Below are 57671 nucleotides of genomic sequence, written 5' to 3' on the forward strand. Positions count from 1 at the left end.
ACTCTATAGGGTACATTTTACTTCCATGTTGAAGGTGCTGCCCCTTTTTTTACATGCTTTCTAATGCCCGACGTACCGGGCGTACAGAGAGCGTGCAATGGTAACGTCATCAGTTCCTTGTACGAGCACGCGTCCATCTTGGAAAAAAACGAGAGTGTAATCATCCGTGCGAAAACGGAGCAAGAAGCGATTGTGTTCGATCCCCCCCAAAGGCGCATATCGCTTGGCGAGCAGGGTCAGATCGACAGACACAGGGTAGCTTGGGCGGATCTGCACGGTGTCGCGACCGCAGAGTGTAGCAAACTCTTCCGTTGTATCCTTCAACGTTAATGATTCAAACTCTTTTTTGACGCAGGCAGGGCATTCTGGATTTTGCCCTGAGGAAATAGGGAGCTGGTCATGGTCATTTTGCCAAATATCGAATTGCTCCAGATGTGGGTTGAGATGCTCCAGATCCCCAATTAAAAGCTTCATTGCCTCTGTCGCCTGATAAGAAGCGATGATGGAGACGAGGGGACCGAGTACGCCGACCGTGTCGCAGGTTTCCCCCCTTCCTGCCGGTGCATGGGGGAACAGACAGCGAAAACATGGAGTGATGCCCGGGCGAATGACTGCAAACATGCCGCGAGAGCTTACAGCACCTCCATACACCCACGGCTTTCCATATTTGATCGCGACATCGTTGATCAGGTAGCGTACTTGAAAATTATCGGATCCATCTAGGATGACATCAGCATCTGAAAGCAGGCTTTCGGCATTTCCCGCATGCAGGTCGGCTATGATGCCCTCAATGCTCACGATGGAATTGATCGTCCGCAGCTTATCGGCAGCAGCAATCGCTTTTGGGGTATGTTGATTTGCATCTGCTTCATCGTAGAGCATCTGTCTCTGCAGATTGCTTGGCTCCACGAAATCGCGGTCGATCATCCGGACGTGCCCGACACCTGCGCGAACGAGATGGTTGGCAAGTACTGTACCTAAAGCCCCCATCCCGACAATGACAGCTTTTTTATTCGCCAGTTTCTCTTGCCCTTGTGGTCCAATAGGGGAAAATAACAGTTGCCTAGAGTAGCGCGTGCTGGAATCCATAGCTGACTCCTTTCCGTCGATCAGCAAATCATTCGTCCTGATACAAAATCCTGCAGTTCTGCACTTGCAGGGTGGTGGAAGAAGGTATGGGTGTCAGCCAACTCGACGAGTCTCCCCTTGTGCAAAAACAGGCATGCATCTGCGAGTCTTTTTGCCTGGGGAAGGTTGTGTGTGATCATGAGGATCGTCATGTGCTGCTGATGATTAACCTGCTGAATCACGCGCTCAAAAATGGAAATATTGTACGGGTCGAGACTCGCGGTCGGTTCATCGAGCAGCAGGAGCTCAGGCTCACAGGCGAGTGCGCGTGCCAAAGCGATTCGCTGTGCTTCTCCACCGGATAGGGTCTGGGCTCGCTGTCTCGCGAGGGGTGACAGCTCCACCAGCCCCAGGGCATGCTCTACTCTTTTTTGGACAGTAGACTTATCTAGGTTCCGATACCGCAGTCCTAATGCTACGTTGTCAAAAACGGTCGCCTGAAACATGGAGGGTCTTTGTGCGACGAAAGCCATTTTGCGCTGGATCGGCACCCCCTTGCGATAGGTGAGGGAAGGCAGCTCCACATCCGTTCCGAAAAGCTGCATGCTCCCGCGAGTTGGCTTCTCCAACAGATTCATGACGCGCAATAACGTGCTTTTCCCCGCACCGCTCGGACCGACGATACCGTAAATTCGACCGCGTTCAAAAATAGCCTGCTCGACCTGCAAAACGGTTCTTCCTTCGTAAGAGACTTCGAGATCTTTGAGCTTCAATCGGTTCATCTATTCATCTCCGCCTGGATTTCATTTGATTCATCATGCCAACCATCAGAAAGCTGTTGAACAAGAAGCTGATTGCCAAAAGGACGAGCCCCAATTGCAGGCCTGCTGTGAAATTCCCTGTTCGCGTCTCCAGAATAATGGCCGTTGTCATCACGCGTGTGTGGTGCTCAATGTTCCCTCCAACCAGCATGACTGCACCGACCTCGGAAATCGCTCTGCCAAAAGCAGCGGCAACTCCTGACCAAATCCCCCCGCGCGCCTCGCGAATAATGGTCAGCATCATCTGCAGGGGAGTAGCTCCCAGGCTTTTCGCTGTTTCCCAATAGGTGCGTTCCTTTCCGTGCACAGCTGCCATGGTTAAGCCGGCCAGAATTGGTGTTACAAGTACGACCTGGGCGATGATCATGGCTTCGGCACTAAATAAAAGGTCGAGCGAACCGAGTGGACCGTACCGGGAGAGGAGGAGGTAAACGATCACACCGACCAAAACGGGAGGCAGTCCCATGCAGGTATAGATCAGGGCGATGATCAGTCGCTTTCCTGGGAAGGAGTACAGCCCTAGAAAAGCGCCAAAAGGTATTCCCATGAGCATCCCAAGCAGAACAGAAGAAGTCGTTACCTTCAGGGAGAGCGAGATGACCTCCCAGACATCCTGTGTGAGCATCATGAAAAGAGTCTCCTAGCGTTTCTTGGCATCAGGCACGAACAGTCCTTTTCCGTAGTCCTTTTGCCCAAATTCTCCAATCAGCTTTTGGCCTTCAGCCCCTGTGAAAAATTCGATAAGCTTCATGCCTTCTTCTTGCTTGGCAGAAGACTTGACCTGAATGATCCCGTATGGATTCAAAAGCGATTTGTCACCCTGCATGACCACATCGAGATTGAGCTTTCGAGAGAGAAAGGTAGCCTCGTCCGTCAGGGTATAGGCTTTTTTCTCATCCGTCATTTGCAGCGTCTCGCCCATTCCCTGACCTGACGAGAGATACCAGCTGTCTTCTGGCTTGATCTTGGCTTCTGTCCAAATGCCTTTTTCTTTTTTATCTGTACCCGAGTCATCCCCTCGCGAGATAAAGGTTGCTTTTTTCTCGGCGATTTTGCCAAACGCTTCTTTGGCTGTTTTCGCTTGTTTGACTCCGGCAGGATCGTCTGCTGGACCTACGATGTAGAACTGGTTGTACATGACATCAAAAGCGTTGACGCCAAATCCTTTTGCGACAAATTCATCCTCGGACTTGCGAGCGTGAACGAGCAAAACATCCGCGTTTCCGTCTTCCCCAAGCTTGATGGCTTGTCCAGTTCCGACAGCGACTACCTTTACTTTGATGCCAGATTGTTGCTCAAAGATTGGCAGCAGGTAGTCGAGTAAGCCGGAATCCTGGGTGCTCGTTGTAGTAGCCAGGGTAATTTCCTTGACTTCCTGCGTTTCAGGAGCGGGAGCCGCAGCAGGAGACGTTGCCGGAGCAGAGCTAGATTGAGAACAGGCAGCAAGCAACAGGATCAGCGAAAATAACAAAAAGACTTTGGCAAAACGCAGATTCTTCATCATGATCACTCCTAATCAAATTGATGGGATTCGTCAATACATTCTGTCTATTTCCTTGCCAGTTTGAGAGACGTTGTAGCCGCCTTGAGCAACGACTTCCTGCTTGAATGAAGGGTCGCGCAGGAGGGAGAGAAGCTCGCGAAAGCGTTCTTGCTTGACGAAGCGCTCAGGAATTACGAGGTCGTAGCGCTCTTCCTGGATCGGAAAAAAGTCTAGTCCCATTCCGCGGGCCACACTTTCTATGCCCAATGCTACATCTGCCGTACCTTGCAAGACGGCTGAGGCGGTAGCGTAATGCGTCGTCAGCTCGACATCGTAGCCAGGAATGGCTTGTGCGGATACTTTCTTCTGCTGCATGCTGAAATCGAGAAGTACCCGAGTCCCGGATCCGCGCTGGCGATTGACGATGCGATGTTTTCCGCTGAACAATTCCTCCCAGCTGGTGATCATTCGCGGGTTGCCTTTTGGCACGACGAAGCCTTGCCAGCGGCTGACCAGATTGACGACAGTGACTCCTTCGTTCGGGAGTAGGCAGCGGATGTAAGGCAGGTTGTACTCGCCTGTCATTCGATCGAGAAGATGGGTGCCAGCCATTTCTACGCGCCCTTTGTAGAGCTCGATCAGCCCGTCCAAGCTTCCAGAAAAGGCAGGTAGCAGCGTAATTCCGCGCTCTGCCAGCTTCCTCGTCAAGAGGTCGATGGTGAGGTCATGGCTCCCTGCAAAAATGATTTCGTAGGGCTGGGATGTCTGTCTCTGGGGAGAAGAAAAGCCGTTGGAGGAAAGCTGCTCGTCCCGCGCCTTGCTCTTGTGCATGAAGGAGTCGAGATCCGTGCGTAAAATGCGCAGTGTACGCCCGATTTTGGAGGCTGGCAATTCTTTGCGTTTGATCAACTCATAGACGGTATACCGGGTAAGCTTTAGCTCCGCAGCAACCTCGTCTGGAGTCAGGTAATCGCTTTCCAAAGTGTCACCCTCTTTTTCAGTTTGGTTGAATTGGTTCTAGTTAGTTTTAGTTTGTTTTACATGTTTTGGTCTATAAATAACATACTTTACCAGCAGGTGGATAGGCAAGAAAATAATCAAAAAATTAGCAATTTCACTGGATTTTCGTGGTATTCAGGAAGGATTACCCATATAATAGTCGTAATAGTAGGTATATTTTGTGAGTTCAATGTGAATGAAGATTGGGGAGGGAAAGAGCGATGGCTTTGGGGGGATTCAAAAACCGTGAATTGCTGGTCGATCTCACTTCAGGTGCGGTTGATTATCGTCCGATTAACGAAGGCCTGGCGAGGACATACATCGGTGGCCGCGGATTGGGAGTCAAGTACGTCTATGACAACGGGGCGCAGGTAGAGCCATTTTCGGAAGACAACATACTGTGTATGATGACAGGGCCGGTGACAGGCTCCCGTTCATCGATGAGTGGGCGTCTCTGTATGGTCACCAAATCTCCCTTGACGGGTACCGTTACGGACTCGCATATGGGCGGATGGTCTGCGGCGCGCCTGAAATGGTCCGGTATTGACAACGTGATCTTCAAGGGTGCGAGTGACAAGCCTGTCTATTTGTATATCGAGAATGGCCAAGGCGAGCTGCGAGATGCCAGCGAGCTGTGGGGAAAAGGAACTCGTGCGACGGTAGCAGCTATGCAAGAGCGATATGGGAAAGAAGACTTGAGTGTCATCTGTATCGGACAAGCGGGAGAGAATCTCGTTCGCTATGCGGGTTTTATGAACGAGAATGACCGTGCAGCTGGTCGGGGAGGTACAGGTGCAGTCGCAGGGTCCAAAAAGCTCAAGGCGATTGTCATCAAGGCTGCCCAAAAAGGCAATATGCCACAGCCTGCTCAAGATGAGGAGTACAAAAAGGCCAATCAAAAGGCGCTCAAGGCCATCATGGAGGGCGGCTTGACAGCACCGAAAAAGGGTGGGCTCTCCGTCTACGGTACCAACGTACTGACCAGCATCATTAATGAAGTAGGCGCTCTTCCTACCATGAACTCCAAATATACGCATTGGGACGGAGCTGAAGGGCATAGCGGAGAAACTGTGAATGCCACGTTGCTGGTAGCAGATAACACCTGCCATGCTTGTCCAGTGGCATGCAAGAAGGAAGTTGAAGTGAGAGAAGGCAAGTACAAGACGCGCGTAGAGAGCTTTGAATACGAGTCAGGCTGGGCGCTCGGTGCCAATTGCGGCGTGAGTGATGCTGCACCGATCTCGTTCCTGATCAATCTGTGCAACGAATACGGCATGGACACGATTGAGCTCGGCAACACCTTGTCCTGTATGATGGAAGCCTACGAAAGAGGCTTGACAGAGGAAAAGGTCGACTGGGGCGATGCTGACCGCATGATCGAGCTGACGGAGATGATGGTTTTCCGTAAAGGCGTGGGAGATATCCTGGCAGAGGGAACAGCTCGTGCAGCCAAAGCATTTGGCGATGAAAATCTGGCGATGTGCGTCAAAGGGCAAGCGATTCCTGCGTACGACCCGCGTGGTATCCAAGGTATCGGTCTCGGATATGCGACCAGCAACCGTGGTGCTTGTCACTTGCGCGGTTATACCGTAGCGAGCGAGATCGCAGGAATCCCGGTACCGACTGATCGCCTAGTACCAGAAGGAAAGGGCGAGCTGCTCAAAATATTCCAGGATCTCTTGGCTTTCTCGGATTCCATGAATATTTGCAAGTTCTCGTCGTTCTCGGAAAACGCGGAGAATTACGCAGAGCAGTATTCGACGATGACAGGCGTTACAGTAACCGCAGATGACGTTATGAAAATTGGCGAGCGCATCTACAATCTGGAGCGTCATTACAACAATCTGGCGGGCTTTGACAAACGCGAGGATGACTATTTGCCAAAACGCTTTATGCAAGAGCCTGCAAGCGGCAACAGTGCGGGGCACGTTAGCCAGCTTGAAGTCATGCTGAACGACTACTATCAGCTGCGCGGCTGGGTAGATGGTGTCGTTCCAGAGGAAAAACTCAAAGAACTCAACATCGTATAAACTTGCCTATCGTGGCAAAGCAAAAAGGTGGAAACCTGCTTTCCACCTTTTTGCACTCTTTTTAATCAAGGATCGAGAAGCTAGCCTCCGACCCTCATGACCTTGAGGCGAAATTGAGCCATGAGCCTATCAAAGCTTTCCCGTTCAAGTGCTGTAATGCGGATAAAGACGGCGTTTACATGAAAGCGGGACGTAATCCTCACTCGCTCTTCGCGCAAAACCTCTGCTTGCCACTGATCGCCCACAACCTGGATTGGCAAGCTTTCCGATTTTGCTTCGCCCCCGCACTCGGTCAAATAGGTAACGAGCGCGGACACGGGAATCCCGCGCAGCTCCATAACTTTCTCGATCATCTTATCCTCCTGCCACCGGCGGGAACAAAGCAAATTGATCATCTTCTAGCACGCGGGTTTGGAGTCCTTCTGCATGAATGACATTGCGCCCGTTTAGAAACACATGGACAAACGGTTTGAATGTTCGCTCCGGTGTAAAGATTTCTTCATCCAAAGCAGGATACATCTGAATCAAGGCTTCGAGAATATCAATGACTCGATTGCCACTGTCCACGGGAACTTCCACAGATTTGGCCTGACAGATCTCACGAAAATTGGCAAAGACTTTTACTTTCATATTTGAATATTCTCCTTTTTCTTTTTATTATACTGGATTTAACAAAGAAGCAAAATGAAGGAAATGGATGGAGGCAATCATGAAATTCTTCCATGTAAAGACAGTTGCAGAAACGTTAGAAGTGATTGCAGGCGAATTCAAACCAAATAGGCCTCCCATCGAGGTATCGTTGATCGATGCGTTGGATATGGTGCTGGCTGAAGACGTGTTTTCCGATGAGCAGGTTCCTCATTTTGCCCGTTCGACCGTAGATGGCTACGCGGTGCGTGCGCGCGATACGTACGGAGCTTCTGACTCGTTACCGGCTTTTCTCGATGTGACAGGAAAAATCGATATGGGGAAGTCGGCTGTGCAGCCTGTCAAGGAAGGACAGGCACAGTCAATCCCGACAGGTGGGATGGTACCAGATGGGGCAGACAGTGTTGTCATGATCGAACATGTAGAAGAGGTAGATGATCTGCTCAATGTCTATCGTCAGGTGGCACCGGGCGAAAATGTAATTCGCGCGGGGGACGATGTGGAAAAGGGAGAACTGGTGATAGCAGCAGGACAGCGGCTTCGCCCGCAAGACCTGGGAGTCCTTTCAGCGATTGGCAAGACAAGTATACGTGTGTATCCCCGGCCGATTGTCGCGATTTTATCGACGGGGGATGAAATCGTTCCGGCGGATAAGAAGGTACTGTCGCCAGGAGAAATACGCGACATCAATAGCATTACAGTGGCTACGGCAGCACGTCAATGCGGGGCGCACGTCATTTACGGGGGGATCGTCCCGGATGACTATGAGTCGTTCGCCAAAAGAGCCAAAGACCTGTTTGACCAATCCGACCTGCTGCTCTTGTCGGGAGGAAGCTCTGTCGGGACTCGCGATTATACGGAACAGGTCATGCAGTCTTTGGGAGATCCGGGCGTTCTGGTCCACGGTGTTTCGATTAAGCCAGGCAAGCCGACAATCATCGCGAAAGCAGGCGCAAAGCCCGTTGTGGGATTGCCTGGTCACCCGGCTTCTGCTTTGATTATTTTCCATCTGTTTGTGGCACCCCTGATCCAAAGGCTGCAGGGACAGAAGCCAGCCGCATACGTTTCGCGGATTTCGGCTAGAATTTCTCGCAACATTGCATCGGCGGTGGGACGCGCGGACTACATCCGTGTTAAGCTGGAGGAGAGAGAGGACGGGCTTTGGGCTGTACCTGTCTTCGGAAAATCAGGTTTGATCTCGACATTAGTGAAAAGCGATGGAATGGTGGAAATATCAGCAAACAAGGAAGGGATACTGGAAGGCGAAGCTGTGTACGTCCATTTATTTCAATAAATTCGGAATTGAGATAGCAAGGAAAAAGATAAAGAAGAAGGAATGGCAGGAGGAGAACGATGCGCAAAATCTACCTGGAAGACACACCCCTGAACGAAGCGCAGCGAAGAATCGCGAATCGGATTTCGTTCCAGCCGCAAGTGGAGGTCATTCCGACGCGAGAGGCGCTGGGGAGAGTCACGGCACAGCCGATTTACGCGAAAGTATCGATGCCTAATTTCCATGCTTCGGCGATGGATGGGATTGCGGTAAAAGCAGAAACAACGTACGGGGCGGATGAGCAGCACCCCGTTCGATTGCGCCATCTCGTGGATTACGTGGAGGTTGATACAGGTGATCCGATCCCGAATGGCTTTGATGCGGTGATTATGATCGAAAACGTTCATCAGATTGACGAGGAGACCCTCGAGATTTTGGAAGCAGTCGCCCCTTGGCAGCATATCAGGCCAATCGGAGAGGATGTTGTGATCGGCGAGGTCATTGTCCCAGACCGACATCGGCTGCGTCCGGTGGATTTGGGAGCATTGCTGGCGGGTGGCAATGTCACGGTGCCGGTTTTTCGTAAGCCTCGTGTAGCCATCATTCCCACAGGTACCGAGCTTATCGAGCCTTCGGAGAATGTGGCAGAAGGGCAGATTATCGAATTTAATGGCACCGTTTTTGCCGCCTACTTGAAGGAGTGGGGAGCTGAGCCCGTGTACCACGGAATCGTGCAAGACGATTACGAGATGATCAAAAGGGCAGTTAAGACCGCTCTCCAGGGTGCCGATATGGTACTCTTAAATGCAGGCTCATCCGCAGGGCGGGAAGATTTCACCGTCCATGTGGTAGAAGAGCTGGGAGAAGTGCTGACGCATGGCGTAGCTACTCGTCCAGGTAAGCCGGTTGTAGTCGGTGTCATCGAGGAAAAGCCGGTGATTGGACTGCCCGGCTATCCGGTCTCCGCGTATTTGAATCTGGAATGGTTCGCACGTTCCCTCGTTTATCATTATTATGGATTGCTTCAGCCAGAAAGGCAGCGGATCAAAGCCACAGTCGGAAGGCGTATCGTATCTGTCATGGGAGCGGAGGACTTCATCCGCGTTACCATAGGCTGTATGGATGGACAATTCATTGCCAATCCTTTGACTCGCTCTGCTGGTGTCACGATGTCGATGGTACGTGCGGATGGGCTGTTGCGTATACCACCGGGAAACCTTGGCTACGAGCAGGGAGAGGTTGTGGAGGTAGAGCTGTACCGACCTCTGGAGCAGATACAAAATACGATTGTTTCGACTGGCAGTCACGATCTATCGATGGACGTGCTGCATTCGCTTCTGCGCAAAAAGAATCCAGAGCGCTTCCTTGTTTCTTCGCATGTTGGCAGTATGGGTGGTATCCTGGCTATCCAAAAAGGGGAAGCACATATCGCGGGTGTCCATCTTTTCGATGAGGAGTCAGGAGAGTATAATCAGAGCTATGTAGAAAAATACATGAAGGACAAAGAAGTCGTGCTTGTCCAATTGGTGTATCGGCAGCAAGGCTGGTTTGTGAAGAAAGGCAATCCGCTGGGGATATCGTCTGTACATGATCTGACGAAGCCCGGCATTACGTATATCAATCGCCAACGAGGGGCTGGAACCAGACTTCTCTTTGACTATCTGCTCAAGCAGGAAGCGGTGGACAGAGATGGCATCTACGGCTATTCTCGAGAGGCAGTCTCCCATTTGAGTGTGGCTGCAGCAGTCGCAGGTGGGACTGCTGATGTAGGCCTCGGGATTTACTCTGCGGCAGCTGCGATGGATCTGGATTTTATTCCCGTTGCAGAAGAGCGCTACGACTTGTTGATGACCCAAGCTTTCTATCACAGCAGTCGAGGCCAGGAGCTCCTAGCCTGCATTCGTTCAGAAGCGTTCGCTTTGGAAATGGAAGCGTTAGGTGGATACAGTTGCCGGGACTCTGGACAAATCGTCTACTCAGCGGCAATGTCAGAAATATGAGAATGTAATCTGCCCATCATGGAAAAGGAGAGTGATCACCAATGTCTGAGCAAATTCTTGATACACGAAATCGCCCTCTCCGAGATCTGCGTATTTCCGTGACAGACAAATGCAATTTTCGCTGCCAATACTGTATGCCCGCAGAAATATTTGGTCCAGACTTCGAATTCCTTCCTCAGCACAAGCTGCTGTCATTTGAAGAAATTACGCGCTTGACTCGAATTTTTACTTCCGTTGGTGTTGGCAAGATCCGGATCACAGGCGGAGAGCCGTTGATGCGAAAAGAATTGCCAAAATTAATTGAAATGATAAGACAGGTAGACGGTGTTCAGGATATTGCGATGACGACCAATGGCTCTCTCCTCGCCCGCCACGCAAAAGCGCTGAAGGAAGCGGGGCTGGATCGGGTAACTGTCAGCTTGGACAGCCTTGACGATGAGCGGTTCGGACGGATGAACGGCAGAGGCTATCACGTGTCTGACGTGTTGAAAGGGATTGAAGCCGCAGCGGAAGCAGGACTTTCGATCAAGCTGAACATGGTCGTGCAGCGTGGCGTGAACGACGAGGATATTTTGCCGATGGCCCGCTTTTTCCGCGAGCAAAAGCATACACTTCGTTTCATCGAATTCATGGATGTAGGGAACAGTAACGGATGGAAGCTGGATCAAGTAGTTCCCTCCAGCGAGATTGTGCAGAGAATTCACGAGGAAATGCCTCTCACGCCAATCGATCCGAATTATTTCGGTGAAGTGGCTTCCCGTTACCGTTACGTGGGGACCGATCAGGAAATCGGGCTGATTTCGTCCGTGACACAGGCGTTTTGCTCGACTTGTACCAGAGCGCGGCTGTCGGCAGAAGGCAAGCTGTACAGCTGTCTTTTCGCCTCCGTTGGGGATGATTTGCGGGCACCGCTGCGGGAAGGGAAAAGCGACGAGGAAATCCGGGAGCAGATCCGCACGATCTGGGGGAAACGCGATGACCGGTACTCGGAAGTGCGCTTGAACGATACGCCGGGACTGAACAAGCCCGACAAGGTGGAAATGTCCCATATCGGCGGCTAACACAAAGCATAAACAGCGCTTGACAAAGGGGAATACGCCCTGTATTATAAAGAGCGTGTATAAACACGAAACACTTCATACTTCGAGAACAAGCAGAGGCGCCCAGCTTCTCACCTGGGTCGACGTCTTACACGACTGTTGACAGGTAACTCTTACGCAAAGATCCTTGGATCTGATGAATTTGCTAGGTGAGATATGTGCGGGCGCATAATGCGTTCGCACATTTTTGTTCCTTCTCGAAATTGACGGGGGTGGCAAGTATTAGCAAGGATCAAATGTTGATTAACGAAGCGATCCGTGCCCGTGAAGTCCGATTGATCGGTGCTGACGGGAGCCAATTGGGAGTCGTAGCCTTTAGGGAAGCTTTGCGCATCGCCCAGGAAGCTGAATTGGATCTGGTAAATGTTGCTCCTACAGCCAAGCCGCCTGTATGCCGTATCATGGACTATGGAAAGTTCAAGTACGAGCAGGCGAAAAAGGAAAAAGAAGCACGCAAAAACCAGAAGATCATCGAGCTCAAAGAAGTGCGTTTCTCTTCCAACATCGAGGAACACGATTTCCAAACAAAGCTTCGTAACGTCCGTAAGTTCTTGGAGGATCATCACAAGGTGAAGTGTACGATCCGTTTCCGTGGACGTGAAATCACCCACTCCGAAATCGGACTTGCCGTTATGGAACGTGTTGCAGCCCAGTGTGAAGATCTCGCTTCGCCTGAGCGCAAGCCAAAGATCGAAGGCCGCAGCATGATCATGATTCTGGCTCCGAAAGCGGAAAAGTAAGATAGTAGTTTAGACAGGAGGATTTTTCAGATGCCTAAAATGAAAACCAACAAGGCTGCTGCGAAACGTTTCAAAAAAACCGGAAGCGGCCAATTGAAGCGCGACCGCGCGTTTGGTAGCCACTTGTTCGCTAACAAATCCACTAAAGCTAAACGTCACCTGCGTAAAGCTGCACTGGTATCCAAAGGCGATCAAAAACGTATGGAGCAAATGCTCACTTACCTGTAAGTTTATCTTTATTACACACCATTACGCAGCATGAGCTCCCTAAGCGCCTAGTGATAGGCCGCCATGCTGGAAAGACCAGGAGGAGTTTAGTATGCCAAGAGTAAAAGGTGGCATTGTTTCACGCCGTCGTCATAAGAAAATCCTGAAGCTGGCGAAAGGTTACTTCGGTTCCAAACATCGCCTGTTTAAATCCGCTAATGCGCAGGTAATGAAATCCCTGCTGTATGCATACCGTGACCGTCGTCAAAAGAAACGTGATTTCCGCAAACTGTGGATCACTCGTATCAACGCACAAGCTCGCCTGAACGGCCTGTCCTACAGCCGTCTCATGCACGGCCTGAAAGTAGCTGGCATCGAAGTTAACCGCAAAATGCTGGCTGACCTGGCTGTGAACGACAAAGCAGCTTTCAACGAGCTGGCTACAGTTGCAAAAGGCAAACTGAACGCGTAAGATTTACCGATGAAGTCGATCTTCCTCAAAAGGGAGGGTCGGCTTTTTTATTTGAACCGCTACAAAAAGCAAAAAGAGCGCTTCTTGGAGGGCTTCCGTACAAGCAATTTGGCGGACAAACCATATGGATAATAATGACGCGAAAGGAAGGGGGGAGAGAGGATATTCAAACATTGCTGTAAGCATGACTATGAGGATTACGATCACAGCGCAAAAAATCGTGAGTCGAACCATAGGTGCCACTGCTGCTACAAAAGGCCAGAACCGAGGGATGCATACGAATGCTGCTGCTGGAAAAAGCGAGAACGAAAAAATGCATGCTGTTGCTGCTGTAGGGAGCGGGAGCGCAAGTGTGAGTGCTGCTGTTGCTGCCGAAAAGTGGGCGAGGATGTATGGCGACTGGAAGCATGAATACGAGGAAGACGATGACGATGACGAAGATGAGGACGAATGTAATTGCGGCAGATGAAAAAAAGGAAAGAAACGGAAAGAGCACTGCTGCAAAAAATGTGGCAAGCCTCATAAAAAATAAAACAAGGCAAGGAAAATGAAAGTAGCTCAGGAATTTAGGAGTTGCGAAGCATTCCCCGAAATAAGGGTGCCCTCCCCTGTTTAGGTGGAATATCGCCATGCCATGAGTCGAGCTATAATTAATTTGGGCAGGGCGCTGTCATTTGGCTTTTGGAGCTACGGGACATCGGGCTCTAATTTTTTTGCAGCCCTGATTGCTGGTTATACGCTCCCTTATTTTGGAACCTGGCAATCTCAATTTTACATCGCGGGTTTTTTAAGCCTGATTGTCGCTGTATTTGTCTTGTTTACGATACATGATTTATCTCCCAGACTTCGAGAAAAAGTGATTGAAAGCAGCGCCACGGTCGAACAAGTGAACGAGGAGGGGGTTCATCGAGAGCGGGCATCCGCATCGTCAGTAGACGGATCGACAGGAAGCTCGGACGCCATGACACCGTTGCAGAATCTCCGTCTCGCTATGAAGCAAAAGCATATTTGGGCCTTGGCTATTGGCTGTACATTTTTCCTGATGCTCTATCTGACACTGGCTTCCTACGGACCGTTGATCCTGGTTCAAGCTTTTGGTTACACGCCTGCTCGAGCAGTATTTGTTTCCCAGTTTTTCTGGCTGTTCAGTCTTGTTACTTTAATTGTAAGCGGTTACATATCCGATAAGCTCCAGCTGAGAAAACTGATGTCTCTTATAGGTGTGATCGGAATGATTGTGGTGATGGGCATTTGGATTATGACGATACACAGACCGATATCAGAATCGAGCATGATCTTCCTGATTTCTTTGATGGGTGGAAGTCTGGGATTTGCTTATAGTCCTTGGATGGCCATCTACTCGGAAAACCTCGAGGACATACATGGCGGAATTCAGGCATCGGGCTGGGCAGTTTGGAGCTTCGTCCTGCGTATTTACGCGATCATCTCCGCGATTCCGCTTAATCTGATCGCCGTGCGCTACGGCTGGGATACGTGGCTATGGATCACGATGATGGGAGCGATTCTTTACATCCCCCTGCTCTGTATGGGCAAAGGCCCCTGGTTCAAGCGGCCATTGACCAAGAGTGTACCGACTGCAATCGACTCATAAACAGAAAAAGAACAGCCGGTTCCCTGATGCGGACGCCGGATGTTATTTTTACTTAACTGATGATTCGTCGTCGCAAGGCATCGGCGACACCTTGTGTTCGATTTTGAGCACCTAATTTCTTTAGGGCAGACTTGACATAGTCCTGAACGGTGAATTCACTGATGCCGATGTGATCAGCCATTTCCTTGATGCTCTCTCCCCAAGACATTCGCTGCAATACCTCTACCTCGCGCTTGGTCAGCTTGATTGCTTTGGATAGTGGAAATTCAGTAGCTAGCGCCTTTCCTACCTGCTCGCCGTATTGGCTGAGAGCGTCGATCAAGCTTCTGTTGATACCATCACAGCCATCTGGATGTCCGGAAATGCCTGCGTAACCAATGACGTTAGAGCCGTGAAATATAGGGACGATAAGGGCGTAGGTGGTACCATGTACATACTTCGCTGGAATTTGTCTGATCAGATCTGAATCGAGCAGGACAGCTCGCTTTTCACGAATAGCTGAATAGATAGGGGGCATGTTTCGGATGTCTTCACGCTGATCGTTGACGGAATACAGTCCCTGTGCATTTGCCCTTAGTAATCCTTCTCCCATATGGCTAAGCATCGAATAGTTGTACAGGACAGCACCCATGAATGGGAACAAATCAATGAATCCGCGGACGGTTAACACTAATTTTTCCTCGTGATAAGCAGCCGTTTCAATACGCTGGATATACGCTCGCAATGCCGGACTGACCATGGAGTGGTATCCTCCCTCCATTTTAGGGGTCGTGCACTACCTGTTTTTAGGGGATATATCCGTTTTTTATCACGAAATATAATAGAATTGTAGCGCTTTCATTTTAACAAAAGGCTTATCTAGGCGTAAAGGAAGTATTATCGGAATAATTCGACAATAAAAGGGGTGTTTACGAAAACGACTACACAGCTGGCTCGCATCCAGCGCGAACACTTGGCAGATCGAAGCCGAGTGAATTTGCCGTGAGCTTTGGAGTCACGTGCTGGACCAAGCTTGTCCACACGACACTGGTATCCGAGCAAAGGAAGCACCTATGGGCATGGATTTTTTAGAAGAAGAATAGAGGGGTCAGGTGAGTTTATGACGATAGCTTCATCGCGTTTCGGTGTGAGGACGGAAGTGATCAACGGAGCTGGGGTGCGCAGCATGCTGCCTGAGCTATTGCGAGGGCTGGGAGCGAGGCGCGCTGTACTCTTCACGGATCAAGGATTAAATCGTGCCGGGATTACAGAAAAAATTACAGAGCTGTTTCAGGAAATGCCGGAATCGGTTCAGCTGGTAGGCGTCTTCGACGAAATTGAGCAGGACGCCAAGGCAGAAAACATAAACAAGGCAGCGATGTTTGTAAAGGAATGTCAAGGGGATGCGTTGATCGCTTTGGGTGGGGGGAGTGTTCTGGATGCCTGCAAGGCGACAAAGTGGTTGCTGCACAAGAATCACCCTGACATCCGCGATTTGATGCAGGGCTCCACGAGAGAGACGTGGCCGCAGGTACAGCCGATTCCCATTCCTCACATCGCGATTCCGACCACAGCGGGAACAGGTTCAGAAGTATCCCCGATAGCAGTGGTGTACAATGATCGGTTGCAAATAAAAACGAATTTGTCGAGCCCGTTCATCAGCGCGGATATTGCTTTGCTGGACCCTGAGCTTACAGTCGGACTTCCGCCGCGAATTACTGCCTTCACGGGATATGATGCGCTCACACACGCAGTCGAAGCTTACTTTTCCCCGAGAGCAAATCCTATGACGGATGCCTTTGCGTTGCATGCGACGAAGATCATTGTCGAGAATTTGCCAAAAGCGGTGTCTACGGGAACCGATTTGCAGGCACGATCAAACATGCTGATGGCAAGCGCGATGGCCATTACTTCTTTTAGCCTCGCGATCACTGCCATCCCTGTTCACAATATGGCTCATGCGTTTGGAGCGAAAATCGGGATCCCGCATGGTTTGGCAAATGCCGTATTGCTGCCAAATGTGATGGGTGCTCTCCCTCACTTGTACTTGCCTAGAATCAACGGGTTTGCCGAAGCGCTCGGGCTATCGGTCTACGATGTCGAACCAAAGGCATGCTTGCAGCAGGTCATTGCCTTTATTCGAGAGCTGCGCTCGGGAATTGGCTTGCCAGACACATTCGCTGAATTTGGATTCGATGAGAAAAGGATCGCCGATATGGTTCCGGCGGTGCTGAGTGATCCAACCGCACTCGCCTTCAAAATCCCATCAGATACGATCGTGCAAATCTGCCAGGAGGTAGCAGCTGCACCATTATCCGTACAGGAGGAGAGCTCGCGATGACACTGGATCCGAAAGCAAAAGCATTTCTGGACATGGGGGCAGCGGCTGGGGACCCTCCAATGAGTACACTGACCCCAGAGCAAAACCGAGAGCGCACAGCGGGCTTGAAGGCACTGTCGGGAGAGCCCAAGCCGGTAGCAAAAGTAGAGAGCCGGATGATTCCTGTAGAGAGAGCAGAGATTGAGCTGCGCATTTACACGCCTGAAGGTTCAGGATCCTTTCCGTTGCTTGTCTATTTTCATGGAGGCGGCTGGGTCATCGGGGATGTAGAGACGGTGGACACGGTATGCCGTAATATTGCGCACGAGTCCGAGTGTGTGGTGGCTTCTGTCAACTATCGCTTGTCACCTGAGCATAAATTTCCAGTACCTGTAGAAGATTGCTACACGCTGTGCAGTGGGTAGCTTCGCATGCGCAGGAATTGCAAGCAGATGCCTCGCGTCTCGCTGTAGGAGGAGACAGCGCGGGAGGAAATCTAGCAGCGGTCGTCTCCCAGCTGGCAAAAGAACGCAAAGGTCCAGAGATCTCTCTCCAGGTACTCATATATCCGGTCACACAGGTAGGGAGTGACACCGAGTCCTATCGTGAAAATGGAGAGGGCTACTTCCTCACGGCGGATAGCATGCAGTGGTTCTTCCAGCAGTATTTGAATACGGACGAAGAGAAGATGGACGTGCGTGTGTCCCCGCTGCTCGCGGAAGATTTGAGCGGGCTGCCGCCGGCCTTGGTTATTACTGCAGAATACGACCCGCTGCGGGATGAAGGAGAAATGTACGCGGAACGGCTGAAGCAGGCAGGGGTATCGGTCGAGCTCACACGGTATGATGGAATGATTCATGGTTTTTTTTGGATGGCGGGCATTATGGACCAAGGCGGCCAGGCTATTTCGCAGGTATCGAGTCGCTTACGGTCGGTTTTTGAGCGGCTGTAAAAAAAGGACTTTTCGCTGGTGATGAGGGGGAATCGTCGATGAAGTTTGTCGCCTTTCACTTGATGCCCTTTCGGGAGCTGCCTGCCGATTTTGAGGAAACGTACCCAAGCGTCTGGGTCACGCCTCCCAAGAAGCTGTATGACCCGAAAAAAGGTCATCGGATGTACCACGATTATCTGGATGAACTGGAGTTTGAGGTGGACCTCGGGTTTGACGCTGTAGGCGTAAATGAACATCATAGCAACGCGTACGGTCTGATGCCCTCGCCCAATCTGATGGGTGCCATTCTCTCCCGTAAAGTGAGGCACAGTGATCAAACAAGCCTGATCGTCCTAGGAAACAGTTTGGCTTCGTACAATCCACCGATTCGGGTGGCGGAGGAAATGGCGATGCTGGATGTGCTCTCGGGTGGCAAGTTTATCGCTGGCTTTCCGGTAGGGACGTCCATGGATCAAAACTACGCGTACGGGATCAATCCTGCCGAGCTTCGCGAACGCTACTACGAGGCACACGACCTGATCATGAAGACGTGGAAGACGGATGAGATCCTGACCTACAACGGCAAGTACAATCAATTCCGGTACATCAATCCTTGGCCTCGTCCCGCGCAGCGACCGCATCCGCCTGTCTGGATTCCTGGTGGGGGAAGCGTCGAAACCTACGATTTTTCCATTACGCACAACTACTCCTTTTCTTACTTGAGCTATTTCGGCCATAAGTATGCCAAAAAAGTCATGGATCCGTTTTGGGAGCGCAATGATGAGCTAGGGGCTGATCGTAATCCGTACAAGGCAGGCTATTGCCAGATGATTTGCCTCTCGGAAACGGATGAAAGGGCGCAGATCGATTACGAAGGTCATGTTCGCTATTTTTTCAACAAATGCTTGCATGTTGACAGACGCGTAGCGGAGGCACCTGGGTACCGCACGGTGAAAAGCTTGCGCGCGGGTCTTACCTCCCAGTTTGACGGGACTCAGAAAAGCGCAAGTCGGATGCTGAAGGACGGCATGGGCTGGCAAGATTTGATCGATCACGGGTTTATCGTAGCGGGGTCTCCTGCCACTGTTCGAGACATCATGCGGGAGAGCCTGCAAGATATGAGAGTCGGCAATGTCGTCTGTCTGTTCCACATCGGCTCCATGCCACACTGGCTCGTTCAAAAGAATATGCAGCTGTTTGCAGAGGAAGTCAAACCGTATTTGAGCGATATCTACAGCGAGTGGGATCATTCCGCGTATTGGCCAAAGGGGTATGCACAGGAGCAGGAGGTGGAGATGACCGAATAGAGCTTGGATCGTCATGGACAGGAAGAAGAGGGGGGAAAAGGGGTGGCACAGCCAAGCGAGCAGCTGATTGTGGCAAATGAGAGCGTCACCTTTGCTGTGAAGGTAGCGGGGCAAGGAAAGCCTGTGGTCTACTTGCACGGTGCAGGAGGCCTTACTTGGGATCCGTTTCTCGATGAGTTGTCCAATCATTACCAGGTAATCGCGCCGCAAATCCCGGGAACAGGGAATTCCTCCGGGCTGGAAAACATACGGGATTTGTGGGATTTGGTTCTCTGCTATTACGATTTATTTGACGGATTGGGATTGGATAGCGCTACGGTGATTGGGCATTCGCTGGGCGGGATGATAGCCCTGGAGCTGGCCGCCTCTGATCAAAGCCGTGTGAAACAAATTGTCGCGATCGCGCCAACAGGATTGTTTAAAGACGAAGAGCCCGTACCGGATTTGTTCGCTATGCTGCCAGATGAGGTAGCGAATATCATGGTAGCGGACACGGCTTCACCCGTAGCTGAGATGCTGCGATATATGCCGAGGGAGACGGAAAAACGTATCGAAGCAACGATTCAGCGCATGCAAAATATGCAGGCGGCAGCAAAATTTCTTTGGCCCATCCCAGATAAAGGACTGGGGCGCAGAATGCACCGAATCAAAGCGCCGACACTGCTGATCTGGGGACAGCAAGACCGCTTCATCCCTGTTTCGTACGCGGAGGATTTTTGCAGGGGCATCATCCGTTCCGAGCTGGTGGTGATCGATCAGGCGGCACATCTCGTGACGTTGGAGCAGACGGAGCAGGTTTTAGAAGCGGTCAAAGGGTTTGTGGGAGCTTATCAGGACGATGCCTACGGGAGGGTAAACGGATGAGACAGGAGTTCATTTCGACCCAGCAGCGAGGATTGCGTACAGAGCTGCTGCCTTACCAGTTGTATCAAAAAGCGAAGCGGTTTGGCATGTGGGACCCCCAAGATATCGACTTCTCTCAGGATCGCGAAGACTATGCTGCGATGACAGAGGAGCAGAAAAACGAGACCTTGGGCAGAATCGCCGGATTTTTAGGAGGAGAAGAAGCCGTTACTTTGGATCTGCTGCCTTTGATCATGGTAATAGCCAAGCAGGGCCGACTTGAGGAAGAGATGTTTTTGACGACCTTCCTGTTCGAAGAGGCGAAGCATACCGAATTTTTTCGGCTGGCTGTTGATGAAATTGGAGAGAAACGAGATTTGAGTCAGTTTCATGGGGATGTCTATAAAAAGATCTTTCACGATATACTCCCTACCGCATTGAACCGGCTGCTGACGGATGAATCACCAGAAGCGCTTGCAGAAGCATCGACTGTGTACAACATGTTCGTAGAAGGGGTCTTGGCGGAAACGGGATATTACGCCTTTTATGAAGGTCTGAACAAAGCGGGAGTCATGCCCGGACTGATGAAAGGGATTGGCTACCTCAAGACCGATGAGGCGCGGCATATTAGCTATGGCACCTTTCTCTTGCAGCGACTGATCTGTGAGCATCCGCATGTCCACGACGTGATCGTCAAAAAGATGGCAGAGCTAGCTCCGTTAGCGACCCAGCTGTACCAGGGAGTCGATCCGGAAAGAAAGGCAAGCGCATACGGCGTCCGTGTAGAGGAAGTCCAGCAATTTGCCAAAAAGCAATTGGCGGTGCGCATGGAAGTGCTGGCAAGAGCAAAGGGCCAGACGATGGAAGAGCTGTATAAGCAGACAAGAGCAGCGGTGGATCTATAGGAATAGCCTCCTTGAAGGATATAATACTGATGGCACTCGGGAATTCCTGAGTGCTTTTTCATTTGCGTGTGCTAGACATCAGGAAAAAGCGGGAACTGCAGCTCCGACCCAAGTCGGAAGAAAAAACCATCAAACGTCTGTGTCGGGTTGACTTACTGTCGCCATACAATAAAAAGCGTTACAGGAAAACATTGGATAGGGAGAGAGACTAGATGAGAAAACAAAAATGGATGATGACAGGTGCTTCTATGCTGGTAGCTGCTGCTATGTTTGTGCCAGGTGCTTTCGCAAAAGAGAAGGACGATTCGTATGTAGCGCCTTCCAGCGTCTTTGGTTCGCAGGCTTTGTTTGGAGAGAAGAAGCTGCCGACATACGGTCCAGCCCATTTCTTTGCACCACCAGAAAACGAGAACAACGATCGCTAAAGCCAGGAACGGTTGATGGACATAAGCTGTCAGACTTGGGATAGGTCTGGCGGCTGTTTTCTTTTCGGGGGACGAATCGCCAGTTGCTGTCCTCCCACATATGATGGTGGGTGAATCAATGCAAGAAAGGAGTTTGGCTGATGAGCGATCGCCACATGATGGCGGATGAGGATCTGCAGGTCTGGGCATACCGACTGGAAGCCAAGGCGCCCATGGACATTTTGGTGACAGCGGTGGAAAATTATGCGAGCGGACTCGTTCTCGCATCTAGCTTTGGTGCGGAAGACGTCGTATTGATCGACATGCTGCACAAGCTGGCACCCACGATTCCTGTCTTTTATTTGGACACGAACAAACATTTTAACGAGACGTACGATACACGTGATCGGCTGCAGGAGCGGTACGGGACAATATTTATTCAGGTTCTGCCCCAACTGACGCTAGAGGAGCAAGCCCAGCAGCATGGCGACAAGCTGTGGGAGCGAGAACCGAATCTCTGCTGTGAGATTCGCAAGGTAGAGCCGTTGAAGCGGGTGCTTTCCCAGTATCAGGCTTGGGTGACGGGTATCCGCAGAGAGCAGGCGCCTACCCGGGCAAACGCAAAAAAAGTGGAATGGGATGAAAAGTTCAACCTGGTGAAGTTCAATCCACTCGCAGATTGGACCGAGCGCCAAGTCTGGGAATATATACATGCCAATGATGTCCCATACAATCCTTTGCACGATCGAAACTTTCCCAGCATCGGCTGCAGCGTGTGTACGCGTGCGGTACTGCCGGGTCAGGACCCTCGATCGGGAAGATGGGCAGGTCACGAAAAAACGGAATGCGGGCTGCACAAATGAGCGGCAGGGGAGGAGAAAAAATGACACAGACAAACCTGCTGACAAAGACCATTATCATCGACAGATGGACGCTATCTGACATTGATTGTCTCGCGATTGGCGCATTTGCACCCCTTGCCGGATTCATGGGAGAAGAAGATTATCACGCTGTTGTCGAGACGATGCGACTGGCGAGTGGAGCCGTTTGGCCGTTGCCGGTCACACTGGCTGTAGACGAGGCAAAGCATGGCACCATCCAGGTCGGCGAGCGTGTCTTGCTGCGTGGCGAAGACGGTGTCGACTATGCGATTTTGCACGTGGAAAGCAGCTATCGTCCAGACAAAAGGCGGGAAGCCCAGCAGGTCTTTCGGACGACAGATTTGGAGCATCCAGGGGTAAAAAAACTGATGCAAAAAGGCGAGGTGTACTTGGGCGGACCACTGGAATATTTACAGCGGCCAGTACCTGAGCAATTCGCTGACTATTACCTCACTCCGACTCAGACGCGAGAGATTTTTCAGCAAAAAAACTGGAAAACCATCGTGGGCTTTCAAACGCGCAATCCCGTGCACCGGGCACATGAATATATCCAAAAAGCAGCATTGGAAACCGTCGATGGCCTGTTTTTAAATCCGTTGATGGGTGAAACGAAATCAGATGACGTTCCGGCTGTCGTGCGAATGGAAAGCTATCTGGCACTCTTGGAAAATTACTACCCAGCCAATCGTGTCCTGCTCGCTGCCTTTCCCGCTGCGATGCGCTACGCAGGCCCGAGAGAAGCAGTTTTCCATGCGATGGTGCGCAAAAATTACGGCTGCACTCATTTTATCGTGGGACGCGATCATGCAGGGGTAGGCGATTATTACGGAACCTATGACGCCCAGCATATCTTCTCGGAATTCGAGCCAGAAGAGCTGGGGATATCACTTTTGTTTTTCGAGCACAGCTTTTATTGCAAGAGCTGCGAAGGGATGGCCACGACCAAGACGTGCCCGCACGATAAGAGTCAGCATGTGACTTTATCCGGAACCAAGGTACGTGAAATGCTGAGAAACGGTATCGTCCCTCCTCCGCAATTCAGTAGACCGGAAGTGGCGAAAATATTGATCGATGGATTGAGTGAGAAGGTAAGAAAAGCGTGAGTGAGAGAGTGCGGAACGGGTTGTGCCGTTCCGTTTTCCTCTCTTTTTATGAGGACGAGCCAGCTTGTTCTTGTATGCGCTTTCATCCAAAACCCTTACTATGTCGCCGATTTTTATTGAACGTTCGTTCGGACGAAAGTCTAAAAAAATGTCGTTCTTTTCGTTGACACCCCCTAGGTGCCTAGCTATAATCAGACGTAACACTTTATATTCTGACAACAACAATATTGAAAATATTGTTATAATATCAGGCTATGACGAGGAGGATGCGCGTCAACTCTTTTCCAGAGAGCCCGGATTGCTGAGAACCGGGTAAAGAGCGCTCGCATTGCTCGCCTCCGAGCTGTTTCGCTGAAACTTGCGCAAGTAGGTAGTAGGCAGAACCGTTTAACACCCGTTAGCGTGTTACAGTCCACAATACGTTGTGACTGGCTGAGATCGGCTGACCGTGAGGCGCCGATAAAGTTGGGTGGTACCGCGAACCCTTTCGCCCCAAAAGACATGGAAATCGAACCGTGTCGGGGCGAAAGGGTTTTTCTATGTTGTTATAGTTATTTTCAATACCTGTTGGAAAGTGGGAGGAGGAGAGGAAATGAGTGTTGAAATGGCCGAAATGCAGAGAAAGAATAGTATTCCACCGATTCAGTTCGGCGAAGAGGTTACGGGGGCAGAAACATTGCTTCGGTGTTTACTCCTCGAAGAAGTAGAATACATCTTCGGCTATCCAGGTGGGGCAGTACTTCCGATTTACGATTCCTTGTACGGGAGCTACTTCAAACACATTTTGACCCGCCATGAACAAGGAGCGATCCACGCAGCTGACGGGTACGCTCGTGCTACGGGCAAACCGGGAGTATGTATCGCAACATCCGGTCCAGGGGCAACCAACCTGGTAACAGGAATTGCGACTGCGCAAATGGACTCGGTTCCACTGGTGTGCATCACGGGTAACGTCGCTCAGTCGTTGATTGGGACAGACGCTTTCCAGGAAGCAAATATCACGGGGATCACGGTTCCGATTACGAAGCACAGCTATTTCGTTCGGGACGTGCGCGATCTGCCACGCATCGTAAAAGAAGCGTTCCACATCGCCACGACAGGCCGTCCGGGCCCTGTGTTGATCGATATCCCTAAAGATGTCGCGAATGCCATTGCACCGTTCACCTATCCAGATCATGTAGAAATTCGCGGCTACCGAGCTGAGGTAGTTCCGGAGGATGAAGAGGTTCAAAAGTTTATCGATGCAATCAAAACGGCAAAGCGTCCCGTAATCATGGCAGGTGGCGGAATCATCGCAGCCAGTGCCGACAAGGAACTGCTTGCTTTTGCAGAGAAAACACGGATTCCGGTTATCAATACTTTCATGGGTCTGGGTGGTTTTCCGGGAACACATGAGCTGTCTCTCGGAATGCCAGGAATGCACGGTAACTTCACGGCGAACCAAGCGCTGCTCAACGCCGATTGTGTCATCGGTTTAGGTGTCCGCTTCGACGACCGGATCACCATGGGTCGCACCAAGGAATTCGCACCAAATGCTCGCATCGTCCACGTCGATATCGATCCGGCCGAGTTGGGTAAAAACGTATCCACAGCGGTGACCGTCACTGGCGATGTGAAAAACACGTTGGAAAGAGCGATTCCGCTGGTGACCGCATGTGAATCAGAGGCATGGATCAAGCAGCTGAAAGACTGGCAGCAAAAACAGCCGTACAAGTACAAGACAGACGGAGATACGTTGAAGCCGCAAGCTGTCATTGAACTGCTGTACAGCTCCACAGATGGGGAAGCGATCGTCACTACTGACGTAGGACAGCACCAGATGTGGACAGCACAATACTACAAGTTCAAAAACGCTCGCTCTTTCATCTCTTCCGGTGGTCTTGGCACGATGGGCTTTGGCTTCCCGGCTGCGATCGGGGCGCAAATCGCTCACCCGGAACGCACGACCATTGCTGTAGTGGGAGATGGCGGCTTCCAGATGACGAATCAGGAGCTCGCAATCGTATCCCAATACAACATTCCGGTGAAGGTCGCAATCGTCAACAACCAGTGCTTAGGGATGGTTCGTCAATGGCAAGAGTTGTTCTACGACAACCGTTACAGCCAAATCGACCTGACCTGCAGCCCGGATTTCGTCAAGCTGGCTGAAGCATACGGCGTCAAAGGCTTGCGGGCATCAACTCCGCAAGAAGCCGAAGCAGTGTGGGCAGAAGCGCTGGCACATGACGGTCCAGTCGTGGTTGACTTCCGTGTCGCACAGGGAGAAAACGTCTATCCAATGGTAGCTGCTGGAGACACACTAGATCAGATGGAATTGGGGGAAGAGTAAGATGCAGCAGCACACGATTGCCGTACTCGTCAACGACTACCCCGGGGTGTTGACCCGCGTATCCACCTTGTTTGGTCAACGCGCGTTCAACATCGACAGCATCACGGTAGGGGGCACAGAAGAGGCAGGCCTGTCCCGGATGATTATCACCACCGGGGGAGATGACCGTCAGATCGACCAGCTGATGAAACAGCTGCACAAGCTGATCGACGTCATTTCCGTGACCAATCTCAGTGCAAACCCGTACGTGTCTCGGGAGTTGGCGCTCATTAAGGTCAGCGCATCACCTAGTCAATTGGCTGAGCTGAACGGGATTGTTGAACCGTTCCGTGCAGCGATCGTCGACGTAGGGCCAAGCTCTTTGATTGTTCAGGTCACAGGTGATTCTGAGAAGATTGACGCGCTGCTCGTATTGCTGCAAAGCTATGGTGTACTCGAATTGACGAGAACCGGCTCAGTAGCGATGGCTCGCAGTATTGTTCCAGCAACAGCCGCTGCAATGGTTTAAATTGCAAAATTCTGAATAGAAATTCACACTAAACATCATTTTAGGGAGGCTACACAAATGGTAAAAATGTATTATGAAGCAGACGTAAAACAAGAGGTACTGCGTGGCAAAACAATCGCGATCATCGGTTATGGAAGCCAAGGACACGCGCAAGCACAAAACCTGCGCGATAGTGGATATAAAGTAGTAGTAGGTCTGCGCCCAGGGAAATCTTGGGACGTTGCAGTAAAAGACGGCTTCGAAGTTTTAACAGTAGCAGAAGCAACAAAACGCGCTGATGTGGTACAAATCCTGATGCCAGACGAGCGTCAAGCACAAGTATACCGCGATGAAGTAGCTCCAAACCTGAAATCCGGCGCAGCTCTGTGCTTCTCCCATGGTTTCAACATCCACTACGCTCAAATCTTGCCACCAGCTGACGTTGACGTAATCATGGCAGCTCCAAAAAGCCCGGGTCACCTGGTTCGCCGCGTATACCAAGAAGGCTTTGGCGTACCTGGCTTGATCGCCATCTACCAAGATGCGACTGGCAATGCAAAAGACCTGGCTCTTGCATACTCCAGCGGGATCGGTTGCACCAAAGCAGGTGTTATCGAAACAACCTTCCGTGAAGAAACCGAAACAGACCTGTTCGGTGAGCAAGCTGTCCTTTGCGGTGGCGCGAGCGAGCTCGTAAAAGCTGGCTTCGACACATTGGTAGAAGCTGGATACGCTCCAGAAATCGCCTACTTCGAGTGCTTGCATGAGCTGAAGCTGATCGTTGACCTGATGTACGAAGGTGGCCTGGCTCGTATGCGCTACTCCATCTCCGACACAGCTGAATACGGTGACTACAGCACAGGCCGCCGTATCATCACTGACGAAACGCGCAAAGAAATGAAAAAAGTACTGGCTGAAATCCAAGATGGTACTTTCGCTCGCAACTGGATCCTGGAAAACCAAGCAAACCGTCCTGGCTTCACTTCCCGCCGTCGCCTGGAAGCAGAACACGGCATCGAAGTAGTAGGTGAGCAGCTGCGTGGCATGATGTCTTGGCTGAATAAAGAAACGAAAAAAGAAGAAGCGAAAATCGGTCAATAATTGGCCTGCTCACAGACAATATATAATGTAGGAAATAAAGTGGAGGTGAAAAGTTCATGCGGACCATTGAGATTTTTGATACGACCCTGCGGGATGGAGAGCAGTCTCCTGGCGTCAATATCAGCACGAACGAAAAGGTGGAGATTGCCCTTCAACTAGAAAAGTTGGGCGTAACGAGGATCGAGGCAGGCTTTGCAGCTGCCTCCCCTGGTGACCAAAAGTCGGTGGCCGAAGTGGCGAAGCGGGTGAAAAACTCGACTGTCGTAAGCCTGGCACGTGCCGTTAAAGACGACATGGATAAAGCATACGAAGCGCTTCGCGACGCGCAAAACGCATCCCTCCACGTCTTTCTTGCAACATCTCCGATTCACCGTCAGTACAAGCTGAATATGAGCAAGGAGCAAGTGCTGGAGCGCGCTGTCGAAGCGGTCACCTACGCGAAAAAGTACTTCACAGAGGTACAATTTTCCGCAGAGGATGCGGCTCGTACAGAAATCGACTTTCTGGCACAGGTCGTCGAGGCGGTCATCAAGGCCGGCGCTACCACGGTCAATATTCCGGATACGGTTGGCTACATGACGCCAATCCAGTACGGACAGATCTTCAGTGACTTAAGACGCCTCGTACCGGCAACGGAAGGCATTCGCCTGAGCTGCCACTGCCATGACGATCTGGGTATGGCGGTAGCCAACAGCCTTGCTGCTGTCGAAGCAGGAGCGACACAAGTAGAGGGAACCATCAACGGGATCGGCGAGCGTGCCGGTAACGCGGCCCTTGAAGAAGTCGCACTGGCTCTGGAAACGCGCAAGGATTACTACCAGGCGACGACCAAGCTTCATTTGAAAGAAATCGCACGTACCAGCCAACTGGTCAGCCGTTTGACAGGGATGATCGTTCCGGGGAACAAAGCCGTTGTGGGAGCAAACGCTTTTGCACACGAATCTGGCATTCATCAGGACGGCGTGCTGAAGGAAGTTACCACGTACGAGATCATCCGTCCAGAGTCGGTCGGCTTCAAGTCGAACAAACTGGTGCTCGGTAAACACTCGGGTCGCCATGCGTTTAAAGAGAAGCTGATTGAGCTCGGCTACCATTTGGAGCAGGAAGAAGTAAACACAGCGTTTGCTGCCTTCAAGGTACTGTGCGACAAGAAAAAAGAAATCAGCGATGACGATATTCTCGCGCTGGTCGATACCAAAATGGTAAAAGGCCAGGAAGCCTTCCAGCTGGAATCTGTCCAGCTCACTTACGGAAACCTCTCCGTGCCAACAGCGAGTGTGCGGTTGATGTGCGCAGATGGCTCCGCGGTGGAAGAAGCAGCAGTCGGGAATGGCTCCGTCGATTCGATCTACAAAGCCATTGACCGTGCGACAGGCGAAGATGTGACGCTTGTTGACTACAAGATCCTTTCCGTTACACAAGGGAAGGACGCATTAGGTGAAGTGTTCGTCCGTCTGCAGCAGGGTGATCTCACGGTGACTGGCCGCGGTGTGAGCACAGACGTTTTGGAAGCGAGTGCGATCGCCTATGTACGTGCTATCAACAAGATTCTCGAGCGTCGGGGCGAATCCGTGCCAGTAGGTGTCAACTAATAACCGCACTCCCCCTTTGGGTAGGATGAGGGAACCAGTAGAGAACGGAAACCATTACAGAATAGAAAAGCGGGATAGACGATGAAAAAAGAGTATCGTATTGCCGTTCTTCCAGGAGACGGTATTGGACCGGAAATCATGCAGGAAGCGGTCAAAGTCCTCACTCTTGTAGGAGAACGCGAAGGAGTCACCTTTACGTGTGAAGAAGGCCGCATCGGTGGGATCGCCATCGATACGGACGGAACGCCGTTGCCGGAAGAAACGGTGAAGCTGGCAAAACAAGCAGATGCTGTATTGCTGGGAGCTGTTGGCGGGCCGAAATGGGATCAAAATCCAGGCCATTTGCGTCCAGAGACGGGTCTTTTGGGAATCCGCAAGGCGCTGGGACTGTTTGCAAACATCCGCCCAGCAACGATGCACAGCTCCCTGGTAGAAGCCTCCACGCTCAAGCCGGAAGTCGTATCGGGTGTGGATCTGATCGTCGTTCGTGAGCTGACAGGCGGTATCTATTTCGGAGAGAAAAAACGCTACGATGGCCCAAATGGGGAAGTAGCAGAAGATCAATGCATTTATAATGAGGCAGAAATCGAGCGAATCATTCGCGTAGGCTTTGACATTGCTCGCAAGCGTCAAAAGCGCCTCGTTTCTGTTGACAAAGCAAACGTGCTGGAAAGCTCCCGCCTCTGGCGCAAAGTTGCTGAGCGTGTCGCTGCGGATTATCCAGATGTGGAGCTGTCGCACCAGCTGGTTGACTCGTGCGCGATGCAGCTGGTACGTGCACCGAAGCAGTTCGATGTCATTGTGACCGAGAACATGTTTGGGGACATTCTCAGTGACCAGGCAGCTATGTTGACCGGATCCATCGGTATGCTGTCCTCTGCAAGTCTGGCTGCAGGCAGCTTCGGGCTGTATGAGCCTGTTCACGGCTCTGCGCCTGACATCGCAGGAAAAGGAATTGCCAACCCGTTGGCAACCATCCTGTCTGTAGCGATGATGCTCCGTCTGTCCCTCGGGATGGATGAGGCAGCCAATGCAGTGGAAAATGCCGTCTGGTCGGTTCTGGAAGCTGGCCATCGTACAGGTGACATCGCCAGCGATCGCAGCAAAGCTATCGGCACAGTGGAGATGGGGCAACTGGTTCGCGACGAGCTGTCCAAAACTTGGGTACAGAAGTAAGCAAGCAAACCCTGCCGTTTTCCCTTGGGATGAATGGCAGGGTTTTTGTTTGACCAAATAACTGTACTAAGTATTATAATATACTGTAGATAGGTAATCTTGGAGGGAACATACTGTGGCTTCCATACCGTTTTTCATCTGTTTCTTACTCGTTCTGTTCCTCACGGTGATTGCCGGATTGGCAGCAAAACGAAGAGTGAAGGAAACGAGTGATTTTACCAATGCGAGCGGCTCTTTGACGTCAGGGATGGTCGCGGGGGCATTGGTAGGCGGGTTTGTCGGCGGGACGTCGATCGTAGGTACGGGGGAGCTGGCCTTTTCGCATGGACTCACTTCGCTCTGGTTTACCTTGGGGGGCGGTGTTGCAGTGATCCTGCTAGGATTTACAGCGCAACGCTTTCGTCAAATGCAGGTGGAGACGCTGCCAGAGCTGATCGGGCTGCAGTATGGAGCACAGGCTCAGCTAGGGAGCAGCCTGTTTTTGTCACTGGGAATGTTTATTCAAGTGGTTGCGCAGATTCTCGCCGCTTTGCCGTTCGTCTCTGTCTTTTGGCAGACGAATCTGTCTGTGCTCGCTTTGATCCCATCGTTCTTGATCATCGCCTACGTCTTCGCTGGAGGATTTATGGGGGCAAGCCTAGTTGGCACAGTCAAGACCGTGATGCTCGTGGCGCTTTTGCTTGGGACGGGCGTTTGGCTTTGGGCCACTATCGATGGTGGGATGTACGTGAAATGGTGGCAGGAAGGGCGCTTTCAGCTTATTGTTCCGGAAGCGGGGATGGGATGGGCGCAAGGGTTATCCATGCTCATCGGAATCTTTTCCACCCAAGCCTACCTGCAGCCGATCTTTGCCAGCCGCAGCACGCGTGCGGCGAAAACGGGTGCGATCACAGCGGGCTTCCTGATCATTCTGATTGGTATGGTTAGTGCGTGGATCGGGATGTTCATGCATGATGTTCACCCGGAACTGCTGCCACGCGAAGCGATTCCACAGTTTTTCCTGATGCATTCACCTGCTTGGCTGGCGGGTGCCGCCTATGCAATCATCCTGCTATCGGTCGTCATGACAGGAGCAGCTTTGACGCTCAGTATTGCAACGATTTTAAATAGGGACGTGCTCCAGCGCTATTCTACCCGATTTGTTGAAGAGACCCGAAAGCTGGCTGTATCAAGGCTTCTGATCCTGGCTGTTATCGGCATATCCTACGCGATTGTGTGCTGGGACGATCGAGGACAAATCCTGCATTGGGCATTCTTGGCCATGACCTTGCGAGGTGTGACGATATTTTTCCCCGTCATTTTTTACTTGTTCCGGATTTTGCCCGTTCAATCCAAGTGGGCAGTTGCCGCGATATGGGGAGCGCCGATCTTTTCCCTCGTATGGAGCGGATGGTTCTTGCCGATCACCGGGATTGACCCGCTTGTCATCAGCGGCTTCTGGAGCGCTTTGGCACTGCTCATTGGCTGGTGGCTAGTGCGCAAAGAGCCGCGGCAAAATGACATGTCTCTCCGGCATGTGGATACACGGTAGTGGAAGAAAGCGAACCCCGTATTGCCTTTTTAGAAGGAAGTACGGGGTTTTTCGCACGATTCTATCCAATTGTGATCTTGCCTTTTGGATAGCGGAAGTATTCCTTCTGCTTGCGTTGAGCCAGGGCAAAGGCGATCGTCAGTGGCCCCAACCTGCCTACAAACATCGTCAGCACGATCAGAATCTTGCCAAAAGGCGATAGCTCAGGAGTTAAACCCATCGATAAGCCAGTAGTGGCAAAGGCAGAGGTGACTTCAAACAATATCATCTGAAACGGTGCACTCGGTTCCGTAATGGCAAGGATCATCGTGACGGCGATCACGATGAATAGACCGATCATCGTAACAGTCAAAGACTTGTAGATCATGTGAGGCAGAATGCGCTGACGGAAGAAGATGACATCTTCCTTCCCTTTGATTTGGGCCACAACAGCCCCTATCAGCGTGGCAAAGGTGGTCGTCTTGATCCCGCCGCCGGTTGATCCGGGAGAAGCCCCGATAAACATCAGCAGAATGATGAGGAACAAGGAAGATTGATGCATATCGCCAATGCTGAGCGTATTGGAGCCGGCAGTCCGTGCCGTCACGGACTGATAGAGAGAACCGAGAACTTTACCTAGAATGGACAACGGCTGTAGCGTCTTTGGATTTGTGTATTCCAGTGCGAAAATCAGGACAGTTCCTAAGACGACGAGGAAAGCGGTCGTAGATAGAACGACTTTTGTATGCAAGGAAAGCCGGTGTGTATGGCGATAGTCATAAACCTCGCTTACGACCATAAACCCGATCCCGCCTACGATGATCAGTGCGCAGACGACGAGTGTGACGAAGGGATCATCTACGTAGGCAGTCAGACTGGCGTAATCCCCCATCAAGTCAAAGCCGGCGTTGTTAAAGTTGGAGATCGCGTGGAAGAAGCCAAAGTAAATGGCTTTCCCCAAAGGAAAATCAAAAGCAAAGCGGATGGACAACAAGATCCCACCAATTAGCTCGGCTAAAGCAGTAAAGACAAGAATCATTTTTGCGAGCCGCACGACTCCTTCTATGGAAAGCTGGTTGAGCGATTCCTGCAGGATAAGGCGCTCACGTAAAGAGATTTTTTTTCGCATGAGTAAGGCAAAAAAAGTGGCGAGTGTCATAAATCCGAGTCCGCCGATTTGAATGAGCGAAAGAATGACGATCTGGCCAAAAACGGTAAAGGTAGTACCCGTATCTACGACTACCAGTCCGGTGACACAGGTAGCTGAAGTGGCGGTAAACAAGGCATCCAGCCAATTTAGGCCTCTTCCATCCACGGTAGCAGAAGAGAGGGTTAATAAGAAGGAGCCGATCAGAATAATGAGAGCAAACCCGATGACAAGTGTCTTGGGCGGGTCCAGGCGAAGCTTCTCAACAACTTTCCGTATCATAGTAGGGATGACCTCGACTTTTCGATGTTTCAAAGTAGGGACGATCTAGGCACTCGCTTCCATTTAGTATGGTAGGAATGCTTGGAAATATAACGAGATGCGTTTACCGGATCAAGGCTGCACCCAGACGATACAGCCAGTGCTTGAGCTCGCGTTCCTCCATAGGAGCGAGCGGGAAGCGCACGGCGGGGCGGCGCACGGTATCTTCCGGTTCATCGGCCACCCGAAAAGCGTGCCCGGGCGTGAGTTCCAGGCCTTCCTCCAGCAGCATGGCGACGATCCTGTCCTCACTTTCAGCCGCTCTGTCAGATGCTACTCCCCATTCGATCCACGTGTTTAAGCCTCCCGAAATCGGATACATGCGGGCATGGGCAGGCAGGGAGTGACTCTGCTCCTCCCACAGACGTTGAAAACGGGAATGAAAAAGAGCACGCCTGTCAGCCAGGTACACATCCGAAAACCACGGATCATCCAAGAGCTTGATCGCAGCCTCAACTACGACGAGAGAGGGCTCAGCACCAGTCATGGATACGATTTGACGGGATCTTTCCAGCTCTTCCTTGCTAAGATCAGCTGGCAGCAACAGGATACCGAGCTGCAGATCCCGTGCGAGTGTTTTGGACAAAGAGTGCAGGTAATAGACTTGGACGGAGATTTTCGCATCGATGGCCATCTGATACAGAGGAGTGCTGGGCTCTGAAAACCACAGATCTCCATAGTGGTCGTTTTCTACCATGCGCACGTTCTTTTGCGCGGCCCATTGCAGCAGCTCTTCCTTTCGCTGGTGCGAATAGCTGATCCCTGTAGGGAAGTGATAGTGCGGGTTGATAAGCAGCCAATTGGCAGGGTAATGCTCATGCTCTTCGTCGAGCGCATGTATGGAGATGCCTTCCTCATCCATGCGAATGGGACGGACGGTAATGCCGCATTGACTGAGCAGCCGCAAAAATACCGGATAGCTGTATTCTTCGACGTAAACCACATCCCGAGGATTCATGACTCGCTGTGCCAGGAAAGCAAAGCCGCTGGTGCTGCGGTTAAACGACAGCACGCGCTCCGGGAAATGGGGGAGTCCTCTGCGGCTCAAATGGTCCGCAAACACTTTTGCAGCATGAGCGAGCCGGACTTTCTTTTGGGCAGATGGCTCATCCAGCACGGCCAGACTGTCGTTAAAAGCACTGCGCAGCCGCTTTACCAGCTCTTCGCCAGGGCGGGGAGAAGAGTCGGCGAGCGAGGCGATCGGGATATCGGTGAGCGGCAGCCGGCTTTCCAGCCGAGCTTCCTTGGCTCTTTGCGTCAAATAGTAGCCTTTGCCGTGGACCGCTTCCAGCCAGCCTTCTTCAGCCAGATGATCGTAGGCTTTTTTTACGGTTTCCAGCGAGCAGCCACTCACGGTTTTCATGTCGCGCAAGGAGATCAGCTGCTGCCCGTCTACGAGAAAAGCGCCGTGCAGGATCGCTGTCTGTAATTGTTCGGCAAGCTGTATGTACATGGGCGTGTGTGCCTGCTTGTGAAAGTGAAACGCGAAAAAAGGGCGGTTTGCCATTCGGCTGCGCCTCCTTGTCTGTCAAAAATAGCAGTCAAGAGAATTATATAGGAAAAGAAGCGGATGTAGGTAGCGAACAATTAGAAAAACTCCCGTTGCCATTCGCGCGCATGGTATGATAATCAAAGAGATTACGGATGGGAGCTGACAAAGCGGACATGAGTACGCAGGAACATAAAGCACTATCGCCCAAGCAGGTAACGTGCATGGTCATCACTGTCTCTGATACGAGAACAGAGGAGACGGACAAAAGTGGTCAGCTGATGAAAGCGCTGCTTGAAGAAGCGGGAAATGCTGTCGCTCTGTATCAAATCGTCAAGGACGAGCCTACTGAAGTACGCGCTGCTATCGAGAGCGGCATGAATCATGCTGACGTACAAGTGATCTTGTTAAACGGTGGAACAGGTATCTCACCGCGCGACAACACGTTTGAGGCCGTTTCTGCTTTGCTGGAAAAAGAGCTGCCAGGCTTTGGCGAGCTGTTTCGGATGCTGAGCTACACCGAAGACATCGGACCTGCCGCAATGCTCAGCAGAGCGATCGCAGGAACGAGAGCCGGCAAGGCGATCTTTTCCACACCGGGATCGACGGGAGCAGTTCGATTGGCGATGAGCAAGCTGATCGTACCCGAGCTTGGGCATGTGGTACGAGAGCTGAACCGCTAAAAGATAGGGAGGGGGGCGACGTGGCGGTGCGCGCATGTTGCCCTTTTTTCATGCAGGTTTTTCGCAGGGAGAATGGACGGGATTTGCCGTATTCTGTCCGCTTATGGTACTGTTACCAAAGGAATATGACTCATGCAGTCAAAATACAAGTCAAGGCATGAGCCAGATCGTGCAAGGAGAGTAGACAGAAACATGAATATCTTGTTATCGACGTTAAATGCAAAGTTTATCCATTCTTCATTGGCCCTACGCTATTTGCGCAGCTATGCGCAGGCTTCCTTTCCAACAATTGAGCTGGTCGAATATACCATTAATGATGTGACGTTAAACATTGTGGCAGACATCTACAAGCGTGAGCCGGATGTAGTGGCGTTTTCCTGTTACATCTGGAATATCCGTGAAACGCTAGACGTTATTCGCAATCTGAAAAAGGTTTGCCCAGATGTACCTGTCATTTTAGGGGGACCTGAAGTCACGTACGACGCTGATTTTTGGATGAAAAAGCATCCCCAGATCGATGTCATTGCCATCGGTGAGGGGGAGCAGACCTTCCTGGAGCTATTGCAGGCATATCAGGAGGCGAAAGTGACGGGACAGCCTCCGCGCTTGCGGGACGTAGCCGGGATCGCCTATCGGGACCAGGAGCACGTCCGTTTCTCCATGCCTCGTGCCCAGATCGAGGAGATGGATACCATTCCTTCTCCGTATCAGGATCATTTGGATGAGCTAAACAACCGGGTCGTGTATTTCGAAGCGTCCCGAGGCTGCCCGTTCAAATGTCAGTACTGCCTGTCGTCCATTGAAGACGGCGTTCGCTACTTCAGTCTGGAGCGGGTAAAGGAAGATTTGCTTCGCTTGATCAACCACGGGGTCAAGACGATCAAATTCGTTGACCGTACATTTAACATCAATAAAAAGTACGCATTGGAGATCTTTCAATTTTTAATCGACAATCACAACGGCACGGTTTTTCAATTTGAAATTACCGCCGATATTTTGCGTGCGGATGTCCTCGACTTCTTGACCGAGAATGCCCCACCGGGAGTTTTCCGTTTTGAGATCGGCGTACAGTCGACCAATGACGAGACGAACCGACTCGTTCAACGCATTCAGCGCTTTGACCGATTGTCTCGGACGGTTACGCAGATCAAAAACTCCGGCAAAATCGATCAGCATCTGGACTTGATCGCCGGATTGCCGGAAGAAGACTATCAGTCCTTCCGAAAAACGTTCAACGATGTATTCGCCCTGCGGCCAGAAGAGCTCCAGCTGGGCTTTTTGAAAATGCTTCGCGGAACCGGTGTACGTGCGCGTGCAAAAGATCATGGCTACGTCTTCATGGATGAATCCCCGTATGAGATTCTCGGGAACAACGTCCTGTCATTTGGCGACATGCAAAAAATCAAACGCGTAGAAGACGTACTTGAGAAATACTGGAATGCCCATCGGATGGATCATACGCTGGAATGGTTGCTGGAGCACGTGTTCGATTCGCCGTTCGACTTCTTCCAGTCATTTGGCGACTACTGGGAATCAAAAGGCTGGAGCCGGATTGGACACCAGCTGGAGGATCTGTTCACCCGCCTGCAAAGCTTTTTGCAAACGCAGCAGGTGGAGAAGCTCGAGCATGTCATCAGCCTGATGAAATTCGACTTCCTGCACAACCAGAAGCATCGACCGCGCAAGCTTTGGTGGGAAGATGTCATGGAGAAGCAGGAGATGCAGGCTACATTCTCGGCGGTCTTTGAACAGAGGGACCAGCTGCGGGAAGACTTCGCTCGCCATGCTTCCTTAGAAAAAGATTATTTCAAGCATACGCTCACAGCTAAAGTATCCTTTGACATTGATACCTGGATTAAAACCGGAGACGTGATCGAGGGAGACTATACACTGGTCGTCTACTATCCATACGTGGAGGGCGAGCTCAATGCCTTTACGATGGTAGATGCCAATACGATTGCAAGCGCATGACAGCTATGATCCATCCATTTGTAGAGGAAGCTGTCCGTCTGTTCCAAGAGCATGCAAACCCGGAGCTTGCTGGGCCGATGAGAAAATATATGAAGGACCATTTTCCTTTCTTGGGGATCAAAGCTCCCGTGCGAAAAGAACTGAGCAAAAGACTGTTGAAAGAGCAGGGAATTCCGGACGACTGGGAGACGGTCGTCCGGCAGCTTTGGACGATGCCAGAGCGCGAGTTTCAATATGTGGCCATGGACCTGCTTGAAAAGGTGAAAAAAAGGCTCGAAGCGGGCCATTTGAGACTGGTGGAAGAGCTGATCACGACAAAATCCTGGTGGGACACCGTCGACTATTTGGCAGCTCATACCGTCGGGACTCTGTTTCGTCTGTTTCCTGCGCTGATCGCTTTGACAAATGAAAGATGGATCGCCAGCGGGAATCTGTGGCTGCAACGGACGACGATCCTGTTTCAGCTTTCTTACAAGGAAAAGACGGATCAGGAGCTGCTCTTCACCAACATTCGAATTTATAAAGACTCCCAGGAATTTTTCATCCAAAAAGCGATAGGCTGGTCATTAAGGGAGTATGCAAAAACGGATGCCGATGCGGTGATCCGTTTTGTCGAGAAGACGCCACTGGCGAGTCTGAGCAGAAGAGAAGCGCTCAAGCATTTCTAGCTCGTAGACATATTTTCTTCGCTTGATAAAAAGAAGGCTTCTATTGCAAAATAGACGAGTACCTTTTTGGAGGATTGTTTCGTATTAGAAGGGGTAATGATCGGAAGGACAATGATTCACATGCAATCCTAGAAACAGCCGCAAAGTGGCGAGGATAGGGGAAGTTGCTCATGGAAATCAACCTGCTGATGTCAATCATAGAGCAATACGGTTACCTGGCCATTTTCTTCTTGCTATGGCTGGGAATCGTAGGATTGCCAATTCCTGACGAGCTTGTTGTGGCGACAGGAGGATTTTTGGTATCGATTGGCCTGCTGGACCCGGTGTACTCTTTTTTGGCAGGGTATCTTGGTGTGGCCTCCGGATTGACAATAGGCTTTTTACTTGGAAAATTTTTTGGCAAGCCTATCTTACAGTGGCTGTCGAAAAGCGAGAAAATGAGGCACGCCGTAGAACGCTCGACGGAGCTATTGCGAAAGTACGGGACTTCGGCGCTTTGTATTAGTTATTTGTTTCCAGTCGTACGACATGTCGTTCCTTATCTGGTGGCGATGGGGGGCATGACCTATCGTCGTTATGCCCTGCTCTCTTACCCGATCGGTTTGGTATGGACGATCGCGTTTTACCTGCTGGGTTACGTGTTTGGGAATCACGTGGAGGCCATTGTGGTCATGATTCGTCATTACGGCTTCTACACGCTGCTCGTTTTGGTTGCCTTGCTCGTGATCGGCTTGGTCATTCGCAAATACGTCATGGGGAATCGGGCCTATCGGGCAAAAGGAGAGTAGGTAGGTCATGTTTCATAAGCAATTGCACGCACATCGGAGAAACCGCAATCTCCTGCTTGCTGTAGGGTGGGTATTGGTAATCGCGGGCTGCGTCTCGTCGATCCTGTGGCTAGGGGGAGCTGGCGGTTTGCTCCTGAATGGGTATGCGTACTATTTGATGGCCATCGACAAACGGCTCGCTCCCAAACGAAGCTTCCGAATTCCGGAGGCGAGTCTCTTCCTGACGGCGATCTTGGGTGGAGGAATAGGTGCCTTGATCGGGATGCTGACGCTTCGCCACAAGACGAAGCATATCTCGTTTATGATTGTCGTCCCTGTTTTCTGTATCTTGCAACTGTTCCTGCTTTTGCAATCACTTATCTAGGAGAAAAGAAGGGTTTCGCATGCATGGCGTGCGAGGTCCTTTTTTTATTGGGTTTTCATTTCCTTTCTTGGGCACACTATCCGTACATCTTTATCGAAAAGAGCGAATCAAAGGGGGGAGAGCGTTGAGCCAGTTTTGGAAGGCGTGGCAGAGACGGAAGGAAACCCTGCAGTCACAATCCTTGAATCTGCATGCGGATAAAAGTATGGAAAGCGTCTCTGACCTGATTCTCAGTGAAGATGTGGGTGAAAATATTTCGCTCATTCGCGAGGAGCTCGGAAAATGCGACGATCTGGTCATTCGCCGTTTTCAAAACAAAGATAATAAGGATTGCGCGATTTTTTTCCTAGATGGAATGGTTGATCGAAACATCATCAGCGACTTCATTATTCGCTATACGACGACGACGGATGTCACCTATGAGGGACCTGCTACAAATGAGCTGGAAGCGACAGACAGCTTGAGGCAAGTCATTCGCAATATCTTGTCCGGTACTGCTGTTCTGTTGGTTGATGGCAACAGCCAGGCGTATCTCAATAATACGCGGGGCTGGGATCGTCGCAGTGTAGAAGAGCCGCAGACAGAGTCTGTCGTGCGTGGACCTCGTGATGGATTCTGCGAGACGCTCTGTGTCAATTCTGCCCTCATTCGGTTTCGGCTGAAAGACCCGAATCTACGAGTACGGCATATGGTCGTAGGGCAGAGGACGCAAACCGATATTTACGTCATGTATATCGAGGGTTTGGCTCATCAGCCGATCGTCGAAGAAGTTATTAGCCGGATCGAAAAAATCAATGTAGATGCTGTACTCGAGAGCGGTTATATCGAGCAATTGATTCAAGATCGCAGGTGGTCTCCTTTTCCTCAGATTCAAAATACCGAGCGGCCTGATAAAGTTGTCGCCAATCTCTTGGAAGGAAAAGTGGGGATTTTGGTCGATGGGACTCCGTTCGGATTGATTGCGCCTGCTGTCTTTTCTCAGTTCTATCAAAGCCCGGAAGATTACTATGAACGGTTTTACATTGCGACATTGATTCGCTTCATCCGCGTCATCAGTATTACCATTGCCTTGCTGCTGCCTTCGCTGTACATCGCATTCAGCTCCTTTCATCCGGAGATGATCCCCTCACGGCTTGTGATCGCGATGGCGGCCGGACGCTCCACTGTGCCGTTTCCCTCCCTCGTGGAAGCGTTATTCATGGAGCTGGCGATTGAGATCCTGCGGGAGGCGAGTGTGCGTCTGCCTGGTCCGATTGGTCCTACGATTGGGATCGTCGGAGCGTTGGTAGTAGGGGAAGCGGCGGTTTCCGCAGGACTCGTTAGCCCGGTCATGGTGATTATCGTCGCAGTGACGACAATTGGTTCGTTTGCGTCTCCAAGCTACAGTGCCGCAATTGCCATACGCATGCTGCGTTTTCCGGTGATGATCTTGGCAGGAATGTTCGGCTTGTACGGAATCATGCTGTTCTTGATCGTGATTCTTGTACATCTTTCGTCTATCAAGTCGTTTGGAGTATCGTATATGTCACCACTCAGTCCCTTGAATTTGCTCGGCATGCGCGATCTGTTCATTCGCGCTCCGCATCATTTGATGAAAACGCGCCCCAGCATGTTTCATGTTCATGATAAAGTCCGGATGAGAGAGGAGGATAAACCATGAGCCAGAAGCAGGTGAGCCGCGATATCAATACCTTTTCGCTGTGGCAGCAAACCTCCCTGATTGCAAGCACGCTGATTGGAGTAGGTGTCTTGACGTTGCCAAGGACGACAAGCGCCAAGCTGTATGAGGCGGGATGGCTTGCTCCTCTTATCGGTTCCTTTTGGGTCTTTTTGTCCGTGTGGATGATCGCCAAATTGAGCGATCGATTCCCGGGGAAGACATTTATCGAATACAGTCCCATTGTTTGGGGATCTGCCAAACATCCACGTCTGGGGAGATGGCTGAGTCTTCCCTGGGTGATCGGCTATTTGCTATTTCTGTATTTATCTACAGCTATTGTCGCTCGAGTATTTGGTGAGGTAGTCGTAACCTCCGTTCTGCTCGATACCCCGCTGGAGGTTATCATCATCACGATGTTTCTGCTGGCGCAAATGCTATGTATGCATGAAGTCGATGTGCTTGCTCGAATTAACGAGCTGCTGTTTCCTCTGATTTTGTTTCCTGTTCTGGTCATTGCGATCGCATCATTTCAAAAAGCAGAGTGGAACAACATGCTCCCCTTGTATCGCGTTCCGGGGAGGGCGCTTTTTGAAGGAATCTATGAAACGGTTTACTCGTTCTCTGGCTATGAGATCATGCTGATCTTCTACGCCTACGCACACGAGAACCAGAGCAAGGTGAAGGCGGGGTTTTACGGAATTGGCATTGCCACGTTTGTCTATACACTGATTGTCTTAGCTGGCATCGTGGTATTTGGTTATGAGGAGCTGCAGAGAGTTTCGTGGCCGACGCTGGAGCTTGTGAAAACGACGCAAGTCCCGGGCCTGATTCTGGAGCGTCTGGAATCCGCCTTTTTGGCCGTATGGGTAGCCGCCGTGTTCACTACGGTGGCTAATGCCTATTATGCATTCGTGTATGGACTGCGACAGCTGTTTAATAAGGGGATCCAATTCCAGCGTATCATCTCTGCCATTCTTTTTATTCCGCTCTTTTTTATTGCGCTATGGCCGCAAAACATCGTGGATATTTTTCGAGCCAGCTCTTATTTAGGGATCATTAGCCTTTACCTCAACCTGGGTATTCCGCTTCTCTATTTACTCGTAGTATTTGCTCGAGGAATGGGGAGCAAGGCGAAGGAGAGGAAAGCGGGTGGCTAAACACTGGTGCCGATTCGCTGTTCTTTTGGTTTTCGTGACGATGCTGACAGGCTGCTGGGATCGGAGGGAGCTGGAGGAGCGTACCTCTGTGTTAGCCGTCGCGGTCGATATTGTGGAGGGCAGAGAGGATCTGTATAAAATGACTGTCCAGATTCCCATTCCGATCAAGATCGCGGGGAGCAGTGGACAAGGCGGCGGTGGGAACTCGGACGCCGTCAAAATCATGAGCGTGACGGGCAGGACCGTGACAGACGCAGCAAATAACCTGCAGCTGCGGCTCAACCAAAAGCTGTTTCTCGGCCATACCCGCGTTCTTGCCATCAGTGAAGAGGTGGCAAAAAGAGGGATTCAGGACATCATGGACGGCTATCGCCGCGAACCGCAGATCCGCAGGCTGATGTGGCCGATCATTGTGAAGGGCGAGGCAGCCTCCCTTTTGAAAATCAAGCCGCAGCTGGCGCAAATCCCGGTGGTGTTTTTGATGGATCTCATCGAGAATGGCTCGAAGATGGGGACGATCCCGGATCAGACGTTAGGAGACTATTTTAATCAAACCTCGAACAAGTCGATGGAGCCGTTCCTAAATTACGTACAGGCTAGCGAGAGTGAAGTGAGATGGAAGGGCATAGCCGTCTTTCGTGGTCACAAAATGGTAGGTGCGATCAACGATATTCAATCCTGGTCCTTGCTGCAGCTGCGAAACGAACAGCGTGGAGGCGATGTCATTATCCCTCTCCCAGGCGAGCAAGGGGGCTTTGTAACGTTCCGCCCGCATTTTGTCAAGACCAAGTTAAAGCTAAATGACAGTCATGTTCTTGGCAATCAAAAGAAGTCAAACCCTCAGCACTCAGCCACGTTTTATTGCGAGCTTCAGGGAGATATTGTTGAAGTAACCAAAGACCTGCATATCCCGCCAGAAGAATTCATCAAGAAAATGCAGACATTGATCAAGAAAGAAATGGAAAATCGGGCGAAAAAACTGTTCACCCAGCTGCAGAAGGACTACAACAGCGATATCTTGCGAATTGGACTCGCATTGCGTGCCCATCATTACCGCGATTATTGGGAAAAACACGATTGGAAAAAGGAATTTAAAGACTTTCCGGTCGAGGCTGTCTATACCATCAAGATTCGCCGGTTGGGTATGGAAATGCAATAGGAGCGAGAGAGAATGAAAAGTCAACGGAGAGTCGTCAGCACCTGGCAACTAATCAGTTTTATGATTAGCTCGATGATTGGGGTCGGGATCTTATCGATGCCTCGCACAGCCAGTGAAACTTTAAATGAAATGGGATGGATGGGGCCGATCGTTGGGGGGCTCATCGCGATGCTGCCGTTGCTTGGGATGGTGTACTTAAGCAAGGAGTATCCCGGACTTACCTTTATTGAGTACAGCCCTTTGATTCTATGTGGAGAGAAGCACGTCAAATGGGGGAAAATTCTCTGCATCCCGTGGTTCTTCATCTTCTTCTCGTTCCAATTCCTAAATGCAGGGATGGTTGCCAGGGGGTTCGGAGAAGTCGTTGTGACAGCAGTTCTCCTGGAAACGCCGTTGGAAGCCATCCTGATCACCCTATTTTTGATCGTATTGTTTCTCTGTATGCATGAAGTGGATGTCCTAGTTCGCGTCAACGAGCTCCTGTTTCCCATCATGCTCATCCCGGTTTTCCTGATTCCTTATGTCTCCTTAACCAGCGCGGATTGGAACAATTTGCTGCCGCTGCATCTGGATTCGTTCGAGGCGCTCGTTGAAACCGGAATCAATACCTTCTCGCTCTATACCGGATATGAGCTGTTGATGATCTTTTTTGGTTTGGCGATGCCTGGAGCAAAAATCGGACTGGCTACCTGGATTGGACTCGTATTCACGGTCGTTTCCTACGCGCTGACGGCAGTAGCGGGCATCGTCGTGTTTGGCTATGAAGAATTGCAAAACATGATCTGGCCGACACTGGAGCTGGTCAAGACCGCAACCCGCACCGGATGGTTTCCGGAGCGGCTGGAATCTGCGTTTCTGGCGATCTGGGTCGCATCGGTGTTTACGACGTTGGGGAATATGTTTTATTCCACGGTGTACGGGATCCGATTGTTACTGGGGAAAAGCATTCGGTTTCAGCGAATTCTTTCGTTCGTGCTACTCATTCCTTTGCTGTACGTCACGCTTTTACCGCAGAGCATTGTGGAGTTCTTTGCCTATGCCAGGTACCTGACCTATTATGGATATATCAGCACGGTGCTGATTCCTGTGCTTTTAGCGATCATTCATTGGCTGCGAAAGAAGACTTTCGATGAGACGCAAGACAGCAAAAAGGGAGTGACATAATCGTCGCTCCCTTTTTGCTAGAAGCTGCCAATGCAAGCAGTCAGCGCTTTTCTACATCGGTTTTTCCGTCGTCTCCGGCAAATGGCCGGCGATGGTTTCCACCATTTCCTGGCGGGATGAGGAATCGCTGTTTTGCCACAGCACTTCAAACAAGACGCCGAGTCCGGGCAAGGTCTTTTCCTGACCGCTGGTAATCGCATCGGTGATCGTCTCTTCGACCGCTGATGGGTCTGAGCCCTGCATTTTGTACATGATGGCTTGACGAAGATTGAGCGAGGCAATGTTCATGACGGACCGCACACCTCTCTTGGGGAAAATGAAATCGCACTTAGTATTTGTCCCGCAGCGATGCCTCATACGTCTTTTGTAGGTGGGGACAGGGTTGTGTTATAATGCAAGGTATTGGAAAAAGCCGCTAGGTGAGCGGCGTGGAGGAGTAGATCAGGATGTCAAAGCAATTTGCCATTATTGGAATGGGACGCTTTGGTTCCAGTGTTGCCCGGACCTTGTACGAAATGGATTACGAGGTTATGGGGATCGATGAAAATGAGGAACGCATTAACGAAAACATTCAGTACGTTACCCATGCAGTCGCAGCTGATTCGACAGACGAGCGGGCTTTAAAGGAAATCGGTATCCGTAACTTTGATGTCGTGGTGGTTGCCATCGGCGTGGATATACAAGCGAGTATCCTTACTGTGCTGACGTTAAAGGAGCTTGGCGTGAAAAAAATCGTAGCCAAGGCGCAAAACGAACGGCATGGACAAGTTCTGTACAAGGTTGGGGCAGATCGAGTCGTCTTTCCAGAACGAGACATGGGAGTGCGGGTCGCCCATAATCTTATCTCGGCTAACGTCTTGGACTTTATCGAGCTGGCAGACGATTACAGCGTAGCGGAGGTCGTCGTATCCTCCAAGTTTGTGGGAAAGGATCTGCGTCAGCTGGACATCCGGAAGAATTACAGGGTTAACGTAATCGCCATCAAGAGTGGTGACAAATTCAACATCGCACCAAATCCAGAAGAAGTGATCCAATACGGGGATGTCCTCGTCGTTATCGGGAACAACAAGGATTTGAAGGCATTTGAGGAGCGGGCATAGAAACATGGCACAGGAAAGCATTACGTCGGTACAAAATCCGCAGATCAAGCGGCTGCATCAATTGCTGGAGAAAAAAGGGAGAGAAGCACAGGGCCGTTTTCTCGTGGAAGGAGCGCATCTGGTTGAAGAGGCGCTGAAGAGCGGAGCTGAGGTGCTGACGATTTTGTATGACAGTGAGCGGGATATGGACGCGGTCTGTAGACAAGCTTTGAACAACCACCCGCACAGCGTACAGGTGATTGCCGCTTCCGCTGCCGTATTGGCGAAGCTTTCGGAAACGAAATCCCCGCAAGGAATTGTGGCGGAAGTAAAAAAGAAGCAGGTCAACTGGGATGACTGGATGACGGAAAAGGCGGCAGGGCAAGAGGGGATGCTGCTGTTGCTGCTCGATGAAATCCAGGATCCGGGCAATCTGGGGACGATCTTGCGCACGGCGGAAGCTGCGGGAGTCGATGGCGTCGTTTTAGGAAAAGGCAGTGTCGATCTGTACAATGGGAAAGTGATGCGTTCGACGATGGGGGCATTATTCAGGCTGCCGGTGTTCACGCGTTCCTTGCCTGAAGTAGCCGATGAGTGGCAGGCGCAGGGCGGGCAGCTGCTCGTATCGACCCTCCATGAGCAAAGTATTTCATACGATGCCGTTCCCTACGCACAAAAAGCAGCTATCGTGATTGGCAATGAAGGACGAGGTGTATCTGCCGCAATGGTAGAGCGGGCGGATTACCTGGTCCACATCCCAATTTACGGACGAGCGGAATCATTGAATGCCGCTGTGGCAGCGGGTGTGTTTGTGTATGAGGCCCAGCGAAAAAGAAAAGATCGGCTCATTTAGCCGATCTTTTGCTTTTCTTTATATTCTTCGCGAGCCAGCTGCCATTGATCCTGGGCCATGCGGATAATCCCGCTTTCCATGGTCGTATTTCGAAAGGCGAGAGCTTTGCCGAAGTATTTGATGGCGAGATCAAATTTTTTCAGACGGCGATACAGCTCACCGATCAAGTACAAGAGGCGAACCTCGGACATTTCCTTGTCTCCCTGCGTATAGTCGGAGTGTATGTAAGACAGTTCGTACTCATCGACGGCCATACCCAGAAAGCGCAGCTCTTCCTCTGATTTCTCCAGGGAGCGGTACAGCCAAGCCAGCCTCAGGTATAGACCTGCTTTCACGGAATGGGGCTGATCGGTTATTTCTGCCGCGTATATCGCGAGCTTGTAGCTGACGATCGCTTCCGGGACTTGCCGGATCGAACCAAAGTCTTTTGGAGTCCATTTCGACGAGATCTGCTCTTCCACCGCTTGCTTTTCCCATGGGCTGAGCTTGGGCTTGAACTGGTCCGTGAAGGCAAAGCCGCATGCCGGGCAAACGTTTACCGTATAGAGAATGGGATTGAGTGACTGCTCCTTGAAACGGGTATAAAAATCAGAATCGCGATGTGCCATTGCGAGCGAACCGCCGCGAATTCGCTTGGTTGAAAAGGGAGTCTGGCAATGCCGGCATGTGCAAGACCTGTCGTATAATGCGGAAACCTTATCGATCATGGCAAAAGTCCCCTTTCTCTTATAAAAATCGATCGGTCTGGAAATGCTGATCTATATGTACGATTTGTGCAATTGAAAGTTTGCTTTTCTTACGCTATAATTTCCCTACGTCTAATTATAACGTAAAGCCATGACGGAGAATAGTACGCAGGTCCTACATGTTTTCAGGGAGAGGATGCCACAGACTGAGAGCATCTTTAGCACTGTAGCTGCCGAATTCACTCCATAGCCGCACTCTGAACCGTTTTTACGCAGTAGGAGCCAGCCGGGTCACGCCCGTTACCAGTGGTCTTGAGTGAGACAATAGTCACGCCGGAAAGTAGGCTTGTGGACTTGTCTAACAAGGGTGGTACCGCGAGAAAAAAAGTAACTCGTCCCTTTTGAGGGGCGGGTTTTTCTTTTTTTTTCAACGTATAGGAATTATAAGCGTTACGCTTATGAATTCCGGAGCGCATGGAAACTTACCGCAAAAACGCGGTCGCTCCTCCTTGAATAGGCCTCGATAAAGGGTTTACTTACCAAAAACCAATAAAGGAGCGATACGAAGTGCAAACTCGGTTGCAAGAGATGAAAGACGCCGCACTGGGCCAGATCAGCCAAGTGACGGAAAGTGCACAACTTCAGGAATTGCGAGTCAAGTACCTGGGGAAAAAAGGGGAGCTGACAGAGCTTTTGCGCGGCATGGGAAGCCTCTCCGCAGAAGAGCGTCCACTGGTAGGCCAACTGGTCAATGAAGTGCGAGAAGCGCTGGAGTCTGCTTTTTCTGGTAAACAGCAGCAGCTCGAAGAAGCGGCATTGAACGCAAAGCTTACGTCGCAGACAGTAGACGTGACCCTGCCAGGCCGTCCTGTTCCAGCAGGAAGCATGCATCCACTCTCCCGCATCATTGAAGAAATTGAAGACATTTTCGTGGGGCTGGGCTTTGAGGTAGCAGAGGGTCCAGAGGTGGAGATGGATCACTTCAACTTCGAAATGCTCAACCTGCCAAAGGATCACCCGGCACGTGATATGCAAGATACATTCTACGTGACCGATGAGATCCTGCTGCGTACGCATACCTCCCCTGTACAGGCGCGTACGATGCTGAAAAAAGAAGGCAAAACACCGGTGAAAATCATCTGCCCGGGTAAAGTGTTCCGCCGTGATGACGACGACGCGACTCACTCCCATCAATTCACGCAGATAGAGGGTCTGGTCATCGATAAAAATATCGGGATGAGTGATTTGAAAGGCATTTTGCTGACTTTCGCTCGCCAAATGTTCGGTGAGAATCAGCAGGTTCGTCTGCGTCCGAGCTTCTTCCCGTTCACAGAGCCTAGCGCAGAGGTTGACCTGCAGTGCTTCAACTGTGGAGGACATGGCTGCCGCGTTTGTAAGCAAACAGGCTGGATCGAGATCCTCGGCTCCGGTATGGTCCACCCGCGCGTATTGGAGATGGCGGGCTACAACCCGGAAGAAGTGAGCGGCTTTGCATTCGGTATGGGAGTAGAACGCATCGCGATGCTGAAATACGGCGTAGAAGACATTCGCCATTTTTATACAAACGACGTTCGTTTCTTGCGTCAGTTCAATCGAGAGTAGAGAGGAGAGGCAAAGATGAAGGTATCATACCAATGGTTATCGGAATACGTGGATCTGAGTGATTGCACGCCTCAAGAGCTGGCGGAAAAGCTGACTCGCAGTGGGGTAGAGGTAGATGCAGTTGAATCGCGCAATGCTGGCGTTTCTGGCTGTGTGATCGGTTATGTGAAGGAGCGCAGCAAGCACCCGGATGCGGACCGCTTGAACGTATGTATCGTAGATGCCGGCCAAGAGCAGGATCTGCAAATCGTTTGCGGTGCGCCAAACGTAGACAAAGGACAAAAGGTAATCGTAGCCCTGATCGGTGCCAAACTGCCAGGCGGCTTGAACATCAAGCGCTCGAAACTGCGCGGAGTAGAATCTCAAGGGATGATTTGCTCGGCAAAAGAACTGGGTCTCAACGACAAGCTGCTGGCAAAAGATCAGCAAGAAGGCATCATGGTCCTGCCAGAAGATGCGGAAATCGGAATGGATGCCGTATCTTATCTGGGACTGGACGATTCTATTCTGGAGCTGGGCCTCACGCCAAACCGCTCCGATTGCTTGAGCATGCTGGGTGTTGCCTATGAGGTAGGTGCGATCCTAGGAAAAGAAGTGCTGCTGCCGCAAATCGACCTCGTAGAAAGCGACGAGCAAAATCCGCTTCGCGTGAAAATCGATGCGAGTGCAGAGTGCTACCAATACCATGGACGTCATTTCAAGAACGCGAAAATTGCAAGCTCTCCGCAATGGATGAAAAACCGTCTGATGGCCGCGGGTGTACGCCCAATCAACAACGTGGTGGACGTAACCAACTACGTTCTGCTCGAATACGGTCAGCCTCTCCATGCTTTCGACGCGGGACAGGTAGCGGATCGTTCCATCATCGTACGTCTTGCACAGGAAGGCGAAACGCTAGTGACGCTGGACGATCAGGAGCGCAAGCTGGACGCGCAAACCCTGTTGATCACGGATCCCACCAAAGGCTTGGCGATCGCTGGGGTAATGGGTGGAGCCAACTCCGAGATCACAGGTGAAACGACCGAGATCATTTTGGAGGCAGCTTGGTTCACGCCGAAAACCGTTCGTCGCACAGCACGTTCGCTCGGGATGCGCACAGAGGGCTGCGTTCGCTGGGAAAAAGGCGTAGACCAGAAGCGTGTACAGGAAGCGGGTGAGCGTGCAGCTTCCCTGATTCAAAAGCTGTCCGGTGCAACTATTTCCAAAGGAATTGCGTCTGCAGTTGAAAAGGAACCGCAAGCTGCCGTGGTTAGCGTTACTTTGGCAAAAATCAATCAGCATCTGGGGACATCGATGGTTGCCTCTGAGGTATCGCCTATCTTTGATCGTCTGCAGTTCCCTTATGAGACAGCAAACGACAGCTGGACGGTAACCGTGCCAACCCGCCGTGGCGACGTCACCCTGCCGGAGGACCTGGTAGAGGAAGTGGCTCGCTTGTACGGCTACGACAACATCCCGACTAGCTTGCCGAGCGGAGTGACCAGTCAAGGCTTCCTGACACCTGAGCAGCAGCTGCGCCGTACCATTCGCCGCCATTTGATCGGAGTCGGACTGAACGAAGCGATCTCTTACGCACTGCTGCATCCAGACCGCGTAGAGGATGCGGCAGGCTTGCATCAGGAGCAGGTAAAACCGGTTGCTCTGCTCATGCCAATGAGCGAAGAGCGCAGCGTCTTGCGCACGAGCTTGATTCCAAGCTTGCTGGAGACGATCGCCTATAACAAAAACCGCCAAAACCACGATGTAGGGATCTTTGAACTGGGTCGAGTATTCCTTAGCACAGAAGAAACACTAACACAGCTGCCAGAAGAGCGTCTGTATGTCGGTGGTGCCGTGACAGGCCAATGGATTCCTCAAAACTGGATGGGTGCAAAACAGGCGGTAGATTTTTATCAGGCTAAAGGGATTGTAGATTCTCTCTTGGCGCGCCTCGGTATCCAAAATGTGCAATACAAAGCTGTATCTGATCTGAAGGGCACGCATCCAGGCCGTACGGCAGAAGTGTGGGCGCAGGAGCTTCGTTTGGGCTATGTGGGTCAAACCCATCCAGGTACGGAAAAGGCGTACGATCTGAACGAAACGTACGTATTCCAGCTGGATGTAGCGAAACTGGTTGAGGCCGCAACAGGTATGGGCTTCTATAACAAGCTTCCAAAATTCCCGGCTGTGACCCGTGACCTTGCTCTTGTCGTAGATCGCACTGTTCCAGCAGGTGCGCTGGAAGCGACAATCCGCGAGGCGGCAGGGGAGCTGCTCGAGTCCGTGACCTTGTTCGACGTATACACAGGCGAGCGGATTGCTTTGGATAAGAAAAGTATGGCGTTTGCTTTGGTTCTGCGCAATGCAGAGCGTACTCTCCAGGATGAAGAGATCCAGCAGGTGACGAATGCTGTTATCGAAGCTCTGAAAGTCAATACAGGTGCTGAGCTTCGCATGTAAGATAGCTTGACGAAATCTGACATTTTCAGTAACCTAAAATGGAAAAGTAGAGCAAAGGTCGCAGTAGGGAGGAACCCCTCGTGCAAGGTGATGGGAAAAATCGTTTGACGGTGGATATCTTTGGCCAACAATACCGGCTCAGTGGGAAAGCTAGTGTCAATCACATACGCATGGTGGCCGGTTTCGTTGATGATAAGATGAACGAAATCGCCAACGGTAACCATCGTTTGGACACGGCCAAAATCGCCGTACTTTCGGCAGTCAATATTGCGGATGAATACTTCCGCCTGCGTCAGGAGTACGAAGAGCTGCTGAAGATTCTTCAGGAAGATGCAAATGGAAAAGAGATAGACTAAAAGAGGGGCAACTGCCCCTCTTTTCACGTTGTACAGGAAGCATGTATAAGATTCTTGGCCAGTATAAGTGCAACTAAGGCTCCGCCACAAAAGCTTGGCGGAGCCAAGTTTTCCAATAAGAAAACAGGGGAGACGAAGGGATGAGCGTGCTTGCGAATGAAGCATTGGCGGAAAAAGACGAAAAGCTTGGACGTATTTTGCGTGAGATGAAGGCTGTCTTGATCGCATTCTCTGGCGGCGTTGACAGCACCTTTTTGCTGGCGAGAGCCGTACAAGAGCTCGGCGAATCAGCGATTGCGGTTACCGCTGCATCCGAGACCTTTCCGACAAGGGAATTCGAAGCAGCCAAACAGCTTGCAGCGCAGCTGGGTGCACGGTTTATGACCACGGAAATACGCGAAATGGAAAATCAGAATTTTGTCTCAAATCCAGTAAATCGCTGCTTTTTTTGCAAAGACGGTTTGTACGAACACCTGGGAAAAATGGCGGAGGAAAATGAGTGGCAGGCGATCATTTGCGATGGAGCAAACATGGATGATCAGGGGGATTATCGGCCGGGCCGGGTCGCTGCTGCACAAAGGGGAGTAAGAAGCCCGCTGCAGGAGGCAGGATTTTATAAGGAAGACATCCGCACGCTTTCCAAGGTAATGGGCTTATCCACTTGGAACAAGCCGTCTTTTGCTTGTTTGTCCTCCAGAATACCCTATGGCTCTCACATCACCTTGGAAAAAATTGATCAAATCGACAAGGCTGAGGGCTATTTGCTCAGTCTCGGATTTCATCAGGTGCGGGTCCGCCATCACGATACGATTGCGAGGATTGAAGTTGCCCCGGATGATTTTAGCCGCTTGCTGTCTCATCATGCACAAATAAACAAGGTTCTGCGAGATATCGGTTTTTCCTACGTGACACTGGATTTGTTTGGCTACCAGACAGGTAGTATGAACGCTGTATTGGGATCGGACGTGAAAAAACAGCATGGCTGATGTGAAGTGGATTTTGCAGGAAGTGCAGGCTGGCCGTCTGGATATTGAGCGGGCGAGTGAGCTTTTGCAAGCAGCGGGAAAGCTTGATTACGCTACATTGGACTTAGAGCGTGCCGAGCGAACCGGATTTCCTGAAGTGGTGTACGGGGCTGGGAAAAGTGTGGAGCAGCTAATTGGGATCATGGAGCGGCTGCGGGAACATCAGGAGCTGGTGCTGGTGACGAGAGTGAACGATAACCAGGCACAGCATGTCCAGGAGCGTTGGCCAGACATTCAGTATGAAAAGGAGGCTGCTCTGCTCATTTCCAGTCGAGAACGGCTAAAGCCCGTGCGCGAAGGTTATGTGGCAGTGGTGGCTGCAGGAACGTCTGATTGGTCAGTGGCGCAAGAAGCTGCCTGGACCGTACGCTGCTTTGGCAGTGAAGCGAGAGTCATCGCAGATGTAGGAGTGGCAGGCATTCACCGCTTGTTCGAGCGCTTGGAGGAAATCAGGGGAGCGTCCGTGGTCGTCTGTGTGGCCGGCATGGAAGGTGCGCTTGCCAGTGTGCTCGCGGGGCTGGTGGATATTCCGGTAATTGCAGTGCCGACCAGCGTTGGCTACGGAGCAAACTTCGGCGGCGTTTCTGCTTTGCTGTCCATGCTCAATTCGTGCGCTACCGGAGTGGCTGTCGTCAACATTGACAATGGCTTTGGCGCCGGCTACATGGCGGGAATGATACATAGATGCTCGACGAAATAAAGCTTTAGACTGGGAAATATAGTTGTAGACACGGAAAGTATAGGATTAGACTGGCGTGGGCGTTAACGAGCAGTTACGCGCAATTCGCGCGACGTGCGCAGCCTTCCTATTCACATTGACAATGGAACTGGCAATTCGTATGATCAAATTTAGAATTGTAAAAAATTGAAAATGGGGTCGTAAACAAAATTACCGAAATCACAAGATTGAGCCCGCGAAGGTTGGTCACGGCGGAGATGGCGCGCGGTTTCAGTTCACGATCCAAGTGCCGGACGTTGACCGGGTATGCGATGAGCTGGAAGCGCGGGGCGTTACGTTATTGAATGGACCGATAACGCGTTCCTGGGGGCGGCGGACGGCTTGGATCTGGACGGATATTCGATAGAGCAGCTGCGATTTAATTCCGAAGACGTATGGTCGGTCGGACAAATGTATATACACGTGATCGATGTGGCGGAAGAGTACATCGGGCATATTGAAACATGTACCAAGGCAACAAACGAAGAGCCTGGAGGCAAGACGGAAGTCGGAACAAAGGCACTTGCCGAAAAAGAGTGGCCCAACATCAGTGTGAAGCTTGAGCAACCGCCAAACGCGACAAAAAACCCCGAAAGCAAGGATGAGATCATAGCCGGCCTGGAACAGGTGCTAGAGAAGTTAGCCCACTGGGAGTGTCGTGTAGATGAGGCAAATCCGGAATGCAAGGTGCGCCATGGCTGGTTTGGTTGGCTCAACGCGCGTGAATGGTTTGAGATGGTTGGTATGCACAGCAGGCACCATTTGCGCCAGAAGGCGAAGCTGGACGAGAAGCTGGCGGAGGCAGGCATAAGCTAGCCCGATTTTCTATAACTTTTTACTGCGAAAGTCTGTCTAACAGAAAAAAGAGCCAACCCATGAAGAGTTGGCTCTTTTTTCATTTCAGCTACGTCTCTTGCTTGTTCCCAGCGTCTCCGTTGTGCAGATCCATATGGGTCTTGATCGGGATGAACAGGTCGATAATCCCGATGACAAGCGAAGCGAGCAGCGCCCCCAAGATCGTTACGTGGAAACCGGAAACGATATACTGGGTGAGGTAGATAACGACGGCGCTGACGATGAAGCCGACGATCCCCCGATTGTAAGGGGAGATACGATCGCCAAACATCGCTTCGATGACCCAGCCCAGCAGGGCAATGACAACAGCTGCGAGAAGAGCTGTCCAGAAGCTGCTAACGGAAAAGCCAGGTACGAGAAATCCGACAAACATCAGGACTACGGCAGCGACGATAAAGCGGACGATATGGCGCATGATCGTCATGTGTACTCCTCCTTTTAAATTGTTTCATACTCATTCTGGCTCTTTGGGTGTCGAACTATGCTACAGAAGGGCGTGTAAAATTATCCTTGGAACGGCTAGCATGATATAATGGTTAGAACGAATGGCTCATACAGCCTGTGTTTATCATTCCCCATGATCAGCAGGTTCTTGTAAGGTGTGCCATTGGCGGAAAGTAAGGAGGATTTAAGTGGAACAACGAGTGTTAAAAACATTGGAATACGATAAAATCGTTGCTCTCCTGGTGGATAAAGCGACTTGCACATATGGAAAAGAAAAGGCGGCAGAGCTGCTCCCGTTTACACGTATGGAGGAAGTGAGCATCGCCCAAAGAGGGACGTCTGAGGCCGCTACCGTACTGCGTTTGAAAGGCAGCGTACCGCTCGGAGGAATCCGTGATATCCGTGGCCCTGTTCAACGCGCTCGTCTCAACGCGATGCTGGCGCCTTTGGAGCTTATGGATACAGCAAGTACCATTGCGGCAGGACGCAAGCTCAAGCATTTCCTGCTGGATATGTGCGACGACCATGAGCTGCCGCTGCTGCGCGATCAGGCAGAGCGGATCGAGGGCTTGCGAGAGCTGGAGATGGAGATTCGCCGCTGTGTCGATGAGAGCGGCGACATTTTGGATAGTGCCAGCGTAGAGCTGCGTTCCGTTCGGCAAGAAATTCGTCAGCTGGAAGCGAGAATACGGGAAAAGCTGGATCAGATGACGCGTTCTTCCTCGTACCAGAAAATGCTGATGGAAAGTATCGTGACGATTCGCGGAGACCGGTTTGTCATTCCGGTCAAACAGGAATACCGTCACGTTTTCGGAGGAATCGTCCACGATCAGTCTGCTTCGGGGGCCACGCTCTTTATTGAACCAGAGGTCATCGTCTCCATGAACAACAAGCTTCGCGAACTGCGTCTGCGCGAGGAGCGTGAGGTAGAGCGCATCCTGTACTTGCTGACTGAACAGGTAGCTTTTGCTGTAGAGGCGCTTCTGGAAAATGTCGAGGCTTTGACAGAGCTTGACTTTCTGTTTGCCAAAGCGCAGCTGTCCTGGAGTATGAAGGCGATCTGTCCGCGCATGAACGATCGTGGATATTTAAATTTACGTAAAGCGCGGCATCCTTTGATTCCCCGCGATGTCGTCGTTCCGGTAAATGTAGAGCTTGGTGGAGAGTATCAGGCGATCGTCGTGACTGGTCCCAATACCGGGGGGAAAACCGTGTCCCTGAAAACGATCGGCCTGCTTTCCCTGATGGCGATGGCGGGCTTGCATGTGCCAGCCGAGGAAGAGAGCGAGATGACGGTATTTTCTTCCGTGTTTGCCGATATCGGAGACGAACAGTCCATTGAGCAAAGCCTCTCGACGTTTTCCAGCCATATGAAAAATATCATTCACATCCTGGAAACGATGGATGAGAAAAGCCTGGTTCTGTTTGACGAGCTGGGGGCAGGTACAGACCCGACAGAAGGCGCTGCCTTGGCGATGTCCATTATCGATCACGTCATCGAGTCGGGTGCTCGTCTGGTTGCGACAACACACTACAGCGAGCTGAAGGCGTATGCGTACGACAAGCCGGAGGTCATCAACGCGAGTGTGGAATTCGATGTGGAGACGCTGCGGCCAACCTACCGCCTCATGATCGGGGTGCCAGGTCGCTCCAATGCGTTTGCCATCGCCAGACGTCTCGGGCTTCCAGAAGCAATCATCGATGCTGCGCGCGGCTCCATCAGCGAAGAAGACAACCAGGTCGAAAGCATGATTGCCTCCCTGGAACGCAACCGCAAGACAGCGGAGGAAGATCGACAAAAGGCAGCTGAAATCAGACGGGAAGCAGAAAGACTGCAACGTGAGCTGGAAGAAGAACGCGCGCGTTTTGCCGAAGAGAAAAACAAGCGGATGGAGCGGGCAGAAGACGAGGCGCGCATCGCCGTTCAGCTGGCCAAGGAAGAAGCGGAGACTATTATCCGCGAGCTGCGTGAGATGATGGCAGAAGGTGTGGAAATCAAAGAGCATCGCCTGATCGATGCCAAGAAGCGCCTCGGCAATGCCGTCCTCGAGCTGGACAAAGAAAAAGTGAAGAAACCAGCCAAGGCGGTACGCGCGACACAGATTAAAGTGGGCGACGAGGTCATGGTGACGAGCTTTGGGCAAAAAGGGACTGTGCTGGAAAAAGTCAATAACGATGAGTTCCTCGTGCAAATTGGCATCATGAAAATGAAGGTAAAGCGCGAAGACATGCACGTCCAAAATTCGGTGCAGCAAAAGCCGCAGGCGACCCCTTATACTTCGGTCAAGCGCAGAAGCGACAACATCAAGATGGATCTGGATTTGCGCGGCTACAATGTAGAGGATGGCATTCGCGAAATCGATCAATTCCTCGACGACGCCTTGCTGGCGGGGCTGCACTCCGTCTCGATCATTCACGGACATGGTACCGGTGTTCTACGTAAAGGTGTCCACGAGTACTTGCGCCACCATCGCAACGTCAAATCCTTTCGCCTGGGCGGTCAAGGAGAAGGCGGAGTGGGTGCTACCATTGCCGAATTGAAATAAACGGGAGGGGACACCATGGGGAACATGCTGTACAATCAATACTTTGCTACGGCTGCTTACTTTACCGTAACAGGGCTGATGATGATCCTGTTCCTATCCATTTTTGAGCTGGTGACGCGCTACCGTGTCTGGCATGAGCTAAAACAAGGGAATATGGCCGTGGCCATGGCAACAGGAGGGAAAATATTCGGCATCGCCAATATTTTTCGCTATTCCATTCAGGAGCATGCCTCGATGGGGCAGGCATTGATTGGGGCGACATTTGGGTACTTCCTCCTGTTGGTTGGCTACTTTATTTTTGAGTTTATGACACCCAGCTACAATATTGATGAAGAAATCGCCAAAGACAACCGGGCGATCGGATTTATCGCCATGGTTTTATCCATCGGCTTCTCGTACATCATTGGTGCAAGCTTGACGCGCTAGGAATAGGCATTGCGTTGATTTCTAGGGAGGGTGAGAGATGGAACAACCTGACTTGAAACAAAACGTTGTGACGGTTGTGCAGGGCGAAGTCGAGTCAACGGTATATTTGGCGGATGGAGACAATCTGCTCATGGGGCTGGTCCGCGCCAATTTGCCCGTGGAGTTCTTCTGTACGACCGGAAAGTGCACGACCTGTCGCTTGCGGGTGGAAATGACTGGCGATTCTGCAAAGCCACCCTCCGAGACGGAGCAGTATCGCTTGGGGATTGAGGCGATTGCCAAAGGCTATCGTCTGGCTTGTCAGGTGTTTGTAACGGGAAATATGCGTGTGTTTCTGCCGTGAAACCGTGATTGAACGACGAGGAAATCGAGAGTATAATTAGGTTTTGGCAGCAAAGCGCCCGGTTCCTTCTAGGGCTGCTGCCTAGGACTAGATGGAAACCTATGAGGAGGAACTAGCCTTGGAAACGTTATACAAGGTCCTTCTGGGATTATGTGTCGTATTTTTAGCGGCGGGGATTTACTATCTGTCGTAACCAATTTGCAGATGTCTGCGTAACAACTTGCGTGGACGATATCTAGAGAACGTGAAAGAGGAGATAGAAACATGACTCAGCCTGTACGCGTAGCTGTTGTGGGATTGGGGTTTGTCGGCTTGCCACTGGCACTTACCTATGCCATGAAAGGAGCAAGCGTGATCGGTATTGACGTTGTACCGCGTGTTGTCGAAGAGATTAATGCGGGGCGTTC

At 51.2% G+C, this 57671-nt stretch carries 57 protein-coding genes and 1 pseudogene (1 of these 58 running past the window's edge); 45 read left to right on the forward strand and 13 right to left on the reverse strand.

Annotation, left to right across the window (positions count from 1 at the left end):
• Window positions 1-60: 60 nt before the first annotated feature.
• From EDM55_RS06330 to EDM55_RS06350, 5 genes are read right to left on the reverse strand one after another with little or no spacing between them, the layout of a single operon-like run.
• A complete protein-coding gene (locus EDM55_RS06330) occupies window positions 61-1089 on the reverse strand; it encodes a ThiF family adenylyltransferase (protein WP_122959930.1) in 1029 nt (342 codons plus the stop codon).
• 20 nt (window positions 1090-1109) lie between these two features.
• Window positions 1110-1850, reverse strand: coding sequence for an ABC transporter ATP-binding protein (locus tag EDM55_RS06335; protein ID WP_092276096.1), 741 nt, complete (start codon window positions 1848-1850; stop codon window positions 1110-1112).
• Window positions 1851-1854: 4 nt separating this feature from the next.
• Complete coding sequence (locus EDM55_RS06340) at window positions 1855-2517, reverse strand: ABC transporter permease (protein WP_092276093.1); 663 nt, start codon at window positions 2515-2517, stop codon at window positions 1855-1857.
• 12 nt (window positions 2518-2529) lie between these two features.
• Window positions 2530-3393: an ABC transporter substrate-binding protein gene (locus EDM55_RS06345; protein ID WP_259676073.1), complete on the reverse strand. Its 864-nt coding sequence runs from the start codon at window positions 3391-3393 to the stop codon at window positions 2530-2532.
• 30 nt (window positions 3394-3423) lie between these two features.
• A complete protein-coding gene (locus EDM55_RS06350; RefSeq protein ID WP_122959887.1) occupies window positions 3424-4353 on the reverse strand; it encodes a substrate-binding domain-containing protein in 930 nt (309 codons plus the stop codon).
• Window positions 4354-4592: 239 nt separating this feature from the next.
• Here EDM55_RS06350 and EDM55_RS06355 point away from each other — a divergent pair, with 239 nt between their 5' ends.
• On the forward strand, window positions 4593-6401 hold the full coding sequence (locus EDM55_RS06355) for an aldehyde ferredoxin oxidoreductase family protein (RefSeq protein WP_122959888.1): 1809 nt from the start codon (window positions 4593-4595) through the stop codon (window positions 6399-6401).
• 80 nt (window positions 6402-6481) lie between these two features.
• Here the strand turns inward: EDM55_RS06355 and EDM55_RS06360 are convergent, their stop codons facing one another.
• Both EDM55_RS06360 and EDM55_RS06365 read right to left on the reverse strand, forming a co-directional pair.
• On the reverse strand, window positions 6482-6754 hold the full coding sequence (locus tag EDM55_RS06360) for a MoaD-like domain-containing protein (RefSeq protein ID WP_122959889.1): 273 nt from the start codon (window positions 6752-6754) through the stop codon (window positions 6482-6484).
• Between the two features lies 1 nt (window position 6755).
• Complete coding sequence (locus EDM55_RS06365) at window positions 6756-7031, reverse strand: ubiquitin-like small modifier protein 1 (protein ID WP_092276078.1); 276 nt, start codon at window positions 7029-7031, stop codon at window positions 6756-6758.
• A 79-nt stretch (window positions 7032-7110) separates the two neighbouring features.
• Between EDM55_RS06365 and EDM55_RS06370 the strand changes: the two genes are divergently transcribed.
• The 8 genes from EDM55_RS06370 to EDM55_RS06405 all read left to right on the forward strand — a co-directional run bounded on the left by EDM55_RS06370 (window position 7111) and on the right by EDM55_RS06405 (window position 14453).
• Window positions 7111-8343 (forward strand): molybdopterin molybdotransferase MoeA, encoded by a 1233-nt coding sequence (locus tag EDM55_RS06370; RefSeq protein WP_092276075.1) that lies wholly within the window; start codon window positions 7111-7113, stop codon window positions 8341-8343.
• Between the two features lie 59 nt (window positions 8344-8402).
• Window positions 8403-10322: a molybdopterin biosynthesis protein gene (locus EDM55_RS06375; RefSeq protein WP_092276072.1), complete on the forward strand. Its 1920-nt coding sequence runs from the start codon at window positions 8403-8405 to the stop codon at window positions 10320-10322.
• A gap of 41 nt (window positions 10323-10363) precedes the next feature.
• Window positions 10364-11383 carry a GTP 3',8-cyclase MoaA gene (gene moaA, locus EDM55_RS06380; RefSeq protein WP_092276069.1) on the forward strand — a complete coding sequence of 340 codons (1020 nt, stop codon included), beginning with the start codon at window positions 10364-10366 and terminating at the stop codon, window positions 11381-11383.
• A 275-nt stretch (window positions 11384-11658) separates the two neighbouring features.
• Window positions 11659-12162: a translation initiation factor IF-3 gene (gene infC / locus EDM55_RS06385; protein ID WP_174769305.1), complete on the forward strand. Its 504-nt coding sequence runs from the start codon at window positions 11659-11661 to the stop codon at window positions 12160-12162.
• A gap of 30 nt (window positions 12163-12192) precedes the next feature.
• Window positions 12193-12390: a 50S ribosomal protein L35 gene (rpmI, locus tag EDM55_RS06390; RefSeq protein ID WP_092276061.1), complete on the forward strand. Its 198-nt coding sequence runs from the start codon at window positions 12193-12195 to the stop codon at window positions 12388-12390.
• Between the two features lie 91 nt (window positions 12391-12481).
• Window positions 12482-12841: a 50S ribosomal protein L20 gene (gene rplT, locus EDM55_RS06395; RefSeq protein WP_092276058.1), complete on the forward strand. Its 360-nt coding sequence runs from the start codon at window positions 12482-12484 to the stop codon at window positions 12839-12841.
• A gap of 190 nt (window positions 12842-13031) precedes the next feature.
• Window positions 13032-13310, forward strand: coding sequence for a hypothetical protein (locus EDM55_RS06400; RefSeq protein WP_139228121.1), 279 nt, complete (start codon window positions 13032-13034; stop codon window positions 13308-13310).
• A 165-nt stretch (window positions 13311-13475) separates the two neighbouring features.
• Window positions 13476-14453: an MFS transporter gene (locus EDM55_RS06405; RefSeq protein ID WP_122959890.1), complete on the forward strand. Its 978-nt coding sequence runs from the start codon at window positions 13476-13478 to the stop codon at window positions 14451-14453.
• Window positions 14454-14505: 52 nt separating this feature from the next.
• Here the strand turns inward: EDM55_RS06405 and EDM55_RS06410 are convergent, their stop codons facing one another.
• Window positions 14506-15192, reverse strand: coding sequence for a helix-turn-helix transcriptional regulator (locus EDM55_RS06410; RefSeq protein ID WP_092276049.1), 687 nt, complete (start codon window positions 15190-15192; stop codon window positions 14506-14508).
• Window positions 15193-15552: 360 nt separating this feature from the next.
• Here EDM55_RS06410 and EDM55_RS06415 point away from each other — a divergent pair, with 360 nt between their 5' ends.
• The 14 genes and pseudogenes from EDM55_RS06415 (at window position 15553) to EDM55_RS06480 (ending at window position 31342) form a co-directional block, all read left to right on the forward strand.
• Window positions 15553-16773 carry an iron-containing alcohol dehydrogenase gene (locus tag EDM55_RS06415; RefSeq protein ID WP_122959891.1) on the forward strand — a complete coding sequence of 407 codons (1221 nt, stop codon included), beginning with the start codon at window positions 15553-15555 and terminating at the stop codon, window positions 16771-16773.
• Window positions 16774-16928: 155 nt separating this feature from the next.
• Window positions 16929-17704 (forward strand): annotated as a pseudogene (lipP1, locus tag EDM55_RS06420) (LipP1 family hormone-sensitive lipase).
• Window positions 17705-17742: 38 nt separating this feature from the next.
• Window positions 17743-18990, forward strand: coding sequence for an LLM class flavin-dependent oxidoreductase (locus EDM55_RS06425; RefSeq protein ID WP_122959892.1), 1248 nt, complete (start codon window positions 17743-17745; stop codon window positions 18988-18990).
• Between the two features lie 42 nt (window positions 18991-19032).
• Window positions 19033-19854: an alpha/beta fold hydrolase gene (locus EDM55_RS06430; RefSeq protein ID WP_170184432.1), complete on the forward strand. Its 822-nt coding sequence runs from the start codon at window positions 19033-19035 to the stop codon at window positions 19852-19854.
• Entirely contained in the window at window positions 19851-20738 is an 888-nt protein-coding gene (locus EDM55_RS06435; protein WP_092276035.1) for a R2-like ligand-binding oxidase, read from the forward strand. Before EDM55_RS06430 ends, EDM55_RS06435 begins: the two co-directional genes overlap by 4 nt.
• Window positions 20739-20950: 212 nt before the next feature.
• Complete coding sequence (locus EDM55_RS06440) at window positions 20951-21163, forward strand: hypothetical protein (RefSeq protein ID WP_122959893.1); 213 nt, start codon at window positions 20951-20953, stop codon at window positions 21161-21163.
• 140 nt (window positions 21164-21303) lie between these two features.
• Window positions 21304-22005 (forward strand): phosphoadenylyl-sulfate reductase, encoded by a 702-nt coding sequence (locus EDM55_RS06445; RefSeq protein ID WP_122959894.1) that lies wholly within the window; start codon window positions 21304-21306, stop codon window positions 22003-22005.
• Between the two features lie 20 nt (window positions 22006-22025).
• Complete coding sequence (sat, locus tag EDM55_RS06450) at window positions 22026-23126, forward strand: sulfate adenylyltransferase (RefSeq protein ID WP_246071017.1); 1101 nt, start codon at window positions 22026-22028, stop codon at window positions 23124-23126.
• A gap of 592 nt (window positions 23127-23718) precedes the next feature.
• Window positions 23719-25455, forward strand: coding sequence for a biosynthetic-type acetolactate synthase large subunit (gene ilvB / locus EDM55_RS06455; protein WP_092276024.1), 1737 nt, complete (start codon window positions 23719-23721; stop codon window positions 25453-25455).
• A 1-nt stretch (window position 25456) separates the two neighbouring features.
• Window positions 25457-25963 carry an acetolactate synthase small subunit gene (ilvN, locus tag EDM55_RS06460; protein ID WP_092276021.1) on the forward strand — a complete coding sequence of 169 codons (507 nt, stop codon included), beginning with the start codon at window positions 25457-25459 and terminating at the stop codon, window positions 25961-25963.
• Between the two features lie 57 nt (window positions 25964-26020).
• On the forward strand, window positions 26021-27043 hold the full coding sequence (ilvC, locus tag EDM55_RS06465; protein WP_092276018.1) for a ketol-acid reductoisomerase: 1023 nt from the start codon (window positions 26021-26023) through the stop codon (window positions 27041-27043).
• A gap of 56 nt (window positions 27044-27099) precedes the next feature.
• Window positions 27100-28635, forward strand: coding sequence for a 2-isopropylmalate synthase (locus EDM55_RS06470; protein WP_092276015.1), 1536 nt, complete (start codon window positions 27100-27102; stop codon window positions 28633-28635).
• Window positions 28636-28716: 81 nt separating this feature from the next.
• Window positions 28717-29811 (forward strand): 3-isopropylmalate dehydrogenase, encoded by a 1095-nt coding sequence (leuB, locus tag EDM55_RS06475; protein WP_092276012.1) that lies wholly within the window; start codon window positions 28717-28719, stop codon window positions 29809-29811.
• A 115-nt stretch (window positions 29812-29926) separates the two neighbouring features.
• The gene (locus tag EDM55_RS06480) at window positions 29927-31342 is read left to right on the forward strand and encodes a sodium:solute symporter family protein (RefSeq protein ID WP_122959896.1); all 1416 of its coding nucleotides are present in this window, start codon (window positions 29927-29929) and stop codon (window positions 31340-31342) included.
• Between the two features lie 61 nt (window positions 31343-31403).
• On the opposite strand, the gene EDM55_RS06485 is transcribed toward EDM55_RS06480, so the two are convergent.
• Window positions 31404-32750: a TrkH family potassium uptake protein gene (locus EDM55_RS06485; protein WP_122959897.1), complete on the reverse strand. Its 1347-nt coding sequence runs from the start codon at window positions 32748-32750 to the stop codon at window positions 31404-31406.
• A gap of 103 nt (window positions 32751-32853) precedes the next feature.
• Window positions 32854-34296 (reverse strand): aminotransferase-like domain-containing protein, encoded by a 1443-nt coding sequence (locus tag EDM55_RS06490; protein ID WP_122959898.1) that lies wholly within the window; start codon window positions 34294-34296, stop codon window positions 32854-32856.
• 158 nt (window positions 34297-34454) lie between these two features.
• Here EDM55_RS06490 and EDM55_RS06495 point away from each other — a divergent pair, with 158 nt between their 5' ends.
• From EDM55_RS06495 to EDM55_RS06535, 9 genes are all read left to right on the forward strand, one after another.
• The gene (locus tag EDM55_RS06495; protein WP_092276237.1) at window positions 34455-34961 is read left to right on the forward strand and encodes a MogA/MoaB family molybdenum cofactor biosynthesis protein; all 507 of its coding nucleotides are present in this window, start codon (window positions 34455-34457) and stop codon (window positions 34959-34961) included.
• A gap of 192 nt (window positions 34962-35153) precedes the next feature.
• Entirely contained in the window at window positions 35154-36932 is a 1779-nt protein-coding gene (locus EDM55_RS06500) for a B12-binding domain-containing radical SAM protein (protein WP_092276001.1), read from the forward strand.
• A gap of 8 nt (window positions 36933-36940) precedes the next feature.
• Window positions 36941-37600, forward strand: coding sequence for a DNA alkylation repair protein (locus tag EDM55_RS06505; protein ID WP_174769306.1), 660 nt, complete (start codon window positions 36941-36943; stop codon window positions 37598-37600).
• Window positions 37601-37770: 170 nt separating this feature from the next.
• On the forward strand, window positions 37771-38388 hold the full coding sequence (locus tag EDM55_RS06510; RefSeq protein WP_092275999.1) for a DedA family protein: 618 nt from the start codon (window positions 37771-37773) through the stop codon (window positions 38386-38388).
• Between the two features lie 7 nt (window positions 38389-38395).
• Window positions 38396-38752, forward strand: a complete 357-nt coding sequence (locus tag EDM55_RS06515) for a DUF1294 domain-containing protein (RefSeq protein ID WP_122959899.1) — start codon at window positions 38396-38398, stop codon at window positions 38750-38752.
• 124 nt (window positions 38753-38876) lie between these two features.
• Entirely contained in the window at window positions 38877-40412 is a 1536-nt protein-coding gene (locus EDM55_RS06520; RefSeq protein WP_122959933.1) for a spore germination protein, read from the forward strand.
• Window positions 40409-41569, forward strand: coding sequence for a GerAB/ArcD/ProY family transporter (locus EDM55_RS06525; RefSeq protein ID WP_122959900.1), 1161 nt, complete (start codon window positions 40409-40411; stop codon window positions 41567-41569). Before EDM55_RS06520 ends, EDM55_RS06525 begins: the two co-directional genes overlap by 4 nt.
• Window positions 41562-42728 (forward strand): Ger(x)C family spore germination protein, encoded by a 1167-nt coding sequence (locus EDM55_RS06530; RefSeq protein WP_122959901.1) that lies wholly within the window; start codon window positions 41562-41564, stop codon window positions 42726-42728. The genes EDM55_RS06525 and EDM55_RS06530 overlap by 8 nt, the downstream gene beginning before the upstream one ends.
• 12 nt (window positions 42729-42740) lie before the next feature.
• On the forward strand, window positions 42741-43892 hold the full coding sequence (locus EDM55_RS06535; RefSeq protein ID WP_092275987.1) for a GerAB/ArcD/ProY family transporter: 1152 nt from the start codon (window positions 42741-42743) through the stop codon (window positions 43890-43892).
• 51 nt (window positions 43893-43943) lie between these two features.
• Here the strand turns inward: EDM55_RS06535 and sspI are convergent, their stop codons facing one another.
• Complete coding sequence (sspI, locus tag EDM55_RS06540; RefSeq protein WP_122924651.1) at window positions 43944-44180, reverse strand: small acid-soluble spore protein SspI; 237 nt, start codon at window positions 44178-44180, stop codon at window positions 43944-43946.
• Between the two features lie 158 nt (window positions 44181-44338).
• Between sspI and EDM55_RS06545 the strand changes: the two genes are divergently transcribed.
• Window positions 44339-44992 (forward strand): potassium channel family protein, encoded by a 654-nt coding sequence (locus tag EDM55_RS06545; RefSeq protein WP_092274342.1) that lies wholly within the window; start codon window positions 44339-44341, stop codon window positions 44990-44992.
• A 4-nt stretch (window positions 44993-44996) separates the two neighbouring features.
• Window positions 44997-45824: a TrmH family RNA methyltransferase gene (locus EDM55_RS06550; RefSeq protein ID WP_092274339.1), complete on the forward strand. Its 828-nt coding sequence runs from the start codon at window positions 44997-44999 to the stop codon at window positions 45822-45824.
• On the opposite strand, the gene EDM55_RS06555 is transcribed toward EDM55_RS06550, so the two are convergent.
• Window positions 45821-46531 carry a DUF2225 domain-containing protein gene (locus EDM55_RS06555; RefSeq protein WP_122959902.1) on the reverse strand — a complete coding sequence of 237 codons (711 nt, stop codon included), beginning with the start codon at window positions 46529-46531 and terminating at the stop codon, window positions 45821-45823. The two genes, EDM55_RS06550 and EDM55_RS06555, sit on opposite strands and share 4 nt — an antisense overlap.
• Window positions 46532-47077: 546 nt before the next feature.
• On the opposite strand from EDM55_RS06555, the gene pheS reads away from it, so the two are divergent.
• The 7 genes from pheS to EDM55_RS06590 all read left to right on the forward strand — a co-directional run bounded on the left by pheS (window position 47078) and on the right by EDM55_RS06590 (window position 53466).
• The gene (gene pheS / locus EDM55_RS06565) at window positions 47078-48112 is read left to right on the forward strand and encodes a phenylalanine--tRNA ligase subunit alpha (RefSeq protein ID WP_092274329.1); all 1035 of its coding nucleotides are present in this window, start codon (window positions 47078-47080) and stop codon (window positions 48110-48112) included.
• A gap of 15 nt (window positions 48113-48127) precedes the next feature.
• Entirely contained in the window at window positions 48128-50551 is a 2424-nt protein-coding gene (gene pheT, locus EDM55_RS06570; RefSeq protein WP_122959903.1) for a phenylalanine--tRNA ligase subunit beta, read from the forward strand.
• Window positions 50552-50631: 80 nt separating this feature from the next.
• Complete coding sequence (gene zapA, locus EDM55_RS06575; RefSeq protein WP_092274322.1) at window positions 50632-50907, forward strand: cell division protein ZapA; 276 nt, start codon at window positions 50632-50634, stop codon at window positions 50905-50907.
• Between the two features lie 140 nt (window positions 50908-51047).
• Window positions 51048-51893 (forward strand): ATP-dependent sacrificial sulfur transferase LarE, encoded by an 846-nt coding sequence (larE, locus tag EDM55_RS06580; protein ID WP_092274319.1) that lies wholly within the window; start codon window positions 51048-51050, stop codon window positions 51891-51893.
• The gene (gene larB / locus EDM55_RS06585; protein ID WP_092274316.1) at window positions 51886-52632 is read left to right on the forward strand and encodes a nickel pincer cofactor biosynthesis protein LarB; all 747 of its coding nucleotides are present in this window, start codon (window positions 51886-51888) and stop codon (window positions 52630-52632) included. Before larE ends, larB begins: the two co-directional genes overlap by 8 nt.
• 205 nt (window positions 52633-52837) lie before the next feature.
• Window positions 52838-53017, forward strand: a complete 180-nt coding sequence (locus EDM55_RS31385) for a VOC family protein (RefSeq protein WP_373863332.1) — start codon at window positions 52838-52840, stop codon at window positions 53015-53017.
• The gene (locus EDM55_RS06590) at window positions 52993-53466 is read left to right on the forward strand and encodes a DinB family protein (protein WP_246071018.1); all 474 of its coding nucleotides are present in this window, start codon (window positions 52993-52995) and stop codon (window positions 53464-53466) included. The genes EDM55_RS31385 and EDM55_RS06590 overlap by 25 nt, the downstream gene beginning before the upstream one ends.
• 88 nt (window positions 53467-53554) lie before the next feature.
• On the opposite strand, the gene EDM55_RS06595 is transcribed toward EDM55_RS06590, so the two are convergent.
• Window positions 53555-53929: a phage holin family protein gene (locus EDM55_RS06595; RefSeq protein ID WP_092274311.1), complete on the reverse strand. Its 375-nt coding sequence runs from the start codon at window positions 53927-53929 to the stop codon at window positions 53555-53557.
• A 208-nt stretch (window positions 53930-54137) separates the two neighbouring features.
• On the opposite strand from EDM55_RS06595, the gene EDM55_RS06600 reads away from it, so the two are divergent.
• The 4 genes from EDM55_RS06600 to EDM55_RS06615 form a co-directional block, all read left to right on the forward strand.
• Window positions 54138-56495 carry an endonuclease MutS2 gene (locus EDM55_RS06600; RefSeq protein ID WP_092274308.1) on the forward strand — a complete coding sequence of 786 codons (2358 nt, stop codon included), beginning with the start codon at window positions 54138-54140 and terminating at the stop codon, window positions 56493-56495.
• A gap of 15 nt (window positions 56496-56510) precedes the next feature.
• Complete coding sequence (locus EDM55_RS06605; RefSeq protein ID WP_092274305.1) at window positions 56511-56921, forward strand: DUF350 domain-containing protein; 411 nt, start codon at window positions 56511-56513, stop codon at window positions 56919-56921.
• 37 nt (window positions 56922-56958) lie between these two features.
• Window positions 56959-57264 carry a 2Fe-2S iron-sulfur cluster-binding protein gene (locus tag EDM55_RS06610; protein WP_092274302.1) on the forward strand — a complete coding sequence of 102 codons (306 nt, stop codon included), beginning with the start codon at window positions 56959-56961 and terminating at the stop codon, window positions 57262-57264.
• Between the two features lie 264 nt (window positions 57265-57528).
• Window positions 57529-57671, forward strand: the start of a protein-coding gene (locus tag EDM55_RS06615) for a nucleotide sugar dehydrogenase (RefSeq protein WP_092274299.1). It continues 1156 nt past the right edge of the window; 143 of the gene's 1299 nt are visible here — the first part of the coding sequence; its start codon is at window positions 57529-57531; its stop codon lies beyond the right edge, outside the window.

The organism is Brevibacillus centrosporus, from assembly GCF_003710815.1.
In the GTDB taxonomy this organism is placed as follows: Bacteria; Bacillota; Bacilli; order Brevibacillales; family Brevibacillaceae; genus Brevibacillus; species Brevibacillus centrosporus.

Coding starts and splice junctions, on each gene's coding strand:
- rpmI (WP_092276061.1), top strand. CDS start 12,193: ATGCCTAAAATGAAAACCAACAAGGCTGCTGCGAAACGTTTCAAAAAA.
- EDM55_RS06400 (WP_139228121.1), top strand. CDS start 13,032: ATGAGGATTACGATCACAGCGCAAAAAATCGTGAGTCGAACCATAGGT.
- EDM55_RS06550 (WP_092274339.1), top strand. CDS start 44,997: ATGGCACAGGAAAGCATTACGTCGGTACAAAATCCGCAGATCAAGCGG.
- larB (WP_092274316.1), top strand. CDS start 51,886: ATGGCTGATGTGAAGTGGATTTTGCAGGAAGTGCAGGCTGGCCGTCTG.
- EDM55_RS06525 (WP_122959900.1), top strand. CDS start 40,409: ATGAGCCAGAAGCAGGTGAGCCGCGATATCAATACCTTTTCGCTGTGG.
- leuB (WP_092276012.1), top strand. CDS start 28,717: ATGAAAAAAGAGTATCGTATTGCCGTTCTTCCAGGAGACGGTATTGGA.
- EDM55_RS06515 (WP_122959899.1), top strand. CDS start 38,396: ATGTTTCATAAGCAATTGCACGCACATCGGAGAAACCGCAATCTCCTG.
- EDM55_RS06500 (WP_092276001.1), top strand. CDS start 35,154: ATGAATATCTTGTTATCGACGTTAAATGCAAAGTTTATCCATTCTTCA.
- pheT (WP_122959903.1), top strand. CDS start 48,128: ATGAAGGTATCATACCAATGGTTATCGGAATACGTGGATCTGAGTGAT.
- ilvB (WP_092276024.1), top strand. CDS start 23,719: ATGAGTGTTGAAATGGCCGAAATGCAGAGAAAGAATAGTATTCCACCG.
- ilvC (WP_092276018.1), top strand. CDS start 26,021: ATGGTAAAAATGTATTATGAAGCAGACGTAAAACAAGAGGTACTGCGT.
- EDM55_RS06545 (WP_092274342.1), top strand. CDS start 44,339: ATGTCAAAGCAATTTGCCATTATTGGAATGGGACGCTTTGGTTCCAGT.
- sspI (WP_122924651.1), bottom strand. CDS start 44,180: ATGAACATTGCCTCGCTCAATCTTCGTCAAGCCATCATGTACAAAATG.
- EDM55_RS06330 (WP_122959930.1), bottom strand. CDS start 1,089: ATGGATTCCAGCACGCGCTACTCTAGGCAACTGTTATTTTCCCCTATT.
- EDM55_RS06335 (WP_092276096.1), bottom strand. CDS start 1,850: ATGAACCGATTGAAGCTCAAAGATCTCGAAGTCTCTTACGAAGGAAGA.
- ilvN (WP_092276021.1), top strand. CDS start 25,457: ATGCAGCAGCACACGATTGCCGTACTCGTCAACGACTACCCCGGGGTG.
- EDM55_RS06375 (WP_092276072.1), top strand. CDS start 8,403: ATGCGCAAAATCTACCTGGAAGACACACCCCTGAACGAAGCGCAGCGA.
- EDM55_RS06485 (WP_122959897.1), bottom strand. CDS start 32,750: ATGATACGGAAAGTTGTTGAGAAGCTTCGCCTGGACCCGCCCAAGACA.
- EDM55_RS06345 (WP_259676073.1), bottom strand. CDS start 3,393: ATGATGAAGAATCTGCGTTTTGCCAAAGTCTTTTTGTTATTTTCGCTG.
- EDM55_RS06370 (WP_092276075.1), top strand. CDS start 7,111: ATGAAATTCTTCCATGTAAAGACAGTTGCAGAAACGTTAGAAGTGATT.
- EDM55_RS06360 (WP_122959889.1), bottom strand. CDS start 6,754: ATGATCGAGAAAGTTATGGAGCTGCGCGGGATTCCCGTGTCCGCGCTC.
- infC (WP_174769305.1), top strand. CDS start 11,659: ATGTTGATTAACGAAGCGATCCGTGCCCGTGAAGTCCGATTGATCGGT.
- EDM55_RS06405 (WP_122959890.1), top strand. CDS start 13,476: ATGAGTCGAGCTATAATTAATTTGGGCAGGGCGCTGTCATTTGGCTTT.
- EDM55_RS06435 (WP_092276035.1), top strand. CDS start 19,851: ATGAGACAGGAGTTCATTTCGACCCAGCAGCGAGGATTGCGTACAGAG.
- moaA (WP_092276069.1), top strand. CDS start 10,364: ATGTCTGAGCAAATTCTTGATACACGAAATCGCCCTCTCCGAGATCTG.
- EDM55_RS06555 (WP_122959902.1), bottom strand. CDS start 46,531: ATGATCGATAAGGTTTCCGCATTATACGACAGGTCTTGCACATGCCGG.
- EDM55_RS06440 (WP_122959893.1), top strand. CDS start 20,951: ATGAGAAAACAAAAATGGATGATGACAGGTGCTTCTATGCTGGTAGCT.
- EDM55_RS06340 (WP_092276093.1), bottom strand. CDS start 2,517: ATGATGCTCACACAGGATGTCTGGGAGGTCATCTCGCTCTCCCTGAAG.
- sat (WP_246071017.1), top strand. CDS start 22,026: ATGACACAGACAAACCTGCTGACAAAGACCATTATCATCGACAGATGG.
- EDM55_RS06535 (WP_092275987.1), top strand. CDS start 42,741: ATGAAAAGTCAACGGAGAGTCGTCAGCACCTGGCAACTAATCAGTTTT.
- EDM55_RS06365 (WP_092276078.1), bottom strand. CDS start 7,031: ATGAAAGTAAAAGTCTTTGCCAATTTTCGTGAGATCTGTCAGGCCAAA.
- EDM55_RS06470 (WP_092276015.1), top strand. CDS start 27,100: ATGCGGACCATTGAGATTTTTGATACGACCCTGCGGGATGGAGAGCAG.
- EDM55_RS06510 (WP_092275999.1), top strand. CDS start 37,771: ATGGAAATCAACCTGCTGATGTCAATCATAGAGCAATACGGTTACCTG.
- EDM55_RS06605 (WP_092274305.1), top strand. CDS start 56,511: ATGGGGAACATGCTGTACAATCAATACTTTGCTACGGCTGCTTACTTT.
- rplT (WP_092276058.1), top strand. CDS start 12,482: ATGCCAAGAGTAAAAGGTGGCATTGTTTCACGCCGTCGTCATAAGAAA.
- EDM55_RS06595 (WP_092274311.1), bottom strand. CDS start 53,929: ATGACGATCATGCGCCATATCGTCCGCTTTATCGTCGCTGCCGTAGTC.
- EDM55_RS06410 (WP_092276049.1), bottom strand. CDS start 15,192: ATGGTCAGTCCGGCATTGCGAGCGTATATCCAGCGTATTGAAACGGCT.
- EDM55_RS06445 (WP_122959894.1), top strand. CDS start 21,304: ATGAGCGATCGCCACATGATGGCGGATGAGGATCTGCAGGTCTGGGCA.
- EDM55_RS06415 (WP_122959891.1), top strand. CDS start 15,553: ATGACGATAGCTTCATCGCGTTTCGGTGTGAGGACGGAAGTGATCAAC.
- EDM55_RS06355 (WP_122959888.1), top strand. CDS start 4,593: ATGGCTTTGGGGGGATTCAAAAACCGTGAATTGCTGGTCGATCTCACT.
- EDM55_RS06495 (WP_092276237.1), top strand. CDS start 34,455: ATGAGTACGCAGGAACATAAAGCACTATCGCCCAAGCAGGTAACGTGC.
- EDM55_RS06425 (WP_122959892.1), top strand. CDS start 17,743: ATGAAGTTTGTCGCCTTTCACTTGATGCCCTTTCGGGAGCTGCCTGCC.
- larE (WP_092274319.1), top strand. CDS start 51,048: ATGAGCGTGCTTGCGAATGAAGCATTGGCGGAAAAAGACGAAAAGCTT.
- EDM55_RS06490 (WP_122959898.1), bottom strand. CDS start 34,296: ATGGCAAACCGCCCTTTTTTCGCGTTTCACTTTCACAAGCAGGCACAC.
- EDM55_RS06610 (WP_092274302.1), top strand. CDS start 56,959: ATGGAACAACCTGACTTGAAACAAAACGTTGTGACGGTTGTGCAGGGC.